This window comes from Variovorax sp. Soil_C_33 (assembly GCF_057656935.1).
The window spans coordinates 164,584-218,992 of sequence record NZ_JBDGJK010000011.1; the positions used below are offsets into that span (position 1 = coordinate 164,584).

The 54,409-nt window shown below is 69.0% G+C and carries 56 protein-coding genes (2 of these 56 running past the window's edge); 33 read left to right on the plus strand and 23 right to left on the minus strand.

Annotated features, from left to right (window positions below):
• Positions 1-356 carry the 3' end of a phosphoenolpyruvate carboxykinase (GTP) gene (locus AC3A6B_RS18380; protein ID WP_487838103.1) on the plus strand. 1,495 nt of this gene lie to the left of the window's left edge, so the window shows 356 of its 1,851 coding nt (coding positions 1,496-1,851); the start codon falls outside the window, past its left edge; its stop codon occupies positions 354-356.
• Between the two features lie 62 nt (positions 357-418).
• Here the strand turns inward: AC3A6B_RS18380 and AC3A6B_RS18385 are convergent, their stop codons facing one another.
• A complete protein-coding gene (locus AC3A6B_RS18385; protein ID WP_487838104.1) occupies positions 419-940 on the minus strand; it encodes a hypothetical protein in 522 nt (173 codons plus the stop codon).
• Between the two features lie 108 nt (positions 941-1,048).
• Here AC3A6B_RS18385 and AC3A6B_RS18390 point away from each other — a divergent pair, with 108 nt between their 5' ends.
• Positions 1,049-2,017 (plus strand): LysR family transcriptional regulator, encoded by a 969-nt coding sequence (locus AC3A6B_RS18390; protein WP_487838105.1) that lies wholly within the window; start codon positions 1,049-1,051, stop codon positions 2,015-2,017.
• Here the strand turns inward: AC3A6B_RS18390 and AC3A6B_RS18395 are convergent.
• Positions 2,000-2,173 carry a hypothetical protein gene (locus tag AC3A6B_RS18395; protein WP_487838106.1) on the minus strand — a complete coding sequence of 58 codons (174 nt, stop codon included), beginning with the start codon at positions 2,171-2,173 and terminating at the stop codon, positions 2,000-2,002. The two genes, AC3A6B_RS18390 and AC3A6B_RS18395, sit on opposite strands and share 18 nt — an antisense overlap.
• Before the next feature lie 125 nt (positions 2,174-2,298).
• On the opposite strand from AC3A6B_RS18395, the gene AC3A6B_RS18400 reads away from it, so the two are divergent.
• The gene (locus AC3A6B_RS18400; RefSeq protein ID WP_487838107.1) at positions 2,299-3,108 is read left to right on the plus strand and encodes a metallophosphoesterase; all 810 of its coding nucleotides are present in this window, start codon (positions 2,299-2,301) and stop codon (positions 3,106-3,108) included.
• Between the two features lie 2 nt (positions 3,109-3,110).
• Here AC3A6B_RS18400 and AC3A6B_RS18405 read toward each other — a convergent pair whose 3' ends face one another.
• Positions 3,111-4,658, minus strand: a complete 1,548-nt coding sequence (locus AC3A6B_RS18405) for an alkaline phosphatase D family protein (RefSeq protein ID WP_487838108.1) — start codon at positions 4,656-4,658, stop codon at positions 3,111-3,113.
• A gap of 8 nt (positions 4,659-4,666) precedes the next feature.
• Positions 4,667-6,241 carry a phospholipase D-like domain-containing protein gene (locus AC3A6B_RS18410; protein ID WP_487838109.1) on the minus strand — a complete coding sequence of 525 codons (1,575 nt, stop codon included), beginning with the start codon at positions 6,239-6,241 and terminating at the stop codon, positions 4,667-4,669.
• 60 nt (positions 6,242-6,301) lie between these two features.
• Between AC3A6B_RS18410 and AC3A6B_RS18415 the strand changes: the two genes are divergently transcribed.
• Positions 6,302-7,531, plus strand: a complete 1,230-nt coding sequence (locus tag AC3A6B_RS18415; RefSeq protein WP_487838110.1) for a nucleoside recognition domain-containing protein — start codon at positions 6,302-6,304, stop codon at positions 7,529-7,531.
• Positions 7,532-7,563: 32 nt separating this feature from the next.
• Complete coding sequence (locus AC3A6B_RS18420) at positions 7,564-8,073, plus strand: flavin reductase family protein (RefSeq protein WP_487838111.1); 510 nt, start codon at positions 7,564-7,566, stop codon at positions 8,071-8,073.
• A gap of 10 nt (positions 8,074-8,083) precedes the next feature.
• Here the strand turns inward: AC3A6B_RS18420 and AC3A6B_RS18425 are convergent, their stop codons facing one another.
• Positions 8,084-8,803: a GntR family transcriptional regulator gene (locus AC3A6B_RS18425; protein ID WP_487838112.1), complete on the minus strand. Its 720-nt coding sequence runs from the start codon at positions 8,801-8,803 to the stop codon at positions 8,084-8,086.
• Positions 8,804-8,927: 124 nt separating this feature from the next.
• On the opposite strand from AC3A6B_RS18425, the gene AC3A6B_RS18430 reads away from it, so the two are divergent.
• Genes AC3A6B_RS18430 through AC3A6B_RS18455 form a run of 6 tightly spaced genes read left to right on the plus strand, consistent with a single transcriptional unit; the run spans position 8,928 to position 14,480 of the window.
• A complete protein-coding gene (locus tag AC3A6B_RS18430; RefSeq protein WP_487838113.1) occupies positions 8,928-9,911 on the plus strand; it encodes a Bug family tripartite tricarboxylate transporter substrate binding protein in 984 nt (327 codons plus the stop codon).
• 13 nt (positions 9,912-9,924) lie between these two features.
• The gene (locus AC3A6B_RS18435; protein ID WP_487838114.1) at positions 9,925-10,677 is read left to right on the plus strand and encodes a sulfite exporter TauE/SafE family protein; all 753 of its coding nucleotides are present in this window, start codon (positions 9,925-9,927) and stop codon (positions 10,675-10,677) included.
• An 18-nt stretch (positions 10,678-10,695) separates the two neighbouring features.
• Positions 10,696-12,102: an amidohydrolase family protein gene (locus AC3A6B_RS18440; protein WP_487838115.1), complete on the plus strand. Its 1,407-nt coding sequence runs from the start codon at positions 10,696-10,698 to the stop codon at positions 12,100-12,102.
• 31 nt (positions 12,103-12,133) lie between these two features.
• Entirely contained in the window at positions 12,134-12,646 is a 513-nt protein-coding gene (locus tag AC3A6B_RS18445; protein WP_487838116.1) for a BON domain-containing protein, read from the plus strand.
• Positions 12,643-13,569: a DMT family transporter gene (locus tag AC3A6B_RS18450; RefSeq protein ID WP_487838117.1), complete on the plus strand. Its 927-nt coding sequence runs from the start codon at positions 12,643-12,645 to the stop codon at positions 13,567-13,569. The genes AC3A6B_RS18445 and AC3A6B_RS18450 overlap by 4 nt, the downstream gene beginning before the upstream one ends.
• On the plus strand, positions 13,566-14,480 hold the full coding sequence (locus AC3A6B_RS18455; RefSeq protein ID WP_487838118.1) for a glutaminase: 915 nt from the start codon (positions 13,566-13,568) through the stop codon (positions 14,478-14,480). The genes AC3A6B_RS18450 and AC3A6B_RS18455 overlap by 4 nt, the downstream gene beginning before the upstream one ends.
• Positions 14,481-14,504: 24 nt before the next feature.
• Here the strand turns inward: AC3A6B_RS18455 and AC3A6B_RS18460 are convergent, their stop codons facing one another.
• Complete coding sequence (locus AC3A6B_RS18460; protein ID WP_487838119.1) at positions 14,505-15,401, minus strand: LysR family transcriptional regulator; 897 nt, start codon at positions 15,399-15,401, stop codon at positions 14,505-14,507.
• Positions 15,402-15,489: 88 nt separating this feature from the next.
• Here AC3A6B_RS18460 and AC3A6B_RS18465 point away from each other — a divergent pair, with 88 nt between their 5' ends.
• Positions 15,490-15,699, plus strand: a complete 210-nt coding sequence (locus tag AC3A6B_RS18465) for a YjiS-like domain-containing protein (RefSeq protein WP_487838120.1) — start codon at positions 15,490-15,492, stop codon at positions 15,697-15,699.
• An 8-nt stretch (positions 15,700-15,707) separates the two neighbouring features.
• Here the strand turns inward: AC3A6B_RS18465 and AC3A6B_RS18470 are convergent, their stop codons facing one another.
• From AC3A6B_RS18470 to AC3A6B_RS18495, 6 genes are all read right to left on the minus strand, one after another.
• A complete protein-coding gene (locus tag AC3A6B_RS18470) occupies positions 15,708-19,352 on the minus strand; it encodes a hydantoinase B/oxoprolinase family protein (RefSeq protein WP_487838121.1) in 3,645 nt (1,214 codons plus the stop codon).
• Positions 19,353-19,393: 41 nt separating this feature from the next.
• Positions 19,394-20,704 (minus strand): TRAP transporter large permease, encoded by a 1,311-nt coding sequence (locus AC3A6B_RS18475; protein WP_487838122.1) that lies wholly within the window; start codon positions 20,702-20,704, stop codon positions 19,394-19,396.
• A gap of 15 nt (positions 20,705-20,719) precedes the next feature.
• On the minus strand, positions 20,720-21,253 hold the full coding sequence (locus AC3A6B_RS18480) for a TRAP transporter small permease subunit (protein WP_487838176.1): 534 nt from the start codon (positions 21,251-21,253) through the stop codon (positions 20,720-20,722).
• Positions 21,254-21,364: 111 nt separating this feature from the next.
• Positions 21,365-22,330 (minus strand): TRAP transporter substrate-binding protein, encoded by a 966-nt coding sequence (locus tag AC3A6B_RS18485; RefSeq protein WP_487838123.1) that lies wholly within the window; start codon positions 22,328-22,330, stop codon positions 21,365-21,367.
• Positions 22,331-22,356: 26 nt separating this feature from the next.
• Positions 22,357-23,184, minus strand: coding sequence for a putative hydro-lyase (locus AC3A6B_RS18490; RefSeq protein WP_487838124.1), 828 nt, complete (start codon positions 23,182-23,184; stop codon positions 22,357-22,359).
• A 96-nt stretch (positions 23,185-23,280) separates the two neighbouring features.
• Complete coding sequence (locus AC3A6B_RS18495) at positions 23,281-24,186, minus strand: LysR family transcriptional regulator (protein WP_093104436.1); 906 nt, start codon at positions 24,184-24,186, stop codon at positions 23,281-23,283.
• A gap of 80 nt (positions 24,187-24,266) precedes the next feature.
• On the opposite strand from AC3A6B_RS18495, the gene AC3A6B_RS18500 reads away from it, so the two are divergent.
• From AC3A6B_RS18500 to AC3A6B_RS18510, 3 genes are read left to right on the plus strand one after another with little or no spacing between them, the layout of a single operon-like run.
• The gene (locus AC3A6B_RS18500; RefSeq protein WP_487838125.1) at positions 24,267-24,716 is read left to right on the plus strand and encodes a helix-turn-helix transcriptional regulator; all 450 of its coding nucleotides are present in this window, start codon (positions 24,267-24,269) and stop codon (positions 24,714-24,716) included.
• Between the two features lie 34 nt (positions 24,717-24,750).
• The gene (locus AC3A6B_RS18505; RefSeq protein ID WP_487838126.1) at positions 24,751-25,176 is read left to right on the plus strand and encodes a VOC family protein; all 426 of its coding nucleotides are present in this window, start codon (positions 24,751-24,753) and stop codon (positions 25,174-25,176) included.
• Positions 25,173-27,566, plus strand: a complete 2,394-nt coding sequence (locus AC3A6B_RS18510) for an ATP-binding cassette domain-containing protein (protein ID WP_487838127.1) — start codon at positions 25,173-25,175, stop codon at positions 27,564-27,566. The genes AC3A6B_RS18505 and AC3A6B_RS18510 overlap by 4 nt, the downstream gene beginning before the upstream one ends.
• 31 nt (positions 27,567-27,597) lie before the next feature.
• On the opposite strand, the gene AC3A6B_RS18515 is transcribed toward AC3A6B_RS18510, so the two are convergent.
• On the minus strand, positions 27,598-28,626 hold the full coding sequence (locus AC3A6B_RS18515; protein ID WP_487838128.1) for a LacI family DNA-binding transcriptional regulator: 1,029 nt from the start codon (positions 28,624-28,626) through the stop codon (positions 27,598-27,600).
• Between the two features lie 132 nt (positions 28,627-28,758).
• Between AC3A6B_RS18515 and AC3A6B_RS18520 the strand changes: the two genes are divergently transcribed.
• Genes AC3A6B_RS18520 through AC3A6B_RS18555 form a run of 8 tightly spaced genes read left to right on the plus strand, consistent with a single transcriptional unit; the run spans position 28,759 to position 36,187 of the window.
• Complete coding sequence (locus AC3A6B_RS18520) at positions 28,759-29,625, plus strand: dioxygenase family protein (RefSeq protein WP_487838129.1); 867 nt, start codon at positions 28,759-28,761, stop codon at positions 29,623-29,625.
• Positions 29,626-29,646: 21 nt separating this feature from the next.
• Entirely contained in the window at positions 29,647-30,411 is a 765-nt protein-coding gene (locus tag AC3A6B_RS18525) for an SDR family NAD(P)-dependent oxidoreductase (protein ID WP_487838130.1), read from the plus strand.
• Entirely contained in the window at positions 30,408-31,292 is an 885-nt protein-coding gene (locus AC3A6B_RS18530; protein WP_487838131.1) for a beta-keto acid cleavage family enzyme, read from the plus strand. Before AC3A6B_RS18525 ends, AC3A6B_RS18530 begins: the two co-directional genes overlap by 4 nt.
• Before the next feature lie 3 nt (positions 31,293-31,295).
• Positions 31,296-32,294, plus strand: a complete 999-nt coding sequence (locus tag AC3A6B_RS18535) for a quinone oxidoreductase family protein (RefSeq protein ID WP_487838132.1) — start codon at positions 31,296-31,298, stop codon at positions 32,292-32,294.
• 13 nt (positions 32,295-32,307) lie between these two features.
• A complete protein-coding gene (locus tag AC3A6B_RS18540) occupies positions 32,308-32,667 on the plus strand; it encodes a cupin domain-containing protein (protein WP_487838133.1) in 360 nt (119 codons plus the stop codon).
• Between the two features lie 43 nt (positions 32,668-32,710).
• The gene (locus AC3A6B_RS18545) at positions 32,711-33,697 is read left to right on the plus strand and encodes a tripartite tricarboxylate transporter substrate binding protein (protein WP_487838134.1); all 987 of its coding nucleotides are present in this window, start codon (positions 32,711-32,713) and stop codon (positions 33,695-33,697) included.
• 5 nt (positions 33,698-33,702) lie between these two features.
• Positions 33,703-35,700, plus strand: coding sequence for an amidohydrolase (locus AC3A6B_RS18550; protein WP_487838135.1), 1,998 nt, complete (start codon positions 33,703-33,705; stop codon positions 35,698-35,700).
• A gap of 22 nt (positions 35,701-35,722) precedes the next feature.
• Positions 35,723-36,187, plus strand: coding sequence for a CopD family protein (locus tag AC3A6B_RS18555; protein WP_487838136.1), 465 nt, complete (start codon positions 35,723-35,725; stop codon positions 36,185-36,187).
• A 9-nt stretch (positions 36,188-36,196) separates the two neighbouring features.
• Here AC3A6B_RS18555 and AC3A6B_RS18560 read toward each other — a convergent pair whose 3' ends face one another.
• From AC3A6B_RS18560 to AC3A6B_RS18575, 4 genes are all read right to left on the minus strand, one after another.
• The gene (locus AC3A6B_RS18560; protein ID WP_487838137.1) at positions 36,197-37,318 is read right to left on the minus strand and encodes a Fic family protein; all 1,122 of its coding nucleotides are present in this window, start codon (positions 37,316-37,318) and stop codon (positions 36,197-36,199) included.
• 86 nt (positions 37,319-37,404) lie between these two features.
• Positions 37,405-38,661, minus strand: coding sequence for an MgtC/SapB family protein (locus tag AC3A6B_RS18565; RefSeq protein WP_487838138.1), 1,257 nt, complete (start codon positions 38,659-38,661; stop codon positions 37,405-37,407).
• Between the two features lie 7 nt (positions 38,662-38,668).
• On the minus strand, positions 38,669-39,901 hold the full coding sequence (locus AC3A6B_RS18570) for a CaiB/BaiF CoA transferase family protein (protein WP_487838139.1): 1,233 nt from the start codon (positions 39,899-39,901) through the stop codon (positions 38,669-38,671).
• A 1-nt stretch (position 39,902) separates the two neighbouring features.
• Positions 39,903-41,099 (minus strand): acyl-CoA dehydrogenase, encoded by a 1,197-nt coding sequence (locus AC3A6B_RS18575; protein WP_487838140.1) that lies wholly within the window; start codon positions 41,097-41,099, stop codon positions 39,903-39,905.
• 172 nt (positions 41,100-41,271) lie between these two features.
• Here AC3A6B_RS18575 and AC3A6B_RS18580 point away from each other — a divergent pair, with 172 nt between their 5' ends.
• The 4 genes from AC3A6B_RS18580 to AC3A6B_RS18595 all read left to right on the plus strand — a co-directional run bounded on the left by AC3A6B_RS18580 (position 41,272) and on the right by AC3A6B_RS18595 (position 44,231).
• A complete protein-coding gene (locus AC3A6B_RS18580) occupies positions 41,272-42,192 on the plus strand; it encodes a LysR family transcriptional regulator (RefSeq protein WP_487838141.1) in 921 nt (306 codons plus the stop codon).
• Between the two features lie 64 nt (positions 42,193-42,256).
• Positions 42,257-42,421 carry an FmdB family zinc ribbon protein gene (locus tag AC3A6B_RS18585; protein WP_126838805.1) on the plus strand — a complete coding sequence of 55 codons (165 nt, stop codon included), beginning with the start codon at positions 42,257-42,259 and terminating at the stop codon, positions 42,419-42,421.
• A gap of 95 nt (positions 42,422-42,516) precedes the next feature.
• Positions 42,517-43,176, plus strand: coding sequence for a peroxiredoxin (locus tag AC3A6B_RS18590; protein WP_487838142.1), 660 nt, complete (start codon positions 42,517-42,519; stop codon positions 43,174-43,176).
• A gap of 14 nt (positions 43,177-43,190) precedes the next feature.
• The gene (locus AC3A6B_RS18595; RefSeq protein ID WP_487838143.1) at positions 43,191-44,231 is read left to right on the plus strand and encodes an MBL fold metallo-hydrolase; all 1,041 of its coding nucleotides are present in this window, start codon (positions 43,191-43,193) and stop codon (positions 44,229-44,231) included.
• Positions 44,232-44,425: 194 nt separating this feature from the next.
• Here the strand turns inward: AC3A6B_RS18595 and AC3A6B_RS18600 are convergent, their stop codons facing one another.
• A complete protein-coding gene (locus AC3A6B_RS18600; protein WP_487838144.1) occupies positions 44,426-46,000 on the minus strand; it encodes a phospholipase D family protein in 1,575 nt (524 codons plus the stop codon).
• Positions 46,001-46,092: 92 nt separating this feature from the next.
• Here AC3A6B_RS18600 and AC3A6B_RS18605 point away from each other — a divergent pair, with 92 nt between their 5' ends.
• Positions 46,093-46,905, plus strand: a complete 813-nt coding sequence (locus AC3A6B_RS18605; RefSeq protein WP_487838145.1) for a phytanoyl-CoA dioxygenase family protein — start codon at positions 46,093-46,095, stop codon at positions 46,903-46,905.
• Between the two features lie 4 nt (positions 46,906-46,909).
• Here AC3A6B_RS18605 and AC3A6B_RS18610 read toward each other — a convergent pair whose 3' ends face one another.
• Positions 46,910-47,314 carry a sel1 repeat family protein gene (locus AC3A6B_RS18610; RefSeq protein ID WP_487838146.1) on the minus strand — a complete coding sequence of 135 codons (405 nt, stop codon included), beginning with the start codon at positions 47,312-47,314 and terminating at the stop codon, positions 46,910-46,912.
• Between the two features lie 121 nt (positions 47,315-47,435).
• Here AC3A6B_RS18610 and AC3A6B_RS18615 point away from each other — a divergent pair, with 121 nt between their 5' ends.
• Both AC3A6B_RS18615 and AC3A6B_RS18620 read left to right on the plus strand, forming a co-directional pair.
• Positions 47,436-48,323 (plus strand): LysR family transcriptional regulator, encoded by an 888-nt coding sequence (locus AC3A6B_RS18615; protein ID WP_487838147.1) that lies wholly within the window; start codon positions 47,436-47,438, stop codon positions 48,321-48,323.
• On the plus strand, positions 48,320-48,625 hold the full coding sequence (locus tag AC3A6B_RS18620) for a hypothetical protein (protein ID WP_487838148.1): 306 nt from the start codon (positions 48,320-48,322) through the stop codon (positions 48,623-48,625). Before AC3A6B_RS18615 ends, AC3A6B_RS18620 begins: the two co-directional genes overlap by 4 nt.
• A gap of 6 nt (positions 48,626-48,631) precedes the next feature.
• Here the strand turns inward: AC3A6B_RS18620 and AC3A6B_RS18625 are convergent, their stop codons facing one another.
• A complete protein-coding gene (locus AC3A6B_RS18625) occupies positions 48,632-49,438 on the minus strand; it encodes a hypothetical protein (protein ID WP_487838149.1) in 807 nt (268 codons plus the stop codon).
• Between the two features lie 360 nt (positions 49,439-49,798).
• Here AC3A6B_RS18625 and AC3A6B_RS18630 point away from each other — a divergent pair, with 360 nt between their 5' ends.
• Entirely contained in the window at positions 49,799-50,386 is a 588-nt protein-coding gene (locus AC3A6B_RS18630; RefSeq protein WP_487838150.1) for a hypothetical protein, read from the plus strand.
• Between the two features lie 12 nt (positions 50,387-50,398).
• On the opposite strand, the gene AC3A6B_RS18635 is transcribed toward AC3A6B_RS18630, so the two are convergent.
• Positions 50,399-51,514 (minus strand): L-talarate/galactarate dehydratase, encoded by a 1,116-nt coding sequence (locus AC3A6B_RS18635; protein WP_487838177.1) that lies wholly within the window; start codon positions 51,512-51,514, stop codon positions 50,399-50,401.
• Positions 51,515-51,684: 170 nt separating this feature from the next.
• Between AC3A6B_RS18635 and AC3A6B_RS18640 the strand changes: the two genes are divergently transcribed.
• On the plus strand, positions 51,685-52,086 hold the full coding sequence (locus AC3A6B_RS18640) for a phage holin family protein (RefSeq protein ID WP_487838151.1): 402 nt from the start codon (positions 51,685-51,687) through the stop codon (positions 52,084-52,086).
• Position 52,087: 1 nt separating this feature from the next.
• Here AC3A6B_RS18640 and AC3A6B_RS18645 read toward each other — a convergent pair whose 3' ends face one another.
• Positions 52,088-52,513, minus strand: coding sequence for a winged helix-turn-helix transcriptional regulator (locus AC3A6B_RS18645; RefSeq protein ID WP_487838152.1), 426 nt, complete (start codon positions 52,511-52,513; stop codon positions 52,088-52,090).
• A 91-nt stretch (positions 52,514-52,604) separates the two neighbouring features.
• On the opposite strand from AC3A6B_RS18645, the gene AC3A6B_RS18650 reads away from it, so the two are divergent.
• On the plus strand, positions 52,605-53,195 hold the full coding sequence (locus tag AC3A6B_RS18650) for a dihydrofolate reductase family protein (protein ID WP_487838153.1): 591 nt from the start codon (positions 52,605-52,607) through the stop codon (positions 53,193-53,195).
• 15 nt (positions 53,196-53,210) lie between these two features.
• Here AC3A6B_RS18650 and AC3A6B_RS18655 read toward each other — a convergent pair whose 3' ends face one another.
• Positions 53,211-54,409 carry the 3' portion of an MFS transporter gene (locus tag AC3A6B_RS18655; protein WP_487838154.1) on the minus strand. It continues 16 nt past the right edge of the window, so the window shows 1,199 of its 1,215 coding nt (coding positions 17-1,215); its start codon lies off the right edge, out of view — the gene reads right to left on this strand; it ends in the stop codon at positions 53,211-53,213.

The following is a 54,409-nucleotide window of genomic DNA, read 5'->3' on the forward strand; positions in this document are numbered from 1 at the left end:
GTGCGCGGCTGCCGAAGATCTACACCACCAACTGGTTCCGCAAGGGCGAGGACGGCAAGTTCGTCTGGCCCGGCTACGGCGAGAACATGCGTGTCCTGAAGTGGATGATCGACCGCATCGAGCGCAAGGCCGAGGGCACCGAGCATGTGTTCGGCGTCAGCCCGCGCTACGAGGATCTCAACTGGGCCGGCCTGGACTTCAGCGCCGAGCAGTTCGACACCGTCACCCACATCGACAAGGCCGCCTGGCAGGCCGAGCTGAAGCTGCATGCGGAGCTGTTCCAGCAACTGGCGCACCACTTGCCGAAGGAACTGTCGGCCACCAAGGCCGCCATCGAGCAGCGCCTGGCCGCCTGATTACCGCACTCGGCCAAAGAAAAAGCCGCCCGAGGGCGGCTTTTTGTTTGGGTCCAGGCGGATCAGTAGTACTGGCCGAGGTTCACGCGGCGCATTGCCTGGTAGAGCGTCGGCGTCGCGGCATCGGCGGAGCGCTTGACGACGACCACCGGCTCGTCGACCGCGTCCGCTTCCTGGCGCGAAGCGATCGCCTGCAGGTCGCGAAGAATGCGCGGATCGTGCTTCGCATAGGCCAGGAATTGTTCGTCGGCGCGGGCCGCCGCACGGCGGTGAGCCGCGGCGCGCATGCTGGACAAGGCACGCACGGCCAGGCTGCGCGCGGTACCGGCGAAGAACGCGATGGCGGCGAAAGCCACGCCCCAGAGCACGAGCCAGGCGACGAGCAGGCCACCGTCGTTCCAGGTCGACATGAGCTTGTCGGCCACCACGAGCAGGGAGGCAACGATGGCGGCGAGCAGCAGCGCTGCCAGCCCGCGGGCACCGTCGAAACTGCGGCGTGCGGCGCGAATGTGGTCGATCACGGCCTCGGCGCGGGCAACGCCCGGGTGAGTGGCCGGTTGGTCTACGTGAACAAAGCTGGTCATGATGAGTCCCTCCAAAAGGACGAAAGGCCGAAGCCGATGGGGTGATATTAGTAGTTTCCCTAATGTTCCACCACTTTATCTTGGTGATGCCTATCATTCATATAGCTGATGGACGTCAACTTTCGCACGCTCGACCTCAACCTGCTCCGCGTCTTCGACGAGGTGATGGCGGAGCGCAACCTCACGCGAGCGGCCCGCAATCTGTCGATCACCCAACCGGCCGTCAGCAATGCGCTGCGCCGCCTGCGCGAAACCCTCGGCGACGAGCTGGTGCGCCGTTCGGGCAGCGGCGTGGAGCCCACGCCGCGCGCCCTGGCGCTGTGGCCGACCGTGCGCGACGCCCTGCGGCAACTGCAGCACACCCTGGCGCCGGGCGAGTTCGACGCCGGCGTTGCCGACACCACCTTCCTGCTGGCCATGGCCGACGCCACGGCGGCCGAGCTGATCCCCGGCCTGGTGCAGATCGTGGAAAGGGAGGCGCCTGCCGTCTCGCTGCGCGTGCTGCCGCTGACCACCCGCGATCCCCGGCGCATGCTGGAGAACGAAGAGGTGGACATGGCGATCGGCTACTTCCCGGCCGTGATCGCCAGCCTGGCGGCACGCGGCCAGTCCGATGCGGCGGTGCCTTTCGAGACCCAGCGGCTCTACGTCGGCGAATACGTCTGCGTGATGCGGCGCGGCCATCCGCTGGCGGATTCCCCGCTGACGCTGGACGATTTCTGCGCCGCGCGTCACCTGCTGGTGAGCTTTTCCGGCCGGCCCTACGGCTTCATCGACCAGACGCTGGGCGCCCTGGGACGCGAACGGCGCATCGTTGTCACGGTCAACCAGTTCTTCACTGCCGGGCGGGTGGTCGCCAACTCGAATCTGCTGACGGTGCTGCCGCGCCACTTCGTCAAGGTCACGGGCATCGACGAGCAGCTGGTTCTGCGCGAACTGCCCTTCGAGCAGCCGCTGGTGCACGTCGATGCGATCTGGCACCGGCGGGCGCAGCACGGCCATGCGCACGAATGGCTGCGGCAGGCGCTGCAGCGCTCCGCCGCCGCGGCCTTTGCAGGCTCAGCGAACGACGCTTAGCCAGGCACTGGCGGCGGCGCGCAGTTCCTGGGCGTGATGGGCATCGATGCCGGCGCTGTGGTCGGCGCTTTCCATCAGGGCGGCCGCCGGACTGGCGGGGACTTCGATGGTGTCGAATCGGAAGAAACGTGCCACTTGGGCAACAAGGCTGAACATGATGATGCACGGCCCGAAGCCGGCGTTGGAGTGGTGATGGAACCAAGATTAAGGGTTTTCCCCAGTATTTCCAGCCCTTCCTCATGCGCGTTATGCATGAGGATATTCGCCTAGACTGGCGCGCCATGAAGCTCCAGTTGCTATCGGATCTGCACCTGGAAGTGCATCCTCAGCTCCAGATCGCACCGGCGCCGGGCGCAGACCTGCTGGTGCTCGCGGGCGATATCGGCTCCTATCAAGCCGGATCGCGCATCATCGAGCCTGATTTTGGGCTGACCCGCTTCTCGCCTCGCCATGGCTGGCCGATGCCGGTGCTTTACGTTCCGGGCAATCACGAATACGACAACGCCGATTTCGACACGGTTCATGCGCGCTTGCGCACGCTCTGCGAGGCGCTCGACATCGGGTGGCTGGAACGCGAAACCCGTGTCATCCAGGGCGTGCGCTTCATCGGTACCACGTTGTGGGCCGACTTCGATGCGCTGGTCGAACCGGCCGACTCCATGACCGAGGCACTCAGGAAACGCGGCAAGGCGATGCGCGCCGCGAACTTCTACCTCGAGAAGGCCGCTACGGTGCGCTCGGGTCTGCCTTTCCTGGCAGATGCACTGAGAGAGCACTCACTGACGTGCCAAGCCTGGCTGCGCAACGCACTCGCGGAACCCTTCGACGGGTCGACCGTCGCCGTCACGCACTTCGCGCCCACGCTGGCGAGCGTCGATCCGCGCTACGGCCTGAGTCCGGGAACGGCAGGTTTCTGTGATTCGCTCGATGCGCTGCTGCCGAGCGCCGACCTGTGGCTGCACGGGCATCTTCACCATGCCTTCGACTACGTGAAGGACGGCTGCCGCGTGGTCGCGAACCCGCTGGGTTACGTGGGCAAGGGCGAGCAGGAAGGCTTCAGGCCCGATCTGCTGATCGAAGTCCCGCGCTGAAGCTAGGCCGGCGAGACCCCGGCCCGACCGGCCTCGACCGTGAAGCGCGCCTGGGTGTGGAAGCTTGCCCCGGCCCGAACCGGGTACGCGGTCGCACGGAATTCGCATTGCATCGCCTCGGGCGTGACTTCCATCAACGCGTAGCCGCGCTCGTCGCCGCGCGCATGCACGACGTCCGGGTTGTCGCGCCGCATGCGCGCCATCGCCGCCTGGCTCGCACCGCGCGAGCTGATCGACCCGCCCACGAATTCGCTCGCGACCACCGGCGAGGCCGGGTCGTTCGGCCGCACGCGCAGATCGGCCGCGACATGGCGGTGCACGTCGCCGCCCAAGGCCACCACGTCCTTGACGCCGGCGTCGGCGATGCCCTGGAACAGCCGCCGGCGCGCCTCGGGATAGCCGTCCCAGCCGTCGGTCCATGTCTGGCGGCCCTGCGGCGTGTCGAGGGCGGTGGAACTCATCTGGGTGGACTGGCCGAACAGCTTCCACTGCCGCCGCGAATCGGCCAGGCCCTGCGCGAACCATCGCGACTGCTCGGCGCCGAGCATGGTGCGCGCCGGATCCGCGAGCTCGGCGCAGCCGATCACCCCACGGCCGGAATCGTGGGCCGGATCGGCGCAGGCATGGTGGCTGCGGTGCTGGCGGCAATCCAGCGTCCAGAGCTCGGCCAAGTTGCCCCAGACATGGCGGTCGTGGATGCGCATCGCCGCCCCCTGCGGGGGCAGCGCGAGCGGCATGTGCTCGAAGTAGGCCCGGTAGGCCGCGGCGCGGCGGGCGAGGAAGAGCGCGGGCTCGGTATAGGCCGGGTCGCGGTCGCCGGCGTAGTCGTTGACCACCTCGTGGTCGTCCCAGGTCAGGATCCACGGATGCGCGGCATGCGCGGCCTGCAGGTCCGCATCGCGCTTGTAGAGCGCGTGGCGCTCGCGGTAGCCCTCCAGCGTGTGCGGTATGGGCGCCCCGTGCCGGCGCATCTCGGAGTTCGTGCTGCTGCCCTCGTAGATGTAGTCGCCGACGAAGAGCACGAAGTCCAGCTCGCGGCCGGCGATCTCGCGGTGCGCGGCGTAGAAGCCGTGCTCGTAGTTCTGGCAGGAGGCGAGCGCGAAGCGCAGCCGCCGCAGCTGCGCATCCGGCGCCGGCGCGGTGCGCGTGCGGCCCACCGGGCTGTGCGCATCGCCGCAGCTGAAGCGATACCAGTAGTCGCGCTGCGGTGCCAGGCCCTGCGCATGGACATGCACGCTGAAGGCGCGCGAGGCATCGGTCACGACTTCGCCCTGCATGACCAGGCGCTGCAGCGCGGGGTCGCCGTAGATCTCGTAGCGCACGCTGCAGGCCGGCAAGGCATGGCGTGCCGCCTCGTCTTCGGCCTCCGGCAGCAGCCGGGTCCAGAGCACGACGCTGTCCGGCCGCGGCTGGCCGCTCGCGACGCCGAGCGTGAAGGGGTTCGAGCGCCAGCGCGGCGCCGCCTGCGCGCAGGCGGCCAGCGGTGCCGCGCAGCCGGCGAGCGCAAGCCACAGGGCGGCACGGTTGAGGTCTCGACGGCTGAGATACATGGCACTCCTTACAACAGCTCTTCGCCCACCAGCGGCAACAACATCCAGTTCTGGAAGCGCAGCCAGAAGTAGCCGCCCGGCTCGTCGTCGTGGACGATGTCCTTGCCGGCCTCGTCGTACTCGAGCCACTGCACGTGCCGGCCGCCGGGTGCGAGTCGGAGCCGGTAGGAGATGTTGGTCCGCGCGCCTGACAGCAGCCGCCTGAAGTCCGCGACCAGCTCGGCGCTGTTGACGACCACGCCCGTCTCGGTATTGACCGACGACGAGCGGCGGTCCAGGTTCATGGAGCCGATGAAGAGGCGGTTGTCGTCGATCACCGCCAGCTTGGCATGCAGCCGGCTGATCGACTGGCCGAAATCGCCGAAGCGGCCGGACTTTCCGCTGAGCACCGGCCCGATCTCGCGAATGCTCACGCCGATCCTGAGCATGTCGGCGCGGTAGCGCGCGTAGCCCGCATAGACCAGCGGCTCGTCGGTGGCGCCCAGGGAGTTGGTGACGAGCTCGATGCGTCCGCCCCGCGCCATCGCCGTCTTCATCATCGCCATGCCGCGCTCGCCGGGAATGAAGTACGGCGACACGATCATCACCTCCTTGCGTGCCGAATTCACCACGCCGAGCGCGCCTTCGTTCACGCTGCCGCGATAGGCCTCTTCGCTGCTCGCGCGCGTGATCTTGGCCGGATCGTCGGCGAACAGCTGTGCGCGGGCCCAATTGAGCTCGAGCGCGCCCGTCTCCAGCTGCTGGCCGACGGCGCTGCGGTCCAGCACGTCGCGCGGGCGCAGGGGCACATCGGGCGCGGCCGCCCTCGCGAGCTCGTCGAAGCGCCGCCGGGCAAGCTCGGGCGGCATCGCGCCCGCCACCACGTTGCCGATCGGCCGCACCTGCTCGCTGTTCCAGTAGCGGTCGAAGGCGTCGGACATCTCGCGCACGATGGGCCCGCAGGACAGCAGGTCCACGTCGATGAAATTCGCAGACGTGCTGCGCATGAAGTATTCGCTCGCGATGTTGCGGCCGCCCGAAACCGCGCAGCTGTTGTCGGCCACCAGCTGCTTGTTGTGCATGCGGTGGTTGATGCGGCCGAATTCATGCAGCGAGAACAGGACCCGCATGACCAGCGACCCACCGCGTGAAGGCAGTGGATTGAACAGCCGCACTTCGACGTTCGGGTGCGCGGCGAGTGCGAGGAGCAGCTCATCCTGCCCGCCGGTGTAGAGGTCGTCCATCAAGAGGCGCACCCGCACACCGCGCGCGGCCGCGTCGCGCAGCTCGCGCAGGAACAAGAGGCCCACTTCGTCGTCGTGGATCAGGTAGTACTGCACGTCCAGCGACTTCTGGGCGCGGCGCGCCAGGGAGATGCGCGCGTCGAAGGCGAAAGCAGCTTCCGGCAGCAGGCGAAAGCCCGAGAGCGCGGGCTGGCCGGCCGGCGCCGCGGCCGCCGCGAGCTGCGCCAGCCGTGTCTGCGCGACGTCGGTGATCGCGTGCGTCGGCGCAACCGGCACCGGCGCAGGCAGCGTGGCGCAGCCGCCCAACAGAACGGCAGCCACGAGCACCAGCGCGCTTCCCGACTTGGCGAGCTTCGACATGCGCCGCAATGTAACGCGGCGCCGCCCCTATGATCGGCGCGCATTCAACAAGGGACACGCGTGCTCAACGGCTTGTGGCTTGGATTCTTTCTGACGGCAGCGCTGGCTGCGCTTTCGCGCTGGCTCATCGGTGGCGATCCGGCCGTCTTCGCTGCCCTGGTCGAGAGCCTGTTCGCGATGGCCAAGCTCTCGGTCGAGGTGATGGTGCTGCTGTTCGGCACGCTCACGCTGTGGCTGGGATTTCTGCGCATCGCCGAAGCGGCCGGACTGGTGGCCGGCCTTGCGCGCATGCTGGGGCCGCTGTTCCGGCGCCTCATGCCCGAGGTGCCAGCGGGCCATCCGGCGCTGGGCCTCATCACGATGAACTTCGCGGCCAATGCGCTGGGCCTGGACAACGCGGCCACCCCGATCGGCCTGAAGGCGATGCGCGAGCTGCAGACGCTCAATCCGAGCGCGAACACGGCGAGCAATGCGCAGATCCTGTTCCTGGTGCTCAACGCCTCCTCGCTGACGCTCTTGCCGGTCAGCATCTTCATGTACCGGGCGCAGCAGGGCGCGGCGGATCCGACGCTGGTGTTCCTGCCGATCCTGATCGCGACCAGCGGCTCCACGCTGGTGGGCCTGCTCTCGGTGGCCTTCGTGCAGCGGCTCAAGCTGTGGGACCCGGTGGTGCTGGCCTACCTGCTGCCGGGCGCGCTGCTGCTCGGCGGCTTCATGGCGCTGCTGGCGACGCTCTCATCCGCGGCGCTGGCAACGCTTTCTTCGCTGCTCGGCAACCTCACGCTGTTCGGCATCGTGGTCGCTTTCCTGCTGGCCGGCGCGCTGCGGCGCGTGAAGGTCTACGAATGCTTCATCGAAGGCGCGAAGGAAGGCTTCGACGTCGCGAAGAATCTGCTGCCCTACCTGGTCGCGATGCTGTGCGCGGTCGGCGTGCTCAGGGCCTCGGGCGCGCTCGACATGGTGCTCGCCGGCATCCGCTGGCTGGTGGGCCTGACCGGCTGGGACGCGCGCTTCGTCGACGCATTGCCCACGGCGCTGGTCAAGCCCTTTTCCGGCAGCGCAGCGCGCGCGATGCTGATCGAGACCATGCAGAGCCAGGGGGTCGACAGCTTTGCCGCGCGGGTCGCGGCCACCATCCAGGGCAGCACCGAGACCACCTTCTACGTGCTGGCCGTGTACTTCGGCGCGGTGGGCATCCAGCGCGCGCGGCATGCGGTGGGATGCGCGTTGCTGGCGGAACTGGCCGGCGTGATCGGAGCCATCGGCGTCGGGTACTGGTTCTTCGGATAGGCCAGAATAGGCCTTCACTCCCCCGCTTGCCCGTGACCGCTCCCGCCCAGGCGCAACCGCCTTCCTTCACGTCCGACGAATTCCGCGAGGCCCTCGGCATGTTCGCGACCGGCGTGACCATCGTCACGGCGCGCGCCGCCGACGGCAGCCTGGTCGGCCTGACGGCCAACTCCTTCAACTCGGTCTCGCTGGCCCCGCCGCTGGTGCTATGGAGCCTGGCGCGCGGCGCGGCATCGATGGCGGCGCTCAGCACCGGCTCGCACTACGCGATCAACATCCTCGCCGCCAGCCAGAAGGATCTGGCCGAACGTTTCGCGGCCAAGGACGTCGACCGCTGGGCCGATGTCGCCTTCAGCGAGGGCGTGGGCGGCGCGCCGGTGCTGGTGGGCGCGGCGGCGAGCTTCGAGTGCTTCAACCGCAGCCGCTACGACGAAGGCGATCACGTGATCTTCGTTGGCGAAGTCGAGCGCTGCACGCACAACCCGGGCGCCTCGCCGCTGCTGTTCCACGGGGGGCGCTTCTACACCGAGCACCCGCTGTAGGCCCCGTTCTTCAGCGCCGCAGGCTGAGCTTGTAGCGGAAGGTGTCGGCGCGGTAGACCGCGATCTCCACGTGCACCGGCCCGCCGCCGGCCGCATGCACCAGCCGCTCCACCTGCAGCACCGGCGCGCCCGGCGCGAGCTGAAGCAGCTTCGCTTCCTGCGGCCGCGCGAGGCCAGCCCCGATCTCCAGCTGCGCTTCGCCAATGGCGAGACCGCCTTCGTGCTCGAAGATCTCGATCAGGTCGCGCTGCGAGAAGTCCACGCGCGCCAGCTTCTCGCCCAGGAAGCGCGGCAGGTAGGAGTTGTTGACCGAGAGCGGCTCGCGGTCGAGGTAGCGCAGCGTCTGCAGGTGGTACACCGTTTCGCCGGCCGCGAGCTGCAGCTGGCGCGCCACGGCAGCGGGCGCCTTCACTTCGCGCCACGCGAGCCGCTTGCTGCTGACCGCGTGCTGCTCCAGCGCCAGCGCCTCGTTCAGGCCCTGCAGGCGGTTCAGGCTTTGCGCCGCCTTCGGGTGGGACACGAAGGCCCCTTTTCCGTGCAGCTTGACGATCAGGCCCTCGGCCTGCAGCGCGCCCAGCGCCTGCCGCACGGTGATGCGGCTCACGCCGTGCTCGGCAGTCAACTCCGATTCGGAAGGCAGCTTGGCGCCGGGCGCGAGATGCCCATCGAGGATGCGTGCACGCAGCGCGTCGCGCAGCTGCGCATGCAGCGATTGGGGAAGTTCAGGCATTCGTCACCCTGGAGTTTGAATTGGCATAGGGTTTGCATGGCTTGTTATGACTTGTCATAACAAGTAGGATACCGCACTGTCTGGGTGCTTTTCTTTTCCGTTCTTTCGACCCGAGGAAACGACCATGTCTGCAACCCGCGCCTTCTTCCGTTGCGCCGCCGCGCTCGCGCTCGGCTTGAGCCTCGGTGCCGTCCAGGCCCAGGGCTACCCTGCCAAACCGATCTCGCTGATTGTGCCGTTCTCGGCCGGCGGCGGCGTCGACGCCACGGCGCGCCTCCTGACTGCCAAGCTCGGCGAGCTGCTCAAGCAGCCGGTGGTGATCGAGAACGTGGCCGGCGCGGCCGGCACCATCGGCACGCAGAAGGCCGCGCGCTCGCCGGCCGACGGCTACACGCTGCTGTTCGCGGTGGCCAGCCCGCTCAACGTCGCGCCGCTGGTCGCGCCCTCGGCCGTGCGTTACGACACCTTCAAGGATTTCGTGCCGGTCGCGACGGTCGGCACCTCGCCCTTCGTGCTGATCGGCAAGCCGGCGCTGCCCGCGCGCAACGCGGGCGAACTGATCCATCTCGCGAAGGCGCAGCCCGGCAAGCTCAACTTCGGCACCGACGGCGTCGGCACCTCGCTGCATGTGACGGCCGAGATGTTCAAGCAGCGCGCCGGCATCGACATCGTGCACGTGCCCTACAAGTCGGGACCGCAGGTGCTGACCGACGTCGCGGGCGGCCAGGTCGATCTGGCGGTGCTGCCGCTCACGCTGGCGCAGCCTTTCATCAAGGACGGCAAGGTCAAGGCCTTCGGCGTCACCTCGCTGGCCCGCTCGCCCAGTGCGCCGGCGATCCCGGCACTGGCCGAGACGCCGGAGCTCAAGGGCCTGGAGATGGATTCGTGGCTCGGTGTGCTGGCACCGGCCGGCACCCCGCCCGCCGTGATCGCGGCCTGGGTGAGCGCGCTCGACGCCACCCTCAAGGACCCGGAGATCGCGCGCAAGCTCGGCGACGTCGCAGTCAAGCCGCAGTTGATTGCCGGACCGGCATTCGCCGACTACCTGGCCAAGGAACGCAAGACCATCGCCGGCGTGGTCCAGACCGCCGGCATCAAGGCCGAGTAATGAGAGCGTCCCGATGCTGATGACGTTGACCAGCGCCTGGATCGTGCTGCCGGCCGTGCTGCTCGCCGGCGGGCTGATCGGCGCCAGCGGCATCGGGGGCGTGCTGCTGGTGCCGGTGCTGACCCAGCTGGGCGCGGTGCCGCTGCCGCAGGCGATCGCCGCGGCATCGCTGGGCTTCGCGCTGCCGGCGCTGGTGGCGCTCGGCCCGCTGCGCCGGGAGCGCGCCCTGGCCGCGCGCTGCGTGCCGCTGCTCGCAGGCGCGCTCGCGGGTGCGGCCGCCGGGGCGCTGATGCTGCGCTGGTTGCCGGCCGGCCTTCTCATGTCCGGCGTGACGGCGTTGGTGCTTTTCGCGGGCTGGCGCGGCTTGATGGCGGCATCCAACCCGGTGCCCGCATCCGCGGCAGCGCTCGGCACCACGGCCCTGCTCGTGCTGGGCGCGCTGGTCGGGCTCGGCTCCGCACTCACCGGCACCGGCGGGCCGGTGCTGGTGATCCCCATGCTGATGCTGCTGCGCCAGCCGCTCGCCTTCGCGGTCGTCGCGGCGCAGGCCATCCAGTTGCCCGTGGCGCTGGCGAGCAGCACGGTGCATGCGATCGAAGGCCGGCTCGATCTTTCGCTTGCACTGCTGTGCGGCGTGTTGATGCTGGCGGGCTCGATCGCGGGGCAGCGCGCCGCGGCCCTGCTCGACGTGCGGCAGATGCAGCGCATGGTGTCCCTGCTGCTGCTGGCCGTCGGGGCCTGGTTCGCCTGGCTGCTGCTTAACTGACATCCACTCGGAGCGAACATGCCGACTCCCGACCTTTTCGACTCGCGCCAGGAATTGCTGCTGGCCCCCGAATGGCTGATGCTGCCCGAGGGCCCGCAGCAGGACATGGCCGTGCTGGTGCGCGACGGCCGCTTCGCGCAGGTAGGCCCGCTGGCCGAGGTGCGCGCCGTGCATCCGGCACTGGCGCCGATCGCATTGCCCCGGCGGCTCCTGATGCCGGGCCTGGTCGACACCCACACCCACCTGACCCAGTCCTTCGGCAAGGCGCTCGCCTTCGGCGAACCCTCGGAGATCTTCCGCCGCATCTGGGTGCCGATGGAATCGATGCTCGATGCCGACGCGGCCTACCTCGCCGCCAAGCTCTCGGCGCTCGAGGCGCTGCGCGGCGGCTTCACCACGGTGGTCGATGCGGGCACCCGGTCGGAGGCCGGCCTGGATGCCGTGGCGAGCGCGGCACGCGACACCGGCATCCGCTGCGTGCTCGGCATGATCTGCAACGACGCGGGCCTCGAAGGCGGCGAGGCCGGCACCCGGCGCATCCTCGATGCGGCCGCGACCTTCCTGGCCCGGCTCGAACACGATGCGCTGGTGCATCCCTCGCTCGCAATCTCGATCCCCGAGGCCGCGACCGATCGCATGCTGCACGACGTCGCCGCCCTCACACGGGAAAGCGGCCGCCGCTTCCAGACCCATGTGAACGAGCACCTGGCCGCGGTCGAACGCTCGCTGATCGCGCGCGGACTGCGCCCGCTGGAACTGCTGCATGCCTGCGGCGCGCTCAATGCCTCGGCCCTGCTCGCCCATGCCACGCTGCTGACGGCGCGCGAATTGGGCCTCCTGCGCGACAGCGGCGCCGCCGTCGCCTACAACCCGGTGGCCAGCCAATGGAAGGGCAACGCGGTGCTCGATGCCGGCCTGCTGGCCATGCTGGGCGTGCCCTTCGGGCTCGGCACCGACGGCACGCGCGCCGACGGCTTCCGGCTGATGGACGCTGCCGAGGCCACGCAGCGCCTGACGCACGGCCTGGCCAACGGCGACTCCTCCTGCGGCGGCGGCTGGCTGTGGCTCGATCACGCCACGCACCGCGGCGCCGAGGCCGCGGGCCTGGGCAGCGTCACCGGCCGCATCGCCTGCGGCCTGGCCGCCGATTTCCTGCTGCTCGACCTCGACGTGCCGGAGTTCGTGCCGAGCTGGGACCTCACATGGGAACTGGTGCGCTTCGCGAACCGCGATCAGATCGAGGCAGTGTTCGTCAACGGCGCGCTGCGCCTGTGGAAGGGCTGGCCCACCGACTGGGATGCGCGCGCGCTGATGCGCGAGGTGGCCGAGATCGCGCGCCGCGACGTCCAGCGCGCGCCGATCCAGCGCGTGCATTCCGTGGCCGATCTGCACCGACGGCAACAGCAGCAGCGCCCGGCGTCCTGAACGATTCCCGCCGGAGGGCTACGATCGGCGCATGCCCCTCCGCCTGCGTCGCAACATGCAGGTGGCGCTGCTCGCCGTCGCCTGCACGGCGGCCGTCGCCGCCCCCGAGAAGAAGAACTGGTTCGACGATCCCTTCTTCCAGCTGTCTTCGGGCCTGCGCGGCTGTCCCGTACCCGAAGGTCCGCTCTACACCGCCGACGAGCGCCGCAGCCAGATGCATGCGCGGCTGGAGCGCGGCACCAGCTGCTGGCTCGAAGGCAAGTGCAGCGACAGCAACGCCTACCGCTACGACAAGGCTATAGCACCCAAGGTCCAGGCGGCGCTCGGCGCGGTTCCGGGCGTGAAGCGCGCGAGCGTCTGGGTCGTCGTGCAGCGGCGCTGGGTCTACCTGCAGGGCTGCGTGCGCTCGCGCGCGCTGGCGCTGCAATTGCAGCAGGCAGCTCGCGCCGTGCCGGACGTGGAGCTGGTCGTCGACGACCTGATGATCGGCACGCGCGGCAAGCCTCCGTATGCGCTTGCGTCCCCGTCAGAGAAAAAAGAATGATGGAAAGAAAACACCACCTCGACACCCGCGCCACCACCCTGCTGCTGGCCTGCTGCGCCTTCTGGGGCCTGCAGCAGATCCTGATCAAGACCACGGTGAGCGAGGTGCCGCCCTTGTGGCAGGCGTCGATCCGCATGGCGGGCGCGGTCGTGCTGCTGTGGCTATGGTGCCTGTGGCGCCGCGTGCCGCTGTTCGAGCGCGACGGGACCTTGGCCGGCGGCCTGGTCGCGGGCTTGCTGTTCGCGGGCGAGTTCACCTGCATCTACATCGGGCTGCAGCACACCACCGCCTCGCGGCTCACCGTGTTTCTCTACACCTCGCCCTTCGTGGTGGCCCTGCTGCTGCCGCGCTTCGTGGCGGCCGAGCGGCTGCGCGGCATGCAGTGGATCGGTCTCGCGATCGCCTTCGCCGGCGTGGTGCTGGCCTTCAGCGAGAGCTTCGGCCACAGCAGCTCGGGCCAGCTGTTCGGCGATGCACTGGCGCTCGCGGCCGGCGTGCTGTGGGGGCTCACGACGCTGGCGATCCGCACCACCCGGCTCGCGACCGCCAGCGCCGAGAAAACGCTCTTCTATCAGATCGCGGTCACCGCGGCGGTCTCGCCGCTGCTGTCGCTCGCGCTCGGCGAGGCCTGGGGCTTCTCGTATTCCACCTACGCCTGGTTCTCGATCTTCCTGCAGACCGCGATCGGCGCCTTCGCGAGCTACCTGGCGTGGATGTGGATGCTGCGGCACTACCCGGCCACGCGCATCTCCTCCTTCACCTTCCTCACGCCGCTGTTCGCGCTGGTGTTCGGCGTGGTGCTGCTGAAGGAGCCGCTGACCTTGCAGCTGGTGCTGGCGCTGGCAGGCGTGGCGCTGGGGATCGTGCTGGTGAACCGGCGCGCGGGCGTGAAGGAACTGCCTGAATCCGTGAGCCGCACATGAACTTCCAGCCCATCCTCGACGACATCAACGCGCAGATTCGCCCGCTGCTGGGCGCCGGCGGCACGGTGGCCCGCTACATCCCGGCGCTGGCGCGCGTGCCGGCGCAGCAGTTCGGCATCGCGCTGCGGACCTGCCAGGGGCAGGAGGCGTCGGCCGGCGATGCGGCCGTGCCCTTCTCGATCCAGAGCATCTCCAAGCTCTTCACGCTCACGCTCGCGATGCGGCGCATGGGCGACGCGCTGTGGGAGCGCATCGGCCGCGAGCCTTCGGGCAACCCGTTCAATTCGCTGGTGCAGCTCGAGCATGAGCAGGGCAAGCCGCGCAATCCCTTCATCAATGCCGGCGCCATCGCGGTGGCCGACCGGCTCGTGAGCCAGGGCGATGCCAAGGCCGACATCCTCGAACTCATGACAAGCCTCTGCGGCGAGCCCATCGGCTTCGATGCCGAGGTGGCCGCCTCCGAGGCCGTGACCGGCTACCGCAACTACGCGCTCGCAAACTTCATGAAGAGCTTCGGCAAGCTCGACAACGACGTCGAGCCCGTGCTCGACATGTACTTCCACCAGTGCGCGATCCGCATGAGCTGCGTGCAGCTGGCGCGCGCGGCCGGCTTCCTGTGCCGCGATGGCGCCCACCCGCGCGACGGCGAGCCGGAGATCACGACGGAGCGCCATGCGCGGCGCATCAACGCGCTGATGCTGACCTGCGGCACCTACGACGCCGCCGGCGACGTCGCCTTCTCGATCGGCCTGCCCTGCAAGAGCGGCGTCGGCGGCGGCATCGTCGCGGTGGTGCCCGACCAGCTCACGCTGTGCGTCTGGTCGCCTGCGCTGGATGCGACCGGGAATTCGCTGCTGGGCATGAAGGCGCTGGAGCTGTTCGTGACGAAGACGGGGCTGTCGGTGTTCTGAACACTGCGGTTCCTTCACAGCTCCTCAGGCGCGGCCGAACTCCAGCAGCGTCTCGATCACCCGCTGCGTGGCGCCGTCCAGCCTGCCCTGTGCGCGGTACGCGATCGCCAGGTGGCGCGTGAGCTTCGGGCTCAGCGGCCGCGTCTGCACATGCTCGCCGGCGTCGGCGACCTTCCCTCCGTCAGGCGCCGGCAGCACCGCCACGCCGTAGCCCGCGCCGACCAGGCTGCGCATGGCGACGTCGTAGTTGTGTTCGATGCGCGCGCGCGGCGCGAAGCCGGCGCGGGCGAACCATTCCATCGTCAATGCGTACATGCGTGAGCCCGGCTCGTTCATGATCAGCGACTGCTGCGCCAGCCAAGCCGGCGTGATGCGACTCGGCACCTCCCAGCGTCCCGGCAGGAAGGCCATCATCGAATGCTTGCGCCAGGGTGTCAGCGCCAAGCCCGGCACCGCGGGCTGCGGCAGCGCGATGATGGCCAGGTCCAGGCTGCCGGCCAGCAAGCCGGATACCGAATAGTCCGAGCCCAGGAAGCTGGGCGTGAGCAGGATGTCGGGGTAGCGCTCCAGCAGGGCGTGGAATACCGGCGGCAACAGGTCGACCACCACGCTGGTGGTGCTGCAGCCGATGCGCACCCGGCCGGCCAGCCCCTGGTGCTGGCGTCGCACTGCGTCGATGGCGTCGTCGGCGTCGCGCAACAGGCGCCTGCCGCGTTCCACCAGCACGGCGCCTGCCGCGGTGGGCGTGACACGTCGCGCGCCGCGCACCACCAGCGGCGCCCCGAGCCGCGATTCGAGCTCGCTGATGTGCAGGCTCACGGTCGGCTGCGCGAGATGCAGCGCCTGCGCGGCGGCCGAGAAGGTGCCCAGGTCGGCGATCGATACCAGCGTGCGGAGTTGGTCCAGGTTCAGCTGTCGCATCAGGGATCCTGATTGATTGCTTCAGTAATTTCAACTTCCACAATAGCACGCGGCGTCGCACCATCGCTGCATCTCAAGGAGAGACGCGATGGAACTCAGGATGAATCTGCCCGCAAAGGAACCGCTGCAAGCCCTTGTCGACTGGTTCGCGCGTGCGCTGGCCAGGCGCCGCGCGCGCCACCAGGCGCTGCAGCTCGCGACCATGAGCGAGCACGAGTTGCTCGACCTTGGCATCGGACGCAGCGAAGTGCCGGCACTGCTGAACGGCCGTGCCGACCCACGCAGCGCATCGAACTAGGGCCTGCCCTAAGCCGTGCCGTACCCTCCGCCTGCCGGCGTTTCGATCACGAACACGTCGTTGGCCGCCATCTCGACCTGCGCGCTGTGGCCCAGCGCTTCGATGCGCCCGTCGGCGCGCTCCACCCGATTGATGCCGACGGCCCCCGGCTGGCCGCCGGCCATGCCGAAGGCGCCGCGCTTGCGGCCGTTGCTGAGGATCGATGCGGTCATCGGCTCCAGGAAGCGGATCCTGCGCACGCCGCCATCGCCGCCGCGCCAGCGGCCCGCGCCGCCCGAGTGGGCGCGGATCTCGTAGCTGTCGAGGCGCACCGGGTAGCGGAACTCCAGCACCTCGGGGTCGGTCAGGCGCGAGTTGGTCATGTGGGTCTGCACGACGCCGGTGCCGTCGAAGCCCGAGCCAGCGCCCGAGCCGCCCGAGATGGTCTCGTAGTACTGGTGCTTTGCGTTGCCGAAGGTGAAGTTGTTCATCGTGCACTGGCTGGCCGCCATCACGCCCAGCGCGCCGTACAGCGCGTTGGTCACGCAGCTCGAAGTTTCCACGTTGCCGGCCACCACGGCGGCCGGCGGCGTGGGGTTGAGCATGCAGCCTTCGGGCACGCGCACGTGGATCGGCTTCAGGCAGCCGGCGTTGAGCGGAATGTCGTCGTCCACCAGCGTGCGGAACACGTAGAGCACGGCGGCCATGGTGATCGACTTGGGCGCGTTGAAGTTGTTCGGCAGCTGCGCGCTGGTACCGCTGAAGTCGACCGTCGCGCTGCGCGCGGCGGTATTCACATGCACGCGCACCCGGATCTGCGCGCCGTTGTCCAGCGGCAGCGTGAAGTCGCCGTCGGCGAGCGCCGTGATGACGCGGCGCACCGACTCCTCGGCGTTGTCCTGCACATGCTGCATGTACGCCGCCACGGTGGCGCGGCCGTACTGCGCGACCATGGCCCTGAGCTCCTGCACGCCCTTTTCGTTGGCAGCGATCTGGGCCCGCAGGTCGGCCAGGTTCTGCTCGATGTTGCGCGAGGGGTGGGCGCCGCCGGCCAGCAGCGCGCGCAGTTCGTCCTCGCGCAGCAGGCCCTGATCGACCAGCTTGAAGTTGTCGATCAGGACGCCCTCGTCGGCGATGGTGGCCGAGAACGGCGGCATCGAGCCCGGCGTGATGCCGCCGACGTCGGCGTGGTGGCCGCGCGAGGCGACGTAGAACGACGGCTTCAGGTCATCCTGTTCGAGATAGACCGGCGTGACGACCGTGATGTCGGGCAGGTGCGTGCCGCCGTGGTAGGGGTCGTTGAGCACGTACACGTCGCCCGGGCGCATGCCCGGGTTGCTGTCGATCACGGTCTTGATCGATTCGCTCATCGAGCCCAGGTGCACCGGCATGTGGGGCGCATTGGCGATCAGGTTGCCTGTGGCGTCGAACAGCGCGCATGAGAAGTCGAGGCGCTCCTTGATGTTGACCGAGTAGGCCGTGTTTTGCAGGCGCAGGCCCATCTGCTCGGCGATGTTCATGAACAGGTTGTTGAACACCTCCAGCATCACCGGGTCGGCCTCAGTCCCCACGGCGCGGGCCGAGACGCGCGGCGCGATGCGCTTGAGCTCGACGCCGCAGGCGGTGATGCGTGCCTGCCAGCCCGGTTCGACCACGGTGGTGGCATTCTTTTCCGCCAGGATCGCGGGGCCGTCGATGCGCGCCCCCGGGGCCAGCGACTCGCCGAGATGGAGGGCCGCCTGGCGCCAGCCGGCAGGCTGCTCGTCGGCCTGGCAATACATCGAGACCTGGCCGGCCGGCTCGGGCCGATGGTCTTCGCCCGGATCGGCGTGCGGCGCCGATGCGCTGCGTTCGCCGGCGCCCACGGCCTCGACCGAGACGGCTTCGATCACCAGCGCGCGATCGGGCATCAGGAAGGCGAAGCGCTGGCGGTAGGCCTGGGCGAACTCGTCGCTGATCGCGGCGATGGCCTCCTCGGGCGTCGTCCCGAGCGGCAGCATGCAAGGCAGCGCCGTGTCGGTGCCCTCGTAGCGCACCTGCACGCGATGGAAGCTGTCGATGCCGGTGCGGTCGACGCCCTGCGCCGCCAGCTCGTCCTCGGCCTGGACACGCAGGCGCTCGGCAATCTCGACCGCGGCCGCGAAGCCCGCGGCGTCGAGCGGGCGCTCCACCGCCGCCTCGCGCATCGCGATCTGGTCGGCCAGCCCCATGCCGTAGGCCGACAGCACGCCGGCAAAGGGATGCGCGTAGACGGTGCGCATGCCCAGCGCGTCGGCCACCAGGCAGGCATGCTGGCCGCCGGCGCCGCCGAAGCACTGCAGCGTGTAGTGCGTGACGTCGTAGCCGCGCGCCACCGAGATGCGCTTGATCGCATTGGCCATGCTGGCCACCGCGATCTGCAAGGCGCCGCTGGCCACCTCTTCGGCGCTGACGCTGCGGCCCGTGGCATCGCTCATCTCTCGTGCCATGGCTTCGAAGCGCTGCCTCGCCGCCTCGCGGTCCAGCGCCTCGTCGGCCGCCGGCCCGAACACCTTGGGGAACCAGGCCGGCTGGATCTTGCCGAGCAGCACGTTGGCATCGGTGGTGGCGAGCGGCCCGCCGCGGCGGTAGCTCGCGGGGCCGGGATTGGCGCCGGCCGATTCGGGGCCGACGCGCAGGCGCGCGCCGTCGAAGCGGATCACCGAGCCGCCGCCGGCCGCCACCGTGTGGATGCTCATCATCGGCGCGCGCATGCGCACGCCGGCCACCTGGGTCTCGAAGGCGCGTTCGAACTCGCCCGCGTAGTGCGACACATCGGTCGAGGTGCCGCCCATGTCGAAGCCGATCACCTTCTCGTGCCCGGCCTGCACGGCCGTGCGCACCATGCCGACGATGCCGCCGGCCGGGCCGGAAAGGATGGCGTCCTTGCCCTGGAAGCGCTGCGCCTGCGTGAGGCCGCCCGAGCTCTGCATAAAGAACAAGGGCACGCCCGGCATCTGCGCCGCCACCTGGTCGACATAGCGGCGCAGGATGGGCGAGAGGTAGGCATCGACCACCGTGGTGTCGCCGCGCGGCACCAGCTTCATCAGCGGGCTGGTCTTGTGCGATGCCGAGACCTGGGTGAAGCCGATGGCGCGCGCGATCCGCTCGGCCGCCAGCTCGTGCGCGGTGTAGCGCCAGCCGTGCATGAAGACGACGGCGCAGGCGCGGATGCCGGCGTCGAAGGCGGCCTGCAGCGCGCCGTGCAGCGCCGCTTCGTCGAGCGCCTGGACCACCTCGCCCTGGGCCCCGATGCGCTCCTTCGCCTCGATCACGCGCTCGTACAGCAGCTCGGGCAGCACGATGTGGCGGTCGAACAGGCGCGGGCGCGCCTGGGTGGCGATGCGCAGCGCGTCGCGAAAGCCGCGCGTGGTGACCAGCACCGTGCGGTCGCCCTTGCGCTCCAGCAGCGCGTTGGTCGCGACCGTGGTGCCCATCTTCACGCACTCGACGCGCTCGGGCGTGATCAGCTCGCCGGCCTTCAGCCCGAGCAGGCGGCGGATGCCTTCGACGGCCGCATCGCGGTAGTGCTCGGGGTTTTCCGAGAGCATCTTGAGGGTGTGCAGCGTGCCGTCCGGCGCGCGGCCCACCAGGTCGGTGAAGGTGCCGCCGCGGTCGATCCAGAACTGCCAGAGTGGGTTTGCTTGCTTGTTCATTGCGGTGAGAAGAAGAGGAGGATGGCGTGGACGGCGAGGCGCTACTTCGCCACGCCCATCACGTAATCGGGCAGCCAGGTGACGATGCCCGGGAACAAGGTGATCAGCGCGATGCACAGCACCAGGCAGCCGAAGAAGGGCAGCGCGGCCTTGGCGATGAGGTTGCTGTCCTTGCCGGTCATGTTCTGCAGCACGAACAGGTTGAAGCCCACCGGCGGCGTGACCTCCGCGATCTCGACCAAGAGCACGACGAAGATGCCGAACCACACCAGGTCGAAGCCGGCCTTCTGCACCATCGGCAGCACCACCGCCGCCGTGAGGACGATCATGCTGATGCCGTCGAGCGCGGTGCCGAGCACCAGGTACACCACCACCAGCGCGGCGATCAGCGCCGTGGGCGACAGGTGCATGGCGTCGACCCACAGCGCCAGCTCGCGCGGGATGCCGGTGAAGGCCATGGTCTTGGTCAGGAAGGCGGCGCCGGCCAGGATGAACATGATCATGCAGCTGGTGCGGGCCGCGCCCATCAGGCCTTCGCCGAAGTTGCGCCAGGTGAGCGAGCGGCTCCACAAGGCCAGCGCCAGCGCGCCGACCACGCCATAGGCCGCGCATTCGGTGGCCGTCGCCCACCCCGCGACAAGCGCCCAGCAGATGAACACGATCAGCGCGCCGCAGGGAATCAGGTTGCGCGAGCGGCGCAGCTTCTCGACGAAGCCGAGCGCGGGCTCGGCCGGCGGCATGCGCATCGGGTTGCGCAGCGCCCACCACATGATGTAGCCCGAGAACAGCGCCATCAGCACGAAGCCAGGCAGGAAGCCGGCGAGGAAGACGCGAATGATCGAGGCGTCGGCCGCCACCGCGTAGACCACCATGGTGATCGAGGGCGGAATCAGGATGCCCAGCGTGCCGGCGGTGGCCAGCGAACCGAGCGCCATCTTCTCGTCGTAGCCGCGCTTCTGGAGCTCGGGCAGTGCGACCTTGGCGATGGTGGCGCAGGTCGCGGCCGAGGAGCCCGAGACCGAGCCGAAGATGCCGCAGCCCAGGATGGTGGTATGCATCAGCCGGCCCGGCACGCGGCCGAGCCAGGGCGCCAGGCCCTCGAACATTTCTTCGCTGAGCCTCGTGCGGAACAGGATCTCGCCCATCCAGATGAAGAGCGGCAGCGCGGCGAGCTCCCAGCTCGCGTTGCTCTCCCAGAAGGCCGAGAACAGGTTCAGGCCCGGCTGGGTCGAGGTGAAGAAGGCTTGCCCGACCCAGCCGCAGATGGCCAGCGTCATCGCAATCCACACGCCGCCCGAAAGCAGCATCAGCATCAACAGCAGCAGGACGCCGCCGACCATCAGGATGTCCATGATTCGGGCCTCAGGTCAAAGGTCGGAAGAGAAGTCGCCCTGCGCATGGCGTTCTGCGACCAGTCGCACGAAGGTGGGGACGCCGCCGCGCAGCACGATGACGAATTCGTCGACGACGGCCAGCACCAGCAGCAGCGCGCCCAGCGCAAAGCTCGATTGCGGGATCCAGATCGGCAGCGGCAGCAGGCCTTGCGCCACTTCGTTGAAGGCCCAGCTCTCGTAGGTGAACCTGCAGGCCCACCAGGCCAGGTAGGCGGTGGCCAGCGTCGCGATGCCCAGCGAGAGCAGCTCCAGCACGCGGCGCGCGCCGGGGCCGAGCTTCTCGAGCAGCAGGGTCACGCGCACGAAGTCGCCGTGCTTGAAGGCATGCGCCATGGTCAGGAAGGCAGCCGCCGCGCACAGCCAGGCCACCACGTCGGTGATGGCGCCGGTGGCGATGTCGAACTGGCGCCCCAGGCTCTGGGCCACCATCAGCAGGCAGATCAGCGCCACGCAGCCGGCGCCGAGCACGCCGGCACCGAGAAAGAGGCCATCGAGCAGGCGGCGCAGCGTGGAAGCGCTGACCGAAGGAAGGGTGCCGATGTCGGAAGGCAGGCGCACTGCTCCCTCCACCGTGGCACCCGGTGCCGGTGTTTGCATGGATGTCTCCGGTAGGGGGATTTACTTCTTGTAGGCGTCCACGATGGCCTTGCCATCGGCGCCGGCGACGCGCAGCCAGTCCTCGGTCATGCGCGCGCCGACGAGCTTGAGTTCCTGCTTGAGGACTTCGCTGGTGGCGTCGATCTTCATGCCCTTGGCGGCCAGCTGCTTGATGTACTCGCCGTCCTTTTCCTCGCTGATGCGCCAGCCGCGCTGCTCGGCGGCGGCGGCCTGCTTGAGCACGGCCTCCTGCGTGGCCTTGTCGAGCGTGTCGAAGGCCTTCTGGTTCACCACCACCGCGTTGCGCGGCAGCCAGGCGTTGACGTCGTAGAAGTACTTGGCCTGCTCGTAGAGCTTGCTGTCCACGCCGCTGGCACTCGAGGTCAGGAAGTTGTCGACGCCGCCGGTGGCCAGCGCCGCGCTGAGCTCGGCCAGCTGGATCGTGACCGGCTGCGCGCCGACCGATTGCGCGATGGCCGAGGTGGCCGGGTTGTAGGCGCGCATCTTGGTGCCCTTCAAGTCCTTGGTCGAGGCGACCGGCTTGATGGAGTACAGGCCCTGCGGCGGCCACGGCACGGCGTACAGCAGCTTCAGGCCCTGGGCCGCAAGCGCCTTGCTCAGGTAGGGCTGCGACACCTCGTGCAGGCGCCTGGCTTCGGCATAGCTGGTGGCCAGGAAGGGAACCGAATCGAGCCCGAACATCGGCGCCTCGTTGGCGGCGCTCGAGAGGATGAACTCGCCGATCGGGGTTTGCGCGGACTGCACGGCGCGCTTGATCTCGTTGGCCTTGAACAGCGAGGCGTTGGGGTGCACCGCAATCTTGAGCTTGCCCGCGGTGGCCTTGTCCACGTCGTCGGCGAACTGCTGCAGGTTCTGCACCTGGTAGGTGTTGGCGCCGTAGCCGGACGGCAGGTCCCATTTGGTCTGGGCCGTGGCGGCGGTGGCGGCCAGCGCAGCCACGAGGGCGGCAGAGAAGCGAATTTTCATGGGGAGTCTCCTTGTCGTGATGAAGCTCAGCAGCGGCCCAGCTGCCGGTTGAGAAGGTCGGTCACCAGCATGGCGCCCGGGGCGTGGGTGATGCAGAAGGCGGGCCTGGCCTGTGCGACGGCCGCCTGCGGGGTCACGCCGCAGGCCCAAAACACGGGAATCTCTCCGGCGCGGATCTCGACCGCGTCGCCGTAGTCGGGGTGCGCCAGGTCAGCGATGCCGATGGCGGACGGGTCGCCCAGATGCACCGGGGCGCCATGGACCTCGGGCATGCGCGCTGTGATCTGCACCGCGCGGATCGCCTCGGCGGCCTTGAGCGGCCGCATCGACACCACCATCGGGCCGTGGAAGGCGCCGGCGCGCGCCGTCTGGATATTCGTGCGGTACATCGCGACGTTGCGGCCCTGGTCGACGTGGCGCAGCCGGATGCCATCGGCCAGGAGCGCGTGCTCGAAGGAAAACGAGCAGCCGATCACGAAGCTCACGAGGTCGTCGCGCCACAGCGTGCGGATGTCGGTGGGCTGCTCGACCAGTTCGCCCTCGCGCCAGACGCGGTAGGCCGGGACGTCGGTGCGGATGTCGAGCTCGGCACCCAGGCTCGGCAGCATCGGATCGCCGGGCTCGGACACCGCCAGCAGCGGGCAGGGCTTGGGGTTGCGCTGGCAGTAGCGCAGGAAGTCGCCGGCCAGCGCCTCCGGCAGGATCACCACGTTGCCTTGCACGTACTCGCGCGCCAGGCCGCTGGTGTGCGTGGCCAGCGCCCCGCTGCGCGCCGCGCGGCGCACGCTCAGCGCATCGGAGGCGGCATCAAGGGCCGGCGGGGCGTTCGTATTGGCGGTGGGTTCTGCGGGCATCGTGCATCCTCGTAAAAGGCTTTCGTGTGTGAAAGCTCGGTGACGGGACGCATTGTGGAAATTAACGCGCGCCAACTCCAACGCAAAATTTCTTGCTCAGCTCATCGATTTTTTGTGTGACCCAGTTTTGGGCGACGCGAACTGCAAGGCGGAGGCCAGCGCCGCTTCGGTCAGGTGCGAGGTCGGGTCTTCGCGGTAGCTCGCGTGGATCGGCAGCGGCGCCGGCGCGGTGTCGCACTTCAGCACGCGCAGCGGCAGCCGCAGCGCCAGGTGCTCGGCCGCGGCCCGGGGCAAGGTGGCGATGCCGAAGCCGGCCTCGACCAGCTGCGCCATCGCCGAGATCGACGAGATCGCATGCACGCGCGGCGTCTCCAGGCCCGCGCGCCTGAACAGATCCAGCAGCGCCACATGCGGCTGCGAGCCGCGCTGGAAGGTCAGCAGGTCGAAGCCGAACAGGTCCTGCAGCTTGTAGAGCCGCCGCGGGTGCAGCACCTGGTGCCCGACGAAGCTCATCTCCATGGTGGGCAGCGCATGCGTGCTCACGCCCTCGCCGCTCGCCGGCAGCGCGGCGAATACCAGGTCCTGCTTGCCGCGCTGCAGCTGGTCGACCAGCACCGGCGTGGTTTCCACCGTGAGCTCCAGCTCGAAGTCCGGATGCGTGGCCTGCATGTGCTTAAGCCAGTCGGTCAGCCAGGTGTGGACCACCGACTCGATCGCGCCGATGCGCAGCACCTGCGCACGCACCGTGCCCGACCCCATCTCCGACTTGATCTGCTGCTGCATTTCCAAAAGCCGCTGCGCCAGGCGGTGGAAGCGCTGGCCGGCCACCGTGAGGCGGAACTGCTTGTCGCGCCGGTCGAGCAGCAGCACGCCGAGCTCGCGTTCCAGCGCGGCGATGCGGCTGGACAGCGCGGATTGCGTGAGGTGCAGCTTCTCGGCCGCGCGCGTCACGCTCTTGAGTGCCACGGCCCAGTGGAAGGCTTCGACGAAGCGCAGGTTCATGGGGCCATTCTCCCCCGCGTGGCAAGGTGTCCACGTCAACGGGCTTGAGCGCCCCGGTGCGCCGTGGCACGATCGCGCCGGTGACCAGCAGACCCGCCCCAGCGCAGCACCTGAGCGACCTCGCGCGGCTGCGCCGCGTTCGCGACCGGATCGACCGGGAGTACGCGCAGCCGCTGGACGTCGAGGCGCTGGCCCGCGGTGTGAACATGTCGGCCGGGCACCTCAGCCGCCAGTTCCGGCTCGCCTACGGCGAGCCGCCATACGCCTATCTGATGACGCGGCGCATCGAGCGCGCGATGGCGCTGCTGCGTCGTGGCGACCTCAGCGTCACCGAGGTCTGCTTCGAGGTCGGTTGCGCGTCGCTGGGCACCTTCAGTACGCGCTTCACCGAGCTGGTCGGTGTACCGCCCAGCACCTATCGGGCTCAGAGAGGGCCTGAGACCGCAGGGATTCCCTCGTGCGTGGCGAAACAGATCACCAGGCCGATCAGGAATCGAGAAGCGCCGATCACCGACCCGCCCATAGACTGATCGCCTGGACATCAACCTGACTGGACTGACTACCATGGACATCAGCATTCACACGAGCTTCCTCCCGCACAACGATCCGGACGCCTCGCTGGCCTTCTATCGCGACACCCTTGGCTTCGAGGTCCGAAAGGACGTCGCGTACGGCGGGATGCGCTGGATCACGGTCGGCCCCGCCGGCCAGCCCGACACCTGCATCGTCCTGACACCACCGGCCGCTGCGCCGGGGCTCACCGACGACGAGCGCCGCACCATCGCCGAGATGATGGCCAAGGGCACCTACGCGATGATCATCCTGGCCAGCGCCGACCTCGACGGCACCTTCGAGCGCCTGCAGGCCAGCGGCGCCGAGGTCATCCAGGAGCCGATCGACCAGCCGTACGGCGTGCGCGACTGTGCCTTCCGGGATCCCGCCGGCAACCACATCCGGATCAACGAAGTGGGCCGAGCGAAGACACGATGAGCAAGGCGCCGAGGAAGGACACGCACACGCCTGCGCCGCACGCTGCCGACCGCCACGATCTGATCCGCGTGCACGGCGCGCGCGTCAACAACCTCAAGGACGTCAGCGTCGAGCTCCCGAAGCGCCGGCTGACGGTGTTCACCGGCGTCTCCGGCTCGGGCAAGAGCTCGCTGGTGTTCGGCACCATCGCCGCCGAGTCGCAGCGGCTGATCAACGAAACCTACAGCGCTTTCGTACAGGGCTTCATGCCGACGCTGGCGCGGCCCGAGGTCGACGTGCTCGACGGGCTGACCACCGCGATCATCGTCGACCAGGAACGGATGGGCGCCAATCCCCGCTCCACCGTCGGCACCGCCACCGACGCCAACGCGATGCTGCGCATCCTCTTCAGCCGGCTGGGGAAGCCGCACATCGGCTCGCCCAACGCGTTCTCCTTCAATGTCCCCTCGGTGCGGGCGAGCGGCGCGATCACGGTCGAACGCGGCGAGGGCAAGACCAGGACCGTGAAGCAGACCTTCACCCGCACCGGCGGCATGTGCCCGCGCTGCGAGGGCATGGGCAACGTGAACGACATCGACCTGCCCCAGCTGTACGACGACAGCAAGTCGCTCAACGAGGGCGCGCTCACGATCCCCGGCTACAGCATGGACGGCTGGTACGGCCGCATCTTCAACGGCTGCGGCTTCTTCGACCCGGACAAGCCGATCCGCAAATTCACCAAGAGGGAGCTGCAGGATCTCCTCTACAAGGAGCCGACCAAGATCAAGGTCGACGGCATCAACCTGACGTACGAGGGGCTGATCCCGAAGATCCAGAAGTCCTTCCTGTCGAAGGACGTCGACGCGCTGCAGCCGCACATCCGCGCCTTCGTGGAGCGGGCGATGACCTTCCGTACCTGTCCCGACTGCGGCGGCACGCGCCTCGCCGAGCCCGCGCGGTCCTCCAGGATCAAGGGGATCAACATCGCCGATGCGTGTGCGATGCAGATCAGCGACCTCGCCGGGTGGGTCCGCGGCCTCGACGAGAAATCGGTCGCGCCGCTGGTCGCCGTGCTGCTGCGGACCCTCGACTCGTTCGTGGAGATCGGGCTGGGCTACCTCTCGCTCGACCGGCCGTCGGGCACGTTGTCGGGCGGCGAGGCGCAGCGCACGAAGATGATCCGCCACCTCGGCTCCTCGCTCACCGACGTCACCTACGTCTTCGACGAGCCCACCATCGGCCTGCACCCGCATGACGTCCAGCGGATGAACGATCTGCTGCTGCAGCTGCGCGACAAGGGCAACACGGTGCTCGTCGTGGAGCACGAGCCGGAGACGATCGCGATCGCCGACCACGTCATCGACCTCGGACCCGGCGCAGGCACGGCGGGCGGCACCATCTGCTTCGAGGGCACGGTCGAGGGGCTGCGGGCCAGCCGCACCACCACCGGCCGCCATCTCGACAACCGGACCGCCCTGAAAGAGACGGTGCGCACGCCCACCGGCCGGCTTCCGATCCGCGGCGCGACGACGCACAACCTGCAGGACGTCGACGTCGACATCCCGCTCGGGGTGCTGGTCGTGATCACCGGCGTCGCCGGCTCCGGCAAGAGCTCGCTCGTGGAAGGGTCGATCCCCAGCTCGGCGGGCGTGGTGTCGGTCGACCAGACGCCCATCCGCGGCTCCCGGCGGAGCAATCCGGCGACATACACCGGACTGCTCGAGCCGATCCGCAAGGCGTTCGCGAAAGCCAACGACGTGAAGCCCGCGCTGTTCAGCGCCAACTCCGAGGGCGCCTGCCCCACCTGCAACGGGGCCGGCGTCATCTACACCGACCTGGCGACGATGGCCGGCGTCGCCACCCCCTGCGAGGACTGCGAGGGCAAGCGCTTCGAGGCCTCGGTGCTGAAATACAAGCTCGGCGGCCGCGACATCAGCGAGGTGCTCGCGATGTCGGTGACCGAGGCCGAGAAGTTCTTCGGCGCAGGCAAGGCGCACACGCCGGCCGCGCACGCCATCCTCGTGCGGCTCGCCGACGTGGGCTTGGGCTACCTCAGCCTCGGCCAGCCGCTCACCACGCTGTCCGGCGGCGAGCGGCAGCGGCTCAAGCTGGCCACCCACATGGCCGAGAAGGGCGGGGTCTACGTCCTCGACGAGCCGACCACCGGCCTGCACCTGGCCGACGTCGGGCAGTTGCTCGGCCTGCTCGACCGGCTCGTCGACGCCGGCAAGTCGGTCATCGTGATCGAGCACCACCAGGCGGTCATGGCGCATGCCGACTGGATCATCGATCTCGGCCCCGGCGCGGGCCACGACGGCGGCCGAATCGTCTTCGAGGGCACACCCGCCGAGCTCGTCAAAGCCCGCTCCACCCTCACCGGCGAGCACCTCGCGGTCTACGTAGGCATCTGACCGAGGCCCCAGCGCCCGCTCGGCGCAGGCCTCAGCGCGGCACGCGCTGGCGCGTCGACGCGCGCACCACCAGCTCGGGCCGCAGCACGACGGTGGACGCCGACAGCGCCTTGCCCTCGATCTCGTCGAACAGCATCTCGGCCGCGCGCCAGCCGAGCTCGCGGTGCGGCAGGCGGATGGTGGTGAGCGGCGGATCGACCATGTCGACCAGCGGCATGTCGTTGTGGCCGGTGATCGAGATGTCCTGCGGCACGCGGATGCCCTGCACGCGCAGCAGGTCGTAGGCGCCCAGCGCCACCAGGTCGTTGCAGCAGACCACGGCTTCGGGCTGGTCGTTCTGCGCCAGCAGCTGCGCCATGGCCTTGCGGCCGGCCTCGCGGCTGTAGCCTTCGCATTCCGCCACGCACGCGAGCTCGAGGCCCCGATCGCGCAGCGCCTGTTCCACGCCCTGCCGGCGCGCGACGCCGGTCGGCACGTTCTGCGGCCCGGCCAGGTGCGCGATGCGGCGATGCCCGGCCGCGACCAGGTGATCGACCGCCAGCTTCATCGCCAGCCGGTCGTCGCTGACCACCGCGGGCAGGCGCCCGCTCTCGTCGGCGCGGTTCACCAGCACGGTGTGCATGCCGGCCTTCTTGAGGAAGTCGACCAGCGGATCGTCGCGCGTCGCGATCGCCATCACCAGCCCGTCGACCTGCTGCGCCAGCATGCGCTCGACCACCGGGCGCGCGAGCGCGTGGTCCATCACGTTGGTCACGAACACGAAGTAGCCGCGCGCCGCGGCGCTGGCCTCGATGCCCTGCAGGATGGGCGGGAACACCGGGTTGGTGATGTCCGGCACCAGCACGCCGATGGTGTGGGTGCGGCCGGTGCGAAGGGCCGAGGCTGCGCGGTTGGGGCGGTAGCCCAGGCGCTGCGCCGCCTCTTCCACCACGCGCAGCACCTCTTCGCTGATCAGCGCGCGTTTCTCCGGATTGAGCGCGCGCGACACGGTCGAGACATGCACGCCGGCGGCCTGCGCGACGTCGCGGATCGTGACCGGGGAAGACGGTGAGGGGCTCATTTACTGCAAACGATTGATCTTGGCGAGAACCCAGAGTATCGCCTTGATTTCATTGGGGGCTCTGCAGAACCCCGTTCTTGCGCAAATTCTATTCATGGCCATAATGTGCAAACGTTTGCAAAGAGACAGCCCATGAACATCGTGACCACCCCAGATTCCGTGCTCCAGATCGCGACCGCCGCGATGGCGCGCACCCCCGACGAGCGCCTGCGCACCGTGATGGCCGCGCTCACCCGCCACCTGCATGCCTTCGTCCAGGAAGTGCGCCTGACCGAAGAGGAGTTCGAGCAGGCGCTCGAATTCATCGTCGGCATCGGCCACGCCACCGGCGAGAAAAAGAACGAGGTGGTGCTGGCCGCCGACCTGCTGGGCGTCTCGACGCTGGTCGCCCTGCTCAACAACCAGGACCCGCAGGGCGAATCGCCGGCCGCGCTGCTGGGCCCCTTCTGGCGCGCCAATGCGCCGCTGTGCAGACCCGGCGAGTCGATCGCGCGTTCCAGCACGCCGGGCGTTCCGCTCGAGGTGCGCGGGGTGGTGCGCGACACCGAGGGCCGGCCGCTCGCCGGTGCCATCGTCGATGCCTGGCAGGCCTCGCCGGTGGGCCTGTACGAGAACCAGGACCCGGAGCAGGACGACATGAACCTGCGCGGCCGCTTCGAGACCGACGCCGAAGGCCGCTACCACTTCCGCACGGTGCGCCCGGCCGGCTACCCGGTGCCGACCGACGGGCCCTGCGGCGTCTTGCTGCGCGCGCAGCAGCGCCATCCCAACCGGCCGGCGCACCTGCACTTCATGGTGAGCAAGCCCGGCCACAAGGTGCTGATCAGCCAGGTCTTCGCCGACGACGACCAGAACCTCGAGAGCGATCCGGTGTTCGGGGTCACGCGCAGGCTCATCGGATGCTTCGAGCCCGAGGGCGACGGACAGCAGGCCACGCTCCAGTACGACTTCGTGCTCGAACCCGGGGAAATGAAGTTTCCCCGTCCTCCCATTCCCTGAACTTCCACGGACTTCTCCCGCATGAGCTTCGATCCCACACCCCGACTCGACGGCACGGTGGCCGTCATCACCGGCGGCCTCGGCGCCATCGGCTATGCGACGGCCCAGCGCCTCGCGGCGCTCGGTGCCAGCTGCGTGCTGCTGCACCGCAAGGGCGACGACGCGGCCGAACGCGCGGCCGCCCTGCCCACCGCGCCAGGCCAGCGCCATGCCGCGCTGCGCGCCGACATCGTCGACACGCCCAGCCTGCAGCAGGCCGCGGCCGACGTGCAAAAGAGCTACGGCCGCTGCGACATCCTGGTCAACAGCGCCGGCCACACGCAACCGATTCCTGCGGGCGACCTCGATGCGCTGACGGACGAACTCATCGACGAGCTGCTGGCCGCCAACTTCCGCGGCGTCTTCGCCACCATCCGCGCCTTCGCGCCGCTGCTCAAGGCGAGCGGCGACGGCCTGATCGTCAACATCTCCTCGATCGCCGGCTTCACCGGCGTCGGCAGCAACCTGGCCTACGTCGCGGCCAAGGCCGGGCTCGACGTGGTCGGCGATGCGCTGGCCAAGGCGCTGGCACCCGAGGTGCGCGTAGTCTCGGTGTCGCCGGGCGCGGTCGAATCCGCCTTCGTGCCGGGCCGCGGCGAAGAGTTCAAGGCCAAGATGGCGAGCACCACGCCGCTCGGCCGCATCGGCAAGCCCGAGGACGTGGCGGCCACGGTCGAGGCGCTGGCCACCACGCTGCGCTTCGTGACTGGCACGCGCATCGTGGTCGATGGAGGGCGGCACCTGTGAACACCAAAACGCTGATCACCTGCGCGGTCACCGGCAACCTGGTGAAGCCGGAGCAGACGCCGCACCTGCCGATCACGCCGGCGCAGATCGCCGACGAGTGCCTGGCTGCGGCCGAGGCCGGCGCCGGCCAGGTGCACATCCATGTGCGCGACCCCGAAAGCGGCAAGCCCTCGATGCAGGTCGAGCTCTACCGCGACGTGGTGGACCGCATCCGCCGTCAGAACCGCGAAGTCATCATCAACCTCACGACCGGGCCCGGCGGGCGCTTCGTTCCGAGCGAAGACGACCCCAAGGTCTACGCGCCCGGCACCAGCCTCCTGCCGCCCGAAAAGCGCGTCGAGCACATCGCGCTGATCAAGCCCGACGTCTGCTCGCTCGACCTCAACACCATGAACTCCGGCCCCGACGTGGTCATCAACACGCCGAAGAACGTGCGCCGCATGGCGCGCGTGATCCGCGAGGCCGGCGTCAAGCCCGAGCTCGAGATCTTCGACTCCGGCGACATCCACATGGCGCTGGACCTGATCGCCGACGGCACGCTCGAAGGGCCTGCAATGTGGACCCTGGTGCTGGGCGTGAAGTACGGCTTCATGCCCACACCCGAGACCGTGATGTACGCGCGCAGCATGCTGCCCGCCGGCGCCTTCTGGAGCGCCTTCGGCATCGGCCGCATGGAGTTCCCGATCGTGGCGCAGGCCTGGCTGCTAGGCGGGCATGTGCGCGTCGGCATGGAAGACAACATCTATCTGGAGAAGGGCGTGCTCGCGAAGAGCAACGCGCAGCTGGTGGCCAAGGCGCGCGACATCATCCAGAGCCTCGGCGGCGACGTGGCGAGTGCGCGCGAGGCGCGCACGATGCTCGGCCTTTCGGGAGGGCGCTGAGCGATGAGCGCCCTCATCGACACGACGAAGGCGCGCGCCGTGCGCGTGCAGCAGAAAGCCGCCGATCTCGACGCGCTGCAGCTCGACTTCGCAGACCAGCCCGAGCCCGTCGCCAAGCCCGGCTTCGCGGTGGTGCGCGTCGGCGCGGCCGCCGTGAACCCGAGCGACGTGAAGGCCAGCCTGGGGCTGATGCCGCAGGCCGTGTGGCCGCGCACGCCGGGGCGCGACTTCGCGGGCGTGGTGGTCGCTGGCCCGACCGAATGGGTGGGCCGCGAGGTCTACGGCTCGGGCGGCGACATCGGCATCACGCGCGACGGCTCGCATGCGCGCTTTCTGCTGCTGCCGGTGGAAGCCTTGCGCGATCGGCCGCGCAGCATCTCGATGGACGAGGCCGGCGCCGTCGGCGTGCCCTTCGTCACGGCGTACGAAGGCTTTAGACGCAGCGGCATGCCGCAGGCGGGCCAGACGGTGCTGGTGCTGGGCGCGAACGGCAAGGTCGGGCAGGCCGCCGTGCAGCTCGCGGCGCAGGGCGGCGCGCGCGCGATCGCAGTGCAGCGCAGGGCCGGGCCCTTCGAAGGTTTCGCATGCGGGCCGGTCGACGCGATCGACGCGCGCGAGGTCGACATCGCCGCGCGCGTGCGCGAACTCACGAACGGCCGCGGCGCCGACATCGTCTACAACACCGTCGGCAGCGCCTACTTCGAAGCCGCGAACAAGGCCATGGCCAAGGGTGCGACACAGATCTTCATCGCCACGCACGACCGCGCCGTGCCCTTCGACATCTTCGCCTTCTACCGCGGCATGCACACCTACGTGGGCATCGACTCGCTGGCGCTGGACTGCGTGGCCGCCACCGCGCAGCTCGACGCGATGCGCGAGGGCTTCGAGCGCGGCACCTTGAAGCCCTTTCCCGTGGCGCGCGCCTATGCACTCGAGGAAGCGGCCGAGGCCTACCGGCTGGTGCTCTCCGGCAGCACCGACCGCGTCGTGCTGCGCCCCTGAGGAGAAGCAAGCCATGCACGTCACACGTTTCGAACAGGCGCAGCCCTACGAGGCCCCCAACCACTTCGACATGCGCTGCCTGCGCCTGCAGGGCAAGGAGGCCGGACCTTCATCGCAGATGTGGATGGGCATGAGCCAGATCCTGCCCGGCGGCCACACCGGCCTCGACGGCTCGCCGGTCGAGAAGCTCTACCTCGTGCTCGAAGGTCAGGTGCACGTGGTGGCCGAGCTCGAGGGCCAACGCGACGAGCAGGTGCTGGGCCCCTACGACTCCTGCCGCTTCGCGCCGGGCGAGAAGCGGCAGCTCGTGAACCGCAGCAAGCGCCCCGTGTTGGTCGCGCTGGTGATGGCGAATGCGCCGCCCGCCGGCTGAGCCTTTCTTCTCTTCCCCCAACGATTCCAACGGAGACAAAGCCATGACGACATTCCTACCCGGCCGCCGCCAACTGATCGCAGCAGCAGCCGCGCTGGCCGCCTGCGCCTTCACGGGCGCGCATGCGCAGGGCGACTGGCCGCGCGGCCAGACGATCAAGCTGATCGTGCCCTTCACCGCGGGCAGCGGCACCGACATCGTGGCGCGGCTGGTGGCGGAACGGCTCGGACCAGCGCTGGGCACCAGCGTGATCATCGACAACAAGCCGGGCGCCGGCGGCACGCTCGGCGCCGCGCAGGTGGCGAAGGCGCCGGCCGACGGCTACACGCTGCTGGTCCACTCGGCGGGGCACCTGGTCAATCCGTCCATCTATCCCAACCTTTCCTACGACACGCTGAAGGACTTCGCGGGCGTGACGCCGATGGCGAGCCTGCCCAACATGCTGGTGGTGGCACCCAACCGCTTTGCCGATGTGAAGGACCTGGTCGCGCAGGTCAAGGCCAAGCCGGGCGGCTTCAACTACGGCTCGGCCGGCAACGGCTCGGCCACGCACATGAACGCCGAGGTGTTCCGCCTGGCCGCCGGTGTGCAGGCGCAGCACGTGCCTTTCCGCGGCACGCCGGAGGCGATGACCGAGGTAATGGGCGGGCGCATCGACTGGTTCTTCGCGCCGATGGTGTCGGCGCTGCCGCTGGTGAAAGACGGCAAGCTCAAGGCGCTGGCGGTCGGCACCGGCAAGCGCTCGGGCGTGATGCCGCAGCTGCCCACCACGGTCGAGGCCGGCGTGCCTGGCTCGGAATACCTGTTCTGGGTCGGCCTCTTCGCGCCGGCCAGGACGCCCAAGCCGGTGATCGACCGGCTGCAGGCCGAGGTGGCGAAGATCATGGCGGCGCCCGATCTCAAGGAGCGCCTGGACAAGCTCGGCGCCGAGCCCTTCACCATGCCCTCGGCCCAGTTCGACAAGTTCATCGCCGACGAGACCGCGAAGGCGCAGCAGGTGGTGAAGGCGGCCGGCATCAAGGTCGATTGAAGGCCATGAGCTTGTTCGGCGGCGCGTCGTCACGCGCCTGGCAGCACTGGTGCGACGCGGAATGCGCGCACGCCGAAGACGCCGCCGCTGCGGCACCGGATCGCCGGCAGTTCCTTCGCACCTTGCTTGGCGCCGCGGCTGGCGGCCTGCCCAGCCTCTGGCTTTCGGGCTGCGCCACCGCCTCGCCCACGGCGCCGGCCGACACCGTGGTGCTGAACGCCCGGGTCGCCACCATGGACGCGAAGACACCGCGCGCCCAGGCCTTCGCCATCGCGGGAGATCGGTTCGCCGCCGTCGGCAGCGAGCGCGAGATCTCGCGCTGGGTCGGTCCGCGAACGCGTGTCATCGATGCAGGGGGCCGCTGCATCACGCCGGGCCTCATCGACTCGCATGCGCACTTCATCCGCGGCGGGCTCACCTATACGCAGGAGCTGCGTTGGGACGGCGTGCCGACGCTCGCCGATGCGCTGCGCATGCTGCGCGAGCAGGCGCTGCGCACCCAGCCGCCGCACTGGGTGCAGGTGGTGGGCGGCTTCTCGCCCTACCAGTTCCGCGAGAAGCGGCTGCCGACGCTGGACGAGATCAACGCCGCCACCGGCGAGGTGCCCTGCTTCGTCATGAACCTCTACGACCGCGCGTTCCTGAATCGCGCGGCCTTGCGCGTGCTCGGCTGGAACCGCGACACGCCGAATCCCTTCGGCAGCACCCTCGAAAAAGACGCCGCCGGCAACCCGACCGGCCTGGTGGTCAACACCACCAGCCTGGGCGGGCTGGTCGCGCTGTTCGCGCGCGTGCCCAAGCTGTCGGATGCGGACCAGGCGCTATCGACCGAGCTCTACATGCGCGAGATGAACCGGCTGGGCCTGACCAGCGTGGTCGATGCGGGCGGCGGCGGACAGAACTACCCCGAGCACTACGGCGGCATCCAGCGGCTCGCGAGCGAACGCCGGATGACGCTGCGCATCTCCTACAACCTGTTCGCGCAGCGCCCGGGCCAGGAGATCGACGACTACAAGCTGTGGTCGCAGAAAGTCTCGCCCGGTCAGGGCGACGACTACCTGCGCATGGTGGGCGCCGGCGAATACATTCTGTGGGCCGCCACCGATCCGGCCAACTTCGGCAAGAGCGTCGCGCAGGCGCCCGCCATCATGGAATCGAAGCTGGCCGAGGTGGCGACCTACCTCGCCGGCAAGGGCTGGCCGATCCGCATGCATGCGAGCTACGACGGCACGGCCGCGCGCATCCTCGACGTGTTCGAGAAGGTGAACCGCGAGGTGCCGCTCAAGAACCTGCGCTGGGCGCTCGATCATTGCGAAGGCCTGTCGCCGCGCTCGATGGAGCGCGTGGCCGCGATGGGCGGCCGCATCGCGATCCAGAACCGCATGTCGCTCGACGGCGAGGTGTACGCGCAGACCTGGGGCCGCGAGGCCGCAGCCGATGCGCCGCCGATCGGCCGCATGCGCGCCATGGGCCTGCCGGTGGCCTGCGGCACCGATGCGAGCCGCGCGACCAGCTACAACCCCTGGGTCTCGCTGCATTGGCTGGTGACCGGCAAGACATTGGGCGACACGCGGCTCAACGCCGAGCGCAACCTGGTGAGCCGCGAGGTCGCGCTGCGCATGTGGACGCTCGAAGGCGCGGCACTGACCGGCGAGGACGCCCGCAAGGGCTCGATCGCACCCGGCAAGCTGGCCGACTTTGCGATGCTGTCCGACGATTTCTTCGCGGTCAGGGAGGACGACATCAAGGACATCACGGCCGTGCTCACCATGGTCGGCGGCGAGGTGGTGCATGCGAGCGGGCCCTTCGCGGCGCAGGCGCCGGCCGTCGTCAAGCCGATGCCCGACTGGCTGCCGGTCAATGTCTACGGCGGCTACCAGCACCGCCGCGCCGCCAGCACCGCGTCGCACCGTGCAGGCTGCTGCGGCAGCCCCACAACGGCGCCGATCATCATCGGCGACCAGGGCGCGTGGCGCTATCAGTGCGGGTGTGCGGCGATCTGAGCTTTTTGCTCTACCCTTCGCCATGCCCATTCTTCCCGCCATCCTGCTGTTCCTGCATCTCCTCGCCGCCGCCTTCTGGGTCGGCGGCATGGCCGCGATGCACTTCGCCGTTCGCCCCGCCGCCGTGGGCACGCTCGAGCCGTCGCTTCGGCTGCCCTTCATGGCGGACACGCTGTCGCGCTTCTTCGTCGGCGTGGCCATCGCCATCGGCGTCCTGCTCGCCAGCGGCCTCTGGATGGTGATGCTCGCCGGCGGCTTTGCGCGCGTGCACTGGAGCGTGCATGCCATGCTCGGCGTCGGGCTGGTGATGATGGCCTTGTTCCTGCACGTCCGCTTTGCGCCCTACCCTCGGCTGCAGCGCGCGGTGGCGGCGCGCGAATGGCCGGTGGCTGCGGCGAATCTCGGCACCATCCGCAAGCTGGTCGCACTCAACCTGGCGCTCGGCGCGGCGGTGTTCGCGCTGGCGATCGTCGGGCGTGCGCTCTGAGGGGCCGCGCTAGGCGCCCAGTTCGTAACTGGTGCTCCGACCGCCCGAATCGGACTTCTTCAGAATGCCGAGCGCAACGAGTTCGTTGATGTCGCGCAGCGCGGTATCGGGCGAACACTTCGCGATCGAGGCCCATTTGCTGCTCGTCAGCTTGTCCTCGAAGCCATCGAGCAGGCGGTTGACGAGCTTGATCTGCCGCTCGTTCAGCGGCGTCTCGGCCCAGCGCTGCCAGAAGCGCGACTTGCCCAGCACGGCGGACAGCGATGCTTCTGCCCCCTCGACCGCGCGCAACAGGCAGCCCAGGAACCAGGCCAGCCATGACGTGACGTCCATCGCGCCCTTCTGCGTCCGCTCCAGCATCCCGTAGTAGTCCGATCGCTCGCGCTGGATCTGGGCGGAGAGGCTGTAGAAGCGCTGGCTCGACCCTTCCGCGCGGGCCAGCGCCATGTCGCCCACGGCACGCGCGATGCGGCCGTTGCCGTCATCGAAGGGATGGAGCGTGACGAACCACAGGTGCGCCAGGCCGGCATGGATCAGCGGGTCGCCGCCGCGCGACAGCTCGAACCATTCGAGGAAGCGGGCCATCTCCGCCTCCAGCCGTTGCGCGGGCGGCGCCTCGAAGTGCAGCTTGCGCCGCCCGACGGGACTGGACACGACCTGCATCGGTCCCGCTGCATCGTCGCGCCACCCGCCGGTGCGGATCGGCGAAAGGCCGCTGTAGCCGGTCGGGAAAAGCGCGGCGTGCCAGCCGAACAGACGCTCGCGCGTCAGGGGCTGGGCATGCGCGCCGGTGGCGTCGAGCACCATCTCCACCACGCCGTCGACGTGCCGGTCGGCCGGCGCCAGCGCGCCGATGTCCAGGCCCAGCCGGCGCGCGATGGACGAACGCACGGTCTCCGGGTTGAGCTGTTCGCCTTCGATCTCGCTGGTCTTGAGCACGTCGTCGGTCAGCACCCGCAGGGTGGTCGCATCGCGCTGCGGCATGCCCATGGCCGTCATCCGCCCGAGCAGGCGGCCTTGGGCGCCGTGGGCTGCGGCGAGCGGGGCGGCGAGGCGGGACAGGTCGTAGTGCAGACGCGGCCAACTGGGGTGCTGCCAGACATAGCCTGCTTCTCTTTCTCCGCTTTTCATGCGGAGATTGTGCGCCCTATTCTCCGCAAACGCTGCATAAATCCCCCGCAGAATATGCGGCGAATAGGCTCCGCAATCCGCAGGGCTCAGCGAACCACGGTCCACCAGGCTGCAGCCCAGGCGAGCGCAAGGCTGATGAGCAGCGCCGCCGAGACGCGCAGCGCATAGCCGCCGCCGCCGGCGATGGCGGCCACCGTGCAGCGCGTCAGCGTGTTGGCGCTGACCGCGAGGCAGACGCCGAGCACGAAACGCTCGGCCTGCAAGGCGCCGGCCGCGTGCAGCGAGGCCAAGGACGCCACGGGCGCATGCGCATCCGCCAGGGCGGCGAGCCCGACGCTGACGCCGAGCCCGGCATCGCCGAAGCGGCGCTGCGCGCTGCCCACCAGCACGGCGACCACGGCCAGCATCGCCGCGACGGCGAGCGCTTCGCGCGGGCGCAGCGCGCTGCCTTTTCTCTCCGGCTGCTCGGCGTCACCCGCCGATCGCTGCGACCAGACCGGCAGCAGGCCGACCGTCGCCGCGCCGAGCGCACCGGCGAGCGCGGCCGGCAGCAGCGCAGCGGCGGCGGCGGGCGACAGGGCGACGCTCATCAGCAGGGCCTGCACCCAGGTCGCCACCGCCGACAGCGCGGCGCCCGATGCCAGCACCGGCGTCTGCGCGGGCTGCGCGCGGGCCTTGCTGCCGAACGACGCCACGGTCGCGGTGCTCGAGACGAATCCCGACAACAGGCCGGACACCAGCAAGCCGGCGCGCGCGCCCAGCCAGCGCAGCGCCAGCTGCCCGACGGCCTGGATGCCCATGATCAGCAGCACCAGTGCCGCGAGCGGCCGCGGCTCGATGCCGCCGAGCGCCGCGATCGGCTGCGACGGGATCAGCGGCAGCGCGATCAGCGCGAGCGCGGCCAGCAGGATCGCGTCATGGACTTCCTGCTGGCTCAGCCATTGCGTTGCGAAACGATGCAGCCGCGTGCGCGCCACCAGCAGCAGCGCAAGGCCGGCCCCGCAGGCGCCCCCGAGCGCCGGCGAGAGCACCGACTGCACGCCGATCAGATAGGTGGCGAACAGCGCCACCTCGGTCGTCAGCCCCGGATCGCGCGAGCGGCTCTTCCAATACGAGAGCGCACCGAGCAATCCGACCAGCGCCGCACCCACGACGACCAGACCCCGCACCGGCAGCAGTTGCGCGAGCGCGCCCGCCACCGACGCCAGCGCGAAGGTGCGCAGGCCCGCGGCCGCCCGGTCCGCGCCGCGGCCCTTGCGGCGCTCGCGTTCGATGCCGATCAGAAGACCCGCGCCCAACGCAACGGCCAAGCCGACGATGGCGTCCTGCGTAGGGCCGTTCACGCCGACCCTAGACCACGCCCGCTTCGCGCAGCGCCGCGCGCTGCCTTTCGTCGATGCCCAGTTCGGCCAGCACCTCGTCGGTGTGCTGCCCCAGTGCCGGCGGCGCGTGCCGCAGCACAGGTGGCGTGCTTTGAAGGCGCAGCGGGCTCGCGACGCCGACGATGTGGTCGATGCCGTCGCCGGCCTGGCGCGGCATCGACACCGCGAGGCCGCGCGCCTTGACCTGCTCGTCCTCGAAGGCCTGCGCGATGTCGTTGATCGGGCCGCAGGGCACCGCCTTGTCCTCGAGCAGCGCGATCCATTCGGCGGTGGTGCGCGTGCGCGTGACGGCCTCCATCTGCGGGATCAGCACCTCGCGATGGCGCACGCGCAGCGTGTTGGTCGCAAAGCGCGGGTCGCTGGCCCAGTCGGCATGGCCGGCCGCCTCGCAGAAGCGCGCGAACTGGCCGTTGTTGCCGATGGCCAGCAGCATCGCGCCGTCCTTCGTGTGGAAGTCCTGGTAAGGCGCCAGGCTCGGGTGGCTGTTGCCCTGGCGCTGCGGCGCGACGCCGGTATTGAGGAAGGCGCTGGCCTGGTTGGCGAGGATGGCCATGCCGACGTCGAGCAGCGCCATGTCGATGTGCTGGCCTTCGCCCGTGCGATGCCGCACCTCGAGCGCGGCCAGGATCGCGCTGGACGCGTAGACGCCGGTGAACAGGTCGGTGAGCGCCACACCCACGCGCAGCGGGCCGCCGCCGGGCACGTCATCGGGGCGGCCGGTGATGCTCATCATGCCGCTGGTGGCCTGGATCATCAGGTCGTAGCCGGCGCGCGAGGCATGCGGGCCGTCGTGGCCGAAGCCGGTCACGCTGCAGTAGATGAGCCGCGGATTGGCCGCGCGCAGGCTTTCGTGGTCCAGGCCGTACTGCTTGAGACCGCCGGTCTTGAAGTTCTCCACCACGATGTCGCTCTGCGCGGCCATCTTCTTCAAGAGCGCCTGGCCCTCCAGCGAGGCCATGTCGATGGTGACCGAGCGCTTGTTGCGGTTGCAGGCCGTGAAGTAGGTGGCCTGATCGGTGTCGCGGCCGTGCGCGTCCTTCAGGAAGGGCGGGCCCCAGGTGCGGGTGTCGTCGCCGACGCCGGGGCGCTCGATCTTGACGACGTCGGCCCCCAGGTCGGCGAGGATCTGGGTGCACCATGGGCCCGCGAGCACGCGGGAGAGGTCGAGAACCTTGATGCCGTCAAGTGCTGCGGCGGCCATGTCAGTTGGCGAAAGCGGCGATGCCGGTCTGCGCGCGACCCAGGATCAGCGCATGGATGTCGTGGGTGCCTTCATAGGTATTGACCACTTCGAGGTTGACCAGGTGCCGCGCCACGCCGAACTCGTCGCTGATGCCGTTGCCGCCCATCATGTCGCGCGCCAGCCGGGCGATGTCGAGCGCCTTGCCGCAGGAGTTGCGCTTGAGCAGCGAAGTGACTTCGACCGATGCGGTGCCCTCGTCCTTCATGCGGCCCAGTCGCAGGCAGCCTTGCAGGCCCAGCGTGATCTCGGTCTGCATGTCGGCCAGCTTCTTCTGGATCAGCTGGTTGGCCGCGAGCGGGCGGCCGAACTGCTTGCGGTCCAGCGTGTACTGGCGCGCGCGGTGCCAGCAGTCTTCGGCGGCGCCGAGCGCGCCCCAGGAGATGCCGTAGCGCGCACTGTTGAGGCAGGTGAAGGGGCCCTTCAGGCCCTGCACTTCGGGAAACGCGTTCTCTTCGGGGCAAAACACGTTGTCCATCACGATCTCGCCGGTGATGCTGGCACGCAGGCCGACCTTGCCGTGGATCGTCGGGGCGGAGAGGCCCTTGGCGCCCTTCTCGAGCACGAAGCCGCGGATCGGGCCGACCGTACCGCTCTCGCTCACCTCCTTGGCCCAGACCACGAACACGTCGGCGATCGGGCTGTTGCTGATCCACATCTTGGCGCCGGTGAGCGAGTAGCCGCCCGCCACCTTCTTGGCGCGCGTGACCATGCTGCCGGGGTCGGAGCCGTGGTCGGGTTCGGTCAGGCCGAAGCAGCCGATCCATTCGCCGGTGGCGAGCTTGGGCAGGAATTTCTGCTTCTGCGCCTCGGTGCCGAATTCGTTGATCGGCACCATCACCAGCGAGCTCTGCACGCTGGCCATCGAGCGGTAGCCCGAATCGACGCGCTCGACCTCGCGCGCGATCAGGCCGTAACAGACGTAGTTGAGGCCGGGGCCGCCGTACTGCTCCGGGATCGTCGGGCCCAGCAGGCCCAGCGCGCCCATTTCGCGAAAGATGGCGGGATCGGTTTCGCCGGTGCGGAAGGCGTCGAGCACGCGCGGCGCCAGGCGTTCCTGGCAGTAGGCATTGGCGGCATCTCGCACCATGCGTTCGTCGGCGGTGAGCTGCTGATCGAGCAGCAGGGGATCTTCCCAGTGAAAGGCGGCGTGGGCCATGTGCGGTCTCCGGTATAGGGGCTTGGGGTTGACCCGATCGTAAGCGCGCGGCATGGCGAGCGCAAACGAGGATTCCACACCCAGTTATGCGTTCTGCTCACTTCGTATCACAATGCCGGAGCGTCTTGCCATTGGCAGCGCCCCTGCTTCAACTATGTAGCGCCCGCATAGCATGCGTCGAAAGATCCCCTCCACCCAGGCCCTGATCTGCTTCGAGGCCGCCGCGCGCCACGAGAGCTACACGCGCGCCGCGCAGGAGCTCGCGCTCACGCAGAGCGCGGTGTCGCGCCAGATCACGTCGCTGGAAGACTTCCTCGGCATGGCGCTGTTCCGCCGCACGCGCCACGGCGTCGCCCTGACGTCGGGCGGCGCCGACTACGCGCGCCAGATCGCGCGCCAGCTCGACACCATGGAGCGCGACACGCTCGACGCGATGGCGCGCCAGGGCCTGGGCGGCTCGCTCCAGCTGGCGGCGGTGCCGACCTTCGCCACGCGCTGGCTGATCCCGCGGCTGCCCCGCTTCGCCGCCGTGCATCCCGACATCACGGTGCACATCGAGACGCGCACCCGCCCTTTTCTTTTCAACGACACCCCCTTCGATGCCGCTCTCTACGCGGGCACCAGCGCGCAGACTGCCAACTGGGCCGGCACGCAATCGACTCTCTTGCTGCACGAGGACGTGGTGCCGGTGTGCAGTCCGGCGCTGATCGCGCCGCGCAAGCAGCTCTCGCCGGCCGCGGTCGCCCGGCTGCCGCTGCTGCAGCAGAGCACCCGGCCCGACGGCTGGCACCAGTGGTTCGACGCGCAAGGGGTGGATGCGCCGCGCGCCCGCAGCGGCCCGCGCTACGAGCTGTTCTCGATGCTGGCGATCGCTGCCGCGCACGGCCTCGGCATGGCGCTGATGCCGCGCATGCTGATCGAGCCCGAGCTGGCGCGCGGCGAGTTGGTCGTGGCCTGCAACCGGCCGCTGCGCGCGGAGCGCGGCTACTTCCTGGTGACGCCCGCGACCCATGACGAACGGCCCGCGCTCGGACTCTTTCGCCAGTGGCTGATCAAGCAGTGCGTAGCCGGCCCAGTCGGGGCTACCACATGAAGAGCGATTAGGAACAAAATCGTCTTCCAACTCCCGGATTCCCGGTCAAGGATGGAGACGCGCGATGCCTACCTACCAGTACCGTTGCCAGAAATGCGGCGAGGTCTTCGAGCACGCCGAACATGTTGCCGAGCATGCCACCGTCCAGCTGCGCTGCCCCAAATGCGGCAGCGAGGCGGTCCAGCCGCAGCCGACACAATTCTTTGCGAGGACATCCAAGAAGAGCTAGGCATCCGCCCCGCCGCTCTTCTATGCTTTGAGGCTTGCCGCATCGCCGGCGGCAGGTGTTAGTTGTCGGTCAAACTTCTTTTTCGAGGAGCGAATATGTCACTGCGCATCAACGACGAGGCCCCCAACTTCACGGCCAAGACGACCAAGGGGGAAATCAACTTCCACGAATGGATCGGCGACCAATGGGCGATCCTGTTCTCGCACCCCAAGGACTTCACGCCGGTGTGCACCACCGAGCTGGGCTACATGGCGAAGATCGAGCCCGAGTTCACCAAGCGCAACGCCAAGCTGATCGGCCTGAGCATCGATCCGGTGGATGCCCATGACCGCTGGTCCAAGGACATCGAGGAGACGCAGGGCTACCTGCCCACCTATCCCATGATCGGCGACACCGAGCTCAAGGTGGCCAAGCTCTACAACATGCTGCCGGCCGAAGAGCCCGGCACCTCCGAGGGCCGCACCGCCGCCACCAACGCGACCGTGCGCTCGGTCTTCATCATCGGCCCGGACAAGAAGATCAAGCTGATGCTGACCTACCCGATGACCACCGGCCGCAATTTCGACGAGATCCTGCGCGTGCTCGACTCCATGCAGCTGACCGCCAAGCACAAGGTCGCCACGCCGGTGAACTGGAAGCAGGGCGAGGACGTGATCATCGCCGGCTCGGTGTCGGACGACGACGCCAAGAAGCTGTTCCCGGGCGGCTGGGACGCGCCCAAGCCCTACCTGCGCGTGGTCAAGCAACCCGGCTGAATTCGGCGGGCCGAATGGTCTTCGAGCAGGTCGCGACCGGCGGCTGCCAGTCCTACCTGGTCGGCTGCGACCAGAGCTGCGCCGCCGCGCTGATCGATCCGGAATTGAGCCAGATCGACCACTACATCGCGCTCGCCGCCCGCGACGGCGTGCGCATCCGCTACCTGATCGACACCCACACGCACGCCGACCACTTCTCGGCCACGCACGAGCTCGCGCGCCAGCTGAAGGTGCCGGTGGTGATGCACCGCAAGAGCCCGGCGCCCTTCGTCGACATGCGCATCGGCGACGGCGAGATGATCGTGCTGGGCAAGCTCAGGCTGCAAGCCATCCACACGCCGGGCCACACGGCCGACTCGATGTGCCTGCAGGTGGAAGACCGCCTGTTCACCGGCGACACGCTGCTGATCGGCGCCACCGGGCGCACCGACCTGCCGAGCGGCGACCCGGAAGCGCTCTACGACAGCCTCTTCAACCGCGTGCTGCGGCTGGACCCGGCGCTCAAGGTCTGCCCGGCGCACGACTACAAGGGCCGCACGCATTCGACCATCGGCGAGGAGCTGGCATCGAACCCGCGCCTGCAGAAGCGCGAGCGCGCGGAGTTCGTCGAGATGATGAAAGGCCTGAACCTCACGATGCCCACGCACGTGACCGAGGCGCTGCGCACCAACATGAGCGGCGGCAAGACGGTGGCGCGCCTCCTGGCCGAGGCGAGCGCGACGGTGCCCTTCATGTCGCTGGCCGAGCTCAAGGCGCGCGTGGAGGCCGCCGAGGACGATCTCATCGTGCTCGACGTGCGCGAGCGCGAGGCCTACGAGGCGGGCCACGTGCCAGGCGCACGCCTGCTGCCGCGCGGCCAGCTGGAGCTGCGGGTCAACCAGGACTTGCCCGATCCCACGCGGCGCATCCTGAGCTGCTGCGAGCTGGGCTACATCTCCACGCTGGCGGCCGCCACCTTGCGCGACATGGGCTTTCTGCACGCCGTCGCGCTCGACGGCGGCATGAAGGCCTGGCGCGAGGCCGGCTATCCGCTGAAATCCGGCCGCGAACCCTGAACGGGGAGCGTCTGCAGCCAAGTCGCCCGCCAACGAGGCCCTGCAGGGCCTGCGACGAAAGCACGATGACGCAGGACGACATCCCGAACGGCGGCCTTGTCTGCGAAATCGGCGTCGCGCCGCTGAAGCCCGCGGAGTTCGTCGTCTTCCGCATCTTCTAGTACACCGCCGAATCCCGGTTTAGCGAGACATCGCTACAGCTGCTCCTCCGGCACGAACAGCGACATCAGGCGCAGCTTGAGCCGCAGCAGCCAGGTCGATTCGGGTTCCTCGTCGAGCCGTTCCGGTTCGCCTTCCGCGTCCAGGCCGACCCATTCGAGGCGCCGGCCGTCGGGCTGGAGGCGGACCTCGTAGACGCCGATGTTGGTGTCGACCCGGTAGAAATCCAGCAGCTGCGCAACGAGTTCGGGGCTGCGCACCATGAGGCCCAGTTCGGTGTTGATCAGCGCCGAGCGGCCGTCGAGGTTCAGGGAGCCGGCCAGCAGGATCTTCCGGTCGACGAAGCCGAGCTTGGCATGCAGCCGGCCGGTCGAGCTGCCGAGCACGCTGCGCAGCCCGGCATCGCGCTTGAGGCGCCCCGAGGTGACTTCGAACACCCGCACCCCCAGGCGCAGCATCTCGAGCCGGTAGGGTTCGTAGCCGGCGCCGACCAGCGGCTCGTCGCTGACGCCGGTGGCGTTGGTGAAGATGCGCACGTCGACGCCGCGAGCACGCAGCTGCCGCAGATGCGCCATGCCGACGCGTCCGGGCACGAAGTAGGGCGAGACCAAGATCACTTCCGATTTCGCTTCGGTGGCCAGCAGGCGGATCAGCCGGCCGGAGACCGAGTCCGCCCCCGGCTCGTAGCTATCGTTGCGCAGCTTGACCGGCGCGTCCGCGTAGGCGCCGGCCGGCGCAATGAAGAAGCCGAACAGGCCCTCGCCATCCGCGTCCGGGCGCGGCAGCAGGGCATTGGCCGCGGTCACTTCCGCGAGCCCCGGCACCGAGCCCCTGGCGTCGCTCGTGGTCAGCTGGTCGAAGCGCGCCCGGCGCTGCGCCGCATCGAGCCGGTTGCCCGCCACCGTGTGCAGCGGGTAGACGCGCTCGCTGTTCCAGTAGGCATCGAAGGAGCGCGCGAGCTCGGGCACGAGCGCGCCGGCGGCGAGCAGGTCGAAGTCGATGAAGTTGGACCGTGCGCTGCGCAGGAAGTAGTCGTCGGCCAGGTTGCGCCCGCCGGCGACGGCGAAGACGCCGTCGGCGACGAAGAGCTTGTTGTGCATGCGGTGGTTGAGGCGGTCGAAGTCGGTGAGGAACTGCCACAGCCGCACCGGCGACGCGTCGCGGCCGTAGGCGAAGGGGTTGAACAGGCGCACCTCCACCCCGGGGTGGGCGGCCAGGCCGAGCAGCAGCGCGTCCAGGCCTTCGGTATGGAAATCGTCGACGAGCAGGCGCACGCGCACGCCGCGCTCGGCCGCATCGCGCAGCGCGCGCAGCATCAGCCGGCCGGTGGCGTCGTCGGCGATGTGGTAGGTCTGCAGGTCGAGCGAGTTGCGGGCACGGGCGATCAGTTCGAGCCGGGCCGCGAGTGCATGGTGCGGCATCGGCATCGAGCGCAGCGCCGACTGGCCCGGCGGGATCGCCAGCTCGCGCGCGAGCGCCGGCAGCGGCGCATCGGCCGGGGCCGCGATGCTGGTCGATACCGGGCGTTCGACCACGCTCGGCAGGCCGGCGCAGCCGCACACCAGCGACAGCACGAGGGCACCCAGCGCAGCCACGGCTCGAGTCGGCATGTAGTCCTCACTCTGCGCGCCAGCGTGCCACAGCCGGCCGGCAGCATCAAGCCGGCCGGTGCTGTAAGGTCCCGCTCTCCGGAGGTGCACCCATGGCCCGTCTGTCCGCCCACGAGATCGCGCACTACCAAGCCGAAGGCTGGGTGATCCCGCAGTTCCGCCTGCCTGCAGCGCGCGTGGCGCAGATGCGCGAGGCGCTGGACGCGCTGATCCGCAACAACCCTGGCGTGCGCCCCGAGAAGCTGGTGTCGGCCCATGTCGAGGGCGACAACGGCGAAGGCGTGCGGGGCAGCCGGCAGTTCCTCGAGCTCGCAATGGACCCGGAGATCGTCGAGCTGGTTTCGGGCGTGATCGGCGAGGACGTGATCCTCTGGGGCTGCCACGTGTTCTGCAAGCCGGTAGCCGAGGGCTACGAGACGCCCTGGCACCAGGACGGCCACTACTGGCCGATCCGGCCTCTGGCCAACTGCACGGTGTGGGTGGCGCTGGAGGAATCGACCATCGAGAACGGCTGCCTGCGCGTGATCCCGCGTTCGCACCTGGGCGGCGTGCTGCATCCGCACCTGCACGAAGACCGGACCGAGCTCACGCTCAACCAGCGCATGGCGGCCGGCAGCTTCGACGAGGCGCAGGCGGTCGACCTCGAACTGCAGCCCGGCCAGATGTCGCTGCACGACGTCTACATGATCCACGGCGCCAAGGCCAACACCTCGGACAAGCGCCGCACCGGCGTCGCGCTGCGCTACATGCCCTCGACCTCGGTGTTCGAACGCGACCTGCGGCCGGCCGAGGGCAAGACCGGTGTGGCGGTGAACTTTGCCGAGCGGCCGCTGTGGCTGCTCAAGGGCGTGGACCGCAGCGGACGCAACGATTGCGAAGTCGGGCACCGGCGGCCGGCCGGCTGAGCTTTCAGCGGCAGCGCCGCCCCAGCGGCTGCCGGTTCAACAGGTTGCGATGCGCCCGCCCGATCTCGCTGCCCTGGTCGGCGGCGCGGATGAACCAGCCCAGCGCTTCGCAGGGTTGGCGCTGCACCGAGTTGCCGAACAGTGCCGGTCCGCCGAGCAGCGCCATGCCCAGCATCTCCTGCGCCGGGCGAAAGCCGGCTTCCGCCGAGGTGCGCAGCCAGCGCAGCATGCTGCGGTAGTCCTTCTCGGTCTGCGCTTCCAGCGCCAGCGCAAAGCGCTGTTCGGGCGTGAGCGGCACCGCGGCCTCGCCGGCGACGGCAGGAATCGACGTGAGGGCGATCGCCACCGTCGCGGCGACCGACGCACAGCGCCAGCCGATGCGCAGGGTTGCAGGCCATTCGCTGGTCATCGATCTCTCCTTGAAAGCATGGGGAGCGCCCAGTCTGTCGCGCTGCTCGCGCGCTGAAAATGCGGAAGTTGCGAAGGCCGCCTCAGGCAGCGGCTGAGGGCCGCGTGATACGGTGGCTGCCATGCGATTCGATCTCACCGACCTGCGGCTTTTCCGGAACGTCGTCGAGGCCGGCACGATCACCGGCGGCGCGGAGCGCACCCACATGACGCTGGCCTCGGCCAGCGAGCGCGTGCGCGGCATGGAGGCCGAACTCGGCGTCGCGCTGCTGGTGCGCGACCCGCGCGGCGTGCAGCCGACCGAGGCCGGCCGGACCTTGCTGCACCATGCGCGCGCCGTGCTGCTGCAGATGGAGCGGATGCACGGCGAACTCGGCGAGTACGGGGCTGGCCTCAAGGGCCATGTGCGGCTGCTGTGCAATACCTCGGCCCTCACGGAACATCTGCACGAGGCGCTCAGCAGCTTCCTGGCGCTCTATCCGCGCATCTCGGTCGACTTGGAGGAGCGCGCGAGCCACGACATCGTCGAGGCGCTGCGCAGCGAGCTCGGCGACATCGGCATCGTGTCGGACGCGGTGGACCTGGCCGGCCTCGAGACCTTCGTCTTCAGGGAGGACCACCTGGTGCTGGTGGTGCCGCGCGGCGACGCGCTGGCCAGGCGGCGCCGCGCGGCGCTGCGCGAGGTGGCGGACCGCGAGTTCGTCGGCCTGACCGGCAGCAGCCCGCTGCAGGAACTCGTTTCGCACCACGCGAAGCGCCTGGGCCGGCGGCTCGCCTACCGTGTGCGGGTACGCCACCTCGAAGCGGTCTGCCGCATGGTCGAACAAGGCATCGGCGTCGGTGTCGTGCCGCAGACGGTGGCTGCGCGCTGCGCCAGGTCGATGAAGATCGCGCGCATCGCGCTCACCGACGACTGGGCCGTGCGCAACCTCATGGTCTGCGTGCGCCACCGCGAAGAGCTGCCTTCCAATGCAGCGCTCATGCTGCGCCACCTGCTGGAGGCGCCATGACGCTGACCTACCTGGATTTCGACTACAGCGAGGACACGCAAGGCATCGGAGTCTTCGACGCGATGGCCTCGACCCCGCCCGCACAGGCGGCAGCCGTGGATGCCGAGATCGCCCTGGTGCTCGATTGGGCGAGCGCCAGCTTTCCGGATCGCCGCGGTCCGGTGGGCGAGGGCGGCGAGTGGGACTACGACCTGCAGCATGTGCAGGAACCCGGCTGGCGCACGGTCACGCTGTCGATCAGCGGTACGCAGGAATTCTGTGGGGCCTTCAGCCTGCGCTTCGCGCTGGAGAGTGGGCCCTGACTTTGCTCAGGCCAACAGGCTGGCCATGGTGCTGACGGGCACCTCTTCGCTGGTGCATTGCGGGACGGCGGCAATCACTTCCTCGGCGGACGACTTGTCGTGTTGGTGCAGCCAGGGGATGACTTCGCCTTCGCGCAGCATGGCCAGCTCGCGCTCGTAGAAGCTCATCAGCTCGGTACCGGTGCTGTACGACAGGTAAAGCTTCATGTCGTGGTCAGCGATGGCCAGGTAGCCGCCGAGGACCTGCTCGACGTGCAGGTGATGCAGGCCGCTGGCCCGCAGGTTCATGCCGGAGCGGAACAGCGCCTCCGCGGTCATCGCCGTCGACATCGACAGCGTTCCGCGGGTCCGCATCAGCGCCTCGGATTGCGCGATGCGGGCGATGAAGCCCGCCAGGTTGTGGCCGCGGAAGCGGGGATGCACCCAGCCGGCGCCGATGTAGCCGTACAGCGCGTGCGGCCTGAGCTCGGGGCCGCTGTCCGGGAACCATCCCTCGGGCTTCTTGGGGCGGTAGAGCGCGCCCTGGCTGTAGGCCTCGCCGACGCGCCGGATCTCGCCGCCGTTCTGCATGGTGCGGAAGCCGGTCAGCGCCACCGGTGCATTACCGTCGTCGAAGCAGACCCAGAAGTTGTACGGGTTGAAGTCCTTGGGGTCTTCCAGAACGAAAGGCAGCTGGACGTAGCCGGTGCCCGTGGCAACTTCATAGGTCTTCAGCAGCACCGCCAGATCGTCGCCGAAGCTCACGTTCAAGCCGGACGCTTCCAGGTGCAGCACAAGTTGGTCTTGATATTCCTCTAGCTCCGAGAGTTGCATGACTGTGTCCTTGAATTTGATTGGGTCCGGCAAGCGTCGCGAAATCTCGCCAGCCTGCGCATTACTCCACTTGCTCAGGTACGACGCAAGTTGTATCTGCCTCTCGGAACCCGAGAGTGGGGTCTAGAACACAAACCGTTACATAAAGTAAGTAAAAGGTAGACATGCTACCGCCGGTTGCAGCCCCTCCTGAAAACGAAAGACACAAGCGCGACCCCGACGCCATAGGCCGTATGGCGGAAGACGAAGACTTCCGCGCCCTCGATGATCGCCAATTAGCCACAAAATTGCCGAAATCGGCGGCAAAGAGCGCCCGCGAAGAGGCACTCGCGTCTAAAGTCGAAGACACGCAAGGGAATCATGAGCACAGCGAAACTGCGAATCACGGGGCCCGGATCGAGCCCCTATGTGCTCGGCGCTCCCATGCACCTGTTCGACGGCCCGACCCATATCGGCATCCTGGATCCGGTTCCGGTGAACCGCGAAGGCACCGAGGTCCACATCGAGCACTTCACGCCCTCGGTCCTCGTCAGCCAGCAGAAGCTGGAGATCAGCAAGCTCGCGCTGGTCGAGATGGTGATGTTCGTGGCCGAGAACTTCACCTCCGTGCAGGCGATCAGCCTGTCGCTGAGCCGGCAGGTCGAAGGCTACGGCGACGGCATGCGGCTCGCCGGCGCGCGCTCCGCCTTTCTGCAGAGCATCGGCGCCGGCCACATCATGATCACGCCCAAGCCCGATGCCGAGCACATGGGCCACTTCGTGGTCGCCGGGCTGTGGGAATACAACCCGCCCAACCTCGCGGCCCTCGCCGCGGTGCTCGAGGCCGAGCGCCAGGCCTACTACAGTGGGCGCGAAGCCGCTGCCGCCCAGGCGAAGCTCTCGCGCTCGGACTCGTGGGTGCGGCGGCTTTTTTCGCGGCCGGCGCCCTCAGCGGATTCCGGCGACTAGCGCGCGCCGCGCTCAGGGCCGCTTGCCGAACTCCACGCTGTCCGCCGTCCAGGCCAGCGCCTGAGCGCTGAGGCTGAAGCCCAGGCCCGGCCGGTCCGGCACCCACATGCGGCCGTCCTTCAGCTGCAGGCGCTCGTTGAACATCGGCTCCAGCCATTCGAAGTGTTCCAGCCAGGGCTCCTGCGGATAGGCCGCGGCCAGGTGCAGATGGATCTCCATCGCGAAGTGCGGCGCGAGCTTGCGGCCCTTGAAGTCGGCAAGCTGCATGATCTGCAGGAAGGGCGTGATGCCGCCCACGCGCGGCGCGTCGGGCTGCACGAAGTCGCTCGCGTTGCCCATGATCAGCTGCGCATGCTCGCCGAAGCTGGTGAGCATCTCGCCGGTGGCGATCGGCGTGTCGAGCGAGGCCGCGAGCGCGGCATGGCCTTCGATGTCGTAGGCGTCCAGCGGCTCTTCGATCCAGGTGAGGTTGTGCTCCTCGAGGCGGCGGCTCACGCGCTGGGCCGTGGTGCGGTCCCATTGCTGGTTGGCGTCGACCATCAGGTGGAAGTCGGGGCCCAGCAGTTCGCGCACGGCCGCGACGCGCTTCAGGTCGGTCGCGATGTCGGGCTGGCCGACCTTGATCTTGATGCCGCCGATGCCGCTCTTGCGCGAGATCTCGACGTTCCTCAACACCTGCTCGAGCGGCGTGTGCAGGTAGCCGCCCGAGGTGTTGTAGCACTGGACCGAGTTGCGCTGCGCGCCCAGCAGCTTGGCCAGCGGCAGCCCGGCGCGCTTGGCCTTCAGGTCCCACAGCGCGATGTCGAAGGGTGCGATGGCCTGCGTGGTCAGGCCGCTGCGGCCCATCGAGGCGCCGGCCCACAGCAGATGGGTGAAGAGCCTGGCGATGTCGTTCGGGTCTTCGCCCAGCAGGTTGGGCGCCAGCTCCTTCGCATGGGCGTACATGCCGGGCCCGCCGGCGCGTTTGGCGTAGCCGAAGCCGATGCCTTCATGGCCGTCGCGCGTGCGCACCTCGGCAAAGACGAAGGCGATCTCGGTCAGCGGCTTCTGCCGGCCGGTGAGCACCTTGGCATCGCTGACCGGCACCGCCAGCGGCAGGTAGACCAGCGACAGCTTGACCCAGTCGATGCGGTCGGCCGCATCGGCGGCGGTACGCTCGCCGACGGCCTGGCGGGCATAGGAAACGCTTTGTTCGGTGCTCACTGGAAACTCCTGTCTGTGTGCGGAATGACTTTGCTGCACGCTCGTCGCGGCATGTGCGGCCAGCTCGCGGATGGTGCGCCGATATGATTTGCAAGATGCTGAACAACCTGGCGCCCTTTCTCCTCCACTGGGCCATCACGGCCTTTTCCCTCTGGATAGCGAGCCACATCTTCCGCGGCATCATCTTCGAAAGCACCTCGGCGCTGGTGGTCTCCGCGCTGCTGCTGGGCTTTGCCAACGCGATCGTCAAGCCGCTGCTGATCGTGCTCACTCTGCCGCTCACCTTGCTGACCTTCGGCCTGTTCCTGCTGGTGATCAATGCGCTGGTGCTGCTGCTGGTGGCGGCGCTGGTGAAGGGCTTCAAGGTCTCCGGTTTCTGGACCGCGCTGTTCGCGAGCGTCTTCGTCTCGCTGCTGAGCATCGCCTTCGGCGCGCTGATCGGCGGCAGCGACCCGGCCACCACGATCCAGATGCCGCAGGGCGGGAACTGGCTCTGATCTAGGCGCCGTGGCTCGAATGCGCACGGCGCAGCGCCGAACGCATTTCTTTCCAGAGTGCCGGCCCGCCCTTCTCCAGCGCGGCCGCGTTCGCGCCGCTTTCCTTGGTGACCGGAAGGTATTTGCGGCCCCAGATGCCGATGTTGGCGAGCACCGGCAGCAGATCGACGCCCATCGGCGTCAGGCTGTAGATCGCCTTCTGCTTGTGGCTCGGGTCCTCCTCCTTCGTGAGGATGCCGGCCTCCACGAGCTTGCCCAGGCGCTCGGCCAGGATGTTCGACGAAATGCCCTCTTCAGACTGCAGCAGTTCCCTGTAGTGGCGCTTGCCGGCGAACATCAGGTCGCGAACGATCAGGAGGCTCCACTTGTCGCCGAAGATTTCGAGCGCGAGATTGATCGGGCAGAGCGATCGCTGCTGGATGGCCATTGCTTTCTTTCAAGACTGCTTGCATTTTCGTATCAGTCTGCCGATACTGCAACCGCTTGCATTTCGCAATCGGTAGTTCAAGGAGCCCGGCATGAGAAAACTCATCCTGCAGATGCAGATGTCCGTCGACGGTTACGTCGCCGCGGCGAATCCGGCGCTGGCCTGGCAGGTCTGGAACTGGGGCGAGGACTGGAACTGGGACGACGGGCTCAAGCGCGACTTCAACGCTGTCATCGAATCGATCGACTGCATCCTGCTGAGCCGCAAGATGGCTGAAGAAGGCTACCTCGATCATTGGGGCCGCGTGGCGCAGAACCATCCTGCGAATCCGCATTACGCCTTCGCACGAAAGATCGTCGAGGCGAACAAGATCGTTTTCACGCGCAAGCTCAGGACGTCGAAGTGGGATCGCACCGAGCTCGCCCGCGGCAGCACGGTCGACGAGGTGAATGCGCTGAAGCGCCGGCCCGGCCGCAACATGATCGCCTTCGGCGGCGTCGGCTTCGCCTCCTCGCTGGTCGCGGCGGGGCTGGTCGACGAGTTCCAGTTCTTCGTGAATCCGACGGCCGTCGGCGATGGACGATCGATCTTCGAGGATGCGCGCAGCAAAGGCCTGAAGCTCCAATCGCTCGGGTCGACCTCCTACGCCTGCGGCATCGTCGTCAACCGCTACGCGCCATGACCGACTGGGACGGAATCAGCGCCCCGGGCTCGCAGCGACCGCGCGCAGGCTGCCGCGCTCGCTCGCCAGAGACCAGGCGAACACGCCGAGCCCCGCCAGCGCGAGCAAGGCGCCCACCCAGCCGGTCGAAGTCCAGCCCAGGCCGGCGGTGATGGCGGCGCCGCCGAGCCAGGCGCCCAGGGCATTCGCGGTGTTGAAGGCCGAATGATTGAGCGCGGCGGCGAGCGTCTGCGCTTCGCCGGCCACATCCATCAAGCGGATCTGCAGCGCCGGGCCGATGGCGACGATGGTGCCGATCAGGAACACGTTGAGCGCCGCCGTCGCCACGTGATGCGCGGCGAAGCTGAAGGTGGTGAGCACCAGCGCCGCCCAGACCAGCAGGCCGCCGATGGTGGGCATCAGCGCCTTGTCGGCCAGCCGCGAGCCGACCAGGTTGCCGCCCACCATGCCGAAGCCGAACAGCGCGAGCACCAGCGGCACGCCGGCCAGCGGCAGTCCGGCCACCTCGGTGAGCGTGGGCTTGATGTAGCTGAACACCGAGAACATGCCGCCGAAGCCGATCGCGCCGATGCCCAGGGTAAGCCAGACCTGCTTGCGCTTGAGCGCCCCGAGTTCGCGCAGCGGGCTGGCGCCCGAGGGCGCGGCAAGGTCCGGCAGGTCGCGGCGCAGCATCGCCATCGCGAGCACGGCGATCAGGCCGACGAAGACGAAGGCGGCGCGCCAGCCGAAGAGCTGGCCCAGCCAGGCCGCGATGGGCACGCCGACCAGCGTCGCGCCGGTGAGCCCCAGCATCACCAGGCCGACCGCGCGTGCGCGGCGGTCCGGCGGCGCCAGCGTCGCCGCCACCAGCGCGGCGACGCCGAAGTAGGTGCCGTGCGGCAGGCCGCTCGCGAAGCGCAGGAGATTGAGCGACAGGTAGCCGGGCGCCAGGGCGCTGGCGAAATTGCCGAGCGCGAACGCCGCCATCAAGGCGATGAGCAGCGCGCGCCGGCGCCAGCCGGCGGCCAGCACCGCGAGCACCGGCGCCCCGATCACCACGCCCAGCGCATAGGCGCTGATCACGTGGCCGGCTTGCGGAATGCTGGTGCCGATGTCGCGCGCCACCTCGGGCAGGAGGCCCATGATGACGAACTCGCCGGTGCCGATGGCGAAGCCGCCGACGCCGAGCGCGAGCATCGCCCGCACGAAGCCTGGGGCAGAGGCGGAAGGAGGCA

Excerpts from the sequence above, each read along its gene's own strand:
- AC3A6B_RS18520 (WP_487838129.1), top strand. The coding sequence starts at position 28,759 with ATGAACATCGTGACCACCCCAGATTCCGTGCTCCAGATCGCGACCGCC.
- AC3A6B_RS18525 (WP_487838130.1), top strand. The coding sequence starts at position 29,647 with ATGAGCTTCGATCCCACACCCCGACTCGACGGCACGGTGGCCGTCATC.
- AC3A6B_RS18560 (WP_487838137.1), bottom strand. The coding sequence starts at position 37,318 with ATGAAAAGCGGAGAAAGAGAAGCAGGCTATGTCTGGCAGCACCCCAGT.
- AC3A6B_RS18605 (WP_487838145.1), top strand. The coding sequence starts at position 46,093 with ATGGCCCGTCTGTCCGCCCACGAGATCGCGCACTACCAAGCCGAAGGC.
- AC3A6B_RS18590 (WP_487838142.1), top strand. The coding sequence starts at position 42,517 with ATGTCACTGCGCATCAACGACGAGGCCCCCAACTTCACGGCCAAGACG.
- AC3A6B_RS18540 (WP_487838133.1), top strand. The coding sequence starts at position 32,308 with ATGCACGTCACACGTTTCGAACAGGCGCAGCCCTACGAGGCCCCCAAC.
- AC3A6B_RS18455 (WP_487838118.1), top strand. The coding sequence starts at position 13,566 with ATGAACTTCCAGCCCATCCTCGACGACATCAACGCGCAGATTCGCCCG.
- AC3A6B_RS18585 (WP_126838805.1), top strand. The coding sequence starts at position 42,257 with ATGCCTACCTACCAGTACCGTTGCCAGAAATGCGGCGAGGTCTTCGAG.
- AC3A6B_RS18490 (WP_487838124.1), bottom strand. The coding sequence starts at position 23,184 with ATGCCCGCAGAACCCACCGCCAATACGAACGCCCCGCCGGCCCTTGAT.
- AC3A6B_RS18545 (WP_487838134.1), top strand. The coding sequence starts at position 32,711 with ATGACGACATTCCTACCCGGCCGCCGCCAACTGATCGCAGCAGCAGCC.
- AC3A6B_RS18385 (WP_487838104.1), bottom strand. The coding sequence starts at position 940 with ATGACCAGCTTTGTTCACGTAGACCAACCGGCCACTCACCCGGGCGTT.
- AC3A6B_RS18475 (WP_487838122.1), bottom strand. The coding sequence starts at position 20,704 with ATGGACATCCTGATGGTCGGCGGCGTCCTGCTGCTGTTGATGCTGATG.
- AC3A6B_RS18595 (WP_487838143.1), top strand. The coding sequence starts at position 43,191 with ATGGTCTTCGAGCAGGTCGCGACCGGCGGCTGCCAGTCCTACCTGGTC.
- AC3A6B_RS18535 (WP_487838132.1), top strand. The coding sequence starts at position 31,296 with ATGAGCGCCCTCATCGACACGACGAAGGCGCGCGCCGTGCGCGTGCAG.
- AC3A6B_RS18650 (WP_487838153.1), top strand. The coding sequence starts at position 52,605 with ATGAGAAAACTCATCCTGCAGATGCAGATGTCCGTCGACGGTTACGTC.
- AC3A6B_RS18555 (WP_487838136.1), top strand. The coding sequence starts at position 35,723 with ATGCCCATTCTTCCCGCCATCCTGCTGTTCCTGCATCTCCTCGCCGCC.
- AC3A6B_RS18570 (WP_487838139.1), bottom strand. The coding sequence starts at position 39,901 with ATGGCCGCCGCAGCACTTGACGGCATCAAGGTTCTCGACCTCTCCCGC.
- AC3A6B_RS18600 (WP_487838144.1), bottom strand. The coding sequence starts at position 46,000 with ATGCCGACTCGAGCCGTGGCTGCGCTGGGTGCCCTCGTGCTGTCGCTG.
- AC3A6B_RS18410 (WP_487838109.1), bottom strand. The coding sequence starts at position 6,241 with ATGTCGAAGCTCGCCAAGTCGGGAAGCGCGCTGGTGCTCGTGGCTGCC.
- AC3A6B_RS18430 (WP_487838113.1), top strand. The coding sequence starts at position 8,928 with ATGTCTGCAACCCGCGCCTTCTTCCGTTGCGCCGCCGCGCTCGCGCTC.
- AC3A6B_RS18505 (WP_487838126.1), top strand. The coding sequence starts at position 24,751 with ATGGACATCAGCATTCACACGAGCTTCCTCCCGCACAACGATCCGGAC.
- AC3A6B_RS18445 (WP_487838116.1), top strand. The coding sequence starts at position 12,134 with ATGCCCCTCCGCCTGCGTCGCAACATGCAGGTGGCGCTGCTCGCCGTC.
- AC3A6B_RS18470 (WP_487838121.1), bottom strand. The coding sequence starts at position 19,352 with ATGAACAAGCAAGCAAACCCACTCTGGCAGTTCTGGATCGACCGCGGC.
- AC3A6B_RS18575 (WP_487838140.1), bottom strand. The coding sequence starts at position 41,099 with ATGGCCCACGCCGCCTTTCACTGGGAAGATCCCCTGCTGCTCGATCAG.
- AC3A6B_RS18485 (WP_487838123.1), bottom strand. The coding sequence starts at position 22,330 with ATGAAAATTCGCTTCTCTGCCGCCCTCGTGGCTGCGCTGGCCGCCACC.
- AC3A6B_RS18580 (WP_487838141.1), top strand. The coding sequence starts at position 41,272 with ATGCGTCGAAAGATCCCCTCCACCCAGGCCCTGATCTGCTTCGAGGCC.
- AC3A6B_RS18440 (WP_487838115.1), top strand. The coding sequence starts at position 10,696 with ATGCCGACTCCCGACCTTTTCGACTCGCGCCAGGAATTGCTGCTGGCC.
- AC3A6B_RS18405 (WP_487838108.1), bottom strand. The coding sequence starts at position 4,658 with ATGTATCTCAGCCGTCGAGACCTCAACCGTGCCGCCCTGTGGCTTGCG.
- AC3A6B_RS18400 (WP_487838107.1), top strand. The coding sequence starts at position 2,299 with ATGAAGCTCCAGTTGCTATCGGATCTGCACCTGGAAGTGCATCCTCAG.
- AC3A6B_RS18465 (WP_487838120.1), top strand. The coding sequence starts at position 15,490 with ATGGAACTCAGGATGAATCTGCCCGCAAAGGAACCGCTGCAAGCCCTT.
- AC3A6B_RS18615 (WP_487838147.1), top strand. The coding sequence starts at position 47,436 with ATGCGATTCGATCTCACCGACCTGCGGCTTTTCCGGAACGTCGTCGAG.
- AC3A6B_RS18395 (WP_487838106.1), bottom strand. The coding sequence starts at position 2,173 with ATGTTCAGCCTTGTTGCCCAAGTGGCACGTTTCTTCCGATTCGACACC.
- AC3A6B_RS18645 (WP_487838152.1), bottom strand. The coding sequence starts at position 52,513 with ATGGCCATCCAGCAGCGATCGCTCTGCCCGATCAATCTCGCGCTCGAA.
- AC3A6B_RS18460 (WP_487838119.1), bottom strand. The coding sequence starts at position 15,401 with ATGCGACAGCTGAACCTGGACCAACTCCGCACGCTGGTATCGATCGCC.
- AC3A6B_RS18620 (WP_487838148.1), top strand. The coding sequence starts at position 48,320 with ATGACGCTGACCTACCTGGATTTCGACTACAGCGAGGACACGCAAGGC.
- AC3A6B_RS18625 (WP_487838149.1), bottom strand. The coding sequence starts at position 49,438 with ATGCAACTCTCGGAGCTAGAGGAATATCAAGACCAACTTGTGCTGCAC.
- AC3A6B_RS18425 (WP_487838112.1), bottom strand. The coding sequence starts at position 8,803 with ATGCCTGAACTTCCCCAATCGCTGCATGCGCAGCTGCGCGACGCGCTG.
- AC3A6B_RS18630 (WP_487838150.1), top strand. The coding sequence starts at position 49,799 with ATGAGCACAGCGAAACTGCGAATCACGGGGCCCGGATCGAGCCCCTAT.
- AC3A6B_RS18435 (WP_487838114.1), top strand. The coding sequence starts at position 9,925 with ATGCTGATGACGTTGACCAGCGCCTGGATCGTGCTGCCGGCCGTGCTG.
- AC3A6B_RS18495 (WP_093104436.1), bottom strand. The coding sequence starts at position 24,186 with ATGAACCTGCGCTTCGTCGAAGCCTTCCACTGGGCCGTGGCACTCAAG.
- AC3A6B_RS18450 (WP_487838117.1), top strand. The coding sequence starts at position 12,643 with ATGATGGAAAGAAAACACCACCTCGACACCCGCGCCACCACCCTGCTG.
- AC3A6B_RS18515 (WP_487838128.1), bottom strand. The coding sequence starts at position 28,626 with ATGAGCCCCTCACCGTCTTCCCCGGTCACGATCCGCGACGTCGCGCAG.
- AC3A6B_RS18640 (WP_487838151.1), top strand. The coding sequence starts at position 51,685 with ATGCTGAACAACCTGGCGCCCTTTCTCCTCCACTGGGCCATCACGGCC.
- AC3A6B_RS18510 (WP_487838127.1), top strand. The coding sequence starts at position 25,173 with ATGAGCAAGGCGCCGAGGAAGGACACGCACACGCCTGCGCCGCACGCT.
- AC3A6B_RS18550 (WP_487838135.1), top strand. The coding sequence starts at position 33,703 with ATGAGCTTGTTCGGCGGCGCGTCGTCACGCGCCTGGCAGCACTGGTGC.
- AC3A6B_RS18610 (WP_487838146.1), bottom strand. The coding sequence starts at position 47,314 with ATGACCAGCGAATGGCCTGCAACCCTGCGCATCGGCTGGCGCTGTGCG.
- AC3A6B_RS18390 (WP_487838105.1), top strand. The coding sequence starts at position 1,049 with ATGGACGTCAACTTTCGCACGCTCGACCTCAACCTGCTCCGCGTCTTC.